This is a genomic window from Aquimarina sp. Aq107 (genome assembly GCF_943733665.1).
In the GTDB taxonomy this organism is placed as follows: domain Bacteria; phylum Bacteroidota; class Bacteroidia; order Flavobacteriales; family Flavobacteriaceae; genus Aquimarina.
The window spans coordinates 1,367,561-1,425,231 of sequence record NZ_OX030782.1; the positions used below are offsets into that span (position 1 = coordinate 1,367,561).

General features: G+C 32.2%; 49 protein-coding genes (2 of these 49 running past the window's edge). 16 read left to right on the forward strand and 33 right to left on the reverse strand.

The window, feature by feature from the left end; all coding sequences use genetic code 11:
* Both pta and NMK29_RS05500 read left to right on the forward strand, forming a co-directional pair.
* On the forward strand, positions 1 to 1,642 hold the 3' portion of the coding sequence (pta, locus tag NMK29_RS05495) for a phosphate acetyltransferase (RefSeq protein WP_108802584.1). Its footprint begins 452 nt before the window's first position; only the last 1,642 of its 2,094 coding nucleotides appear in the window; its start codon lies beyond the left edge, outside the window; it ends in the stop codon at positions 1,640 to 1,642.
* Positions 1,643 to 1,658: 16 nt separating this feature from the next.
* Positions 1,659 to 2,843 carry an acetate/propionate family kinase gene (locus tag NMK29_RS05500; protein WP_108802585.1) on the forward strand — a complete coding sequence of 395 codons (1,185 nt, stop codon included), beginning with the start codon at positions 1,659 to 1,661 and terminating at the stop codon, positions 2,841 to 2,843.
* 68 nt (positions 2,844 to 2,911) lie between these two features.
* On the opposite strand, the gene NMK29_RS05505 is transcribed toward NMK29_RS05500, so the two are convergent.
* The 3 genes from NMK29_RS05505 to NMK29_RS05515 form a co-directional block, all read right to left on the reverse strand.
* A complete protein-coding gene (locus NMK29_RS05505) occupies positions 2,912 to 3,097 on the reverse strand; it encodes a hypothetical protein (RefSeq protein ID WP_027394018.1) in 186 nt (61 codons plus the stop codon).
* 199 nt (positions 3,098 to 3,296) lie between these two features.
* Positions 3,297 to 3,500: a hypothetical protein gene (locus NMK29_RS05510; protein ID WP_027394017.1), complete on the reverse strand. Its 204-nt coding sequence runs from the start codon at positions 3,498 to 3,500 to the stop codon at positions 3,297 to 3,299.
* An 82-nt stretch (positions 3,501 to 3,582) separates the two neighbouring features.
* Positions 3,583 to 3,774, reverse strand: a complete 192-nt coding sequence (locus NMK29_RS05515) for a hypothetical protein (protein WP_027394016.1) — start codon at positions 3,772 to 3,774, stop codon at positions 3,583 to 3,585.
* A gap of 360 nt (positions 3,775 to 4,134) precedes the next feature.
* On the opposite strand from NMK29_RS05515, the gene NMK29_RS05520 reads away from it, so the two are divergent.
* Positions 4,135 to 6,063: an endonuclease gene (locus tag NMK29_RS05520; RefSeq protein ID WP_108802586.1), complete on the forward strand. Its 1,929-nt coding sequence runs from the start codon at positions 4,135 to 4,137 to the stop codon at positions 6,061 to 6,063.
* 92 nt (positions 6,064 to 6,155) lie between these two features.
* Here NMK29_RS05520 and NMK29_RS05525 read toward each other — a convergent pair whose 3' ends face one another.
* From NMK29_RS05525 to dnaN, 4 genes are all read right to left on the reverse strand, one after another.
* Positions 6,156 to 6,668, reverse strand: coding sequence for a hypothetical protein (locus NMK29_RS05525; RefSeq protein ID WP_108802587.1), 513 nt, complete (start codon positions 6,666 to 6,668; stop codon positions 6,156 to 6,158).
* A 102-nt stretch (positions 6,669 to 6,770) separates the two neighbouring features.
* Positions 6,771 to 7,547, reverse strand: coding sequence for a type 1 glutamine amidotransferase domain-containing protein (locus NMK29_RS05530; RefSeq protein WP_108802588.1), 777 nt, complete (start codon positions 7,545 to 7,547; stop codon positions 6,771 to 6,773).
* Positions 7,548 to 7,630: 83 nt separating this feature from the next.
* Complete coding sequence (locus NMK29_RS05535) at positions 7,631 to 8,200, reverse strand: Crp/Fnr family transcriptional regulator (RefSeq protein WP_234424227.1); 570 nt, start codon at positions 8,198 to 8,200, stop codon at positions 7,631 to 7,633.
* 144 nt (positions 8,201 to 8,344) lie between these two features.
* Complete coding sequence (gene dnaN / locus NMK29_RS05540) at positions 8,345 to 9,463, reverse strand: DNA polymerase III subunit beta (protein ID WP_027394012.1); 1,119 nt, start codon at positions 9,461 to 9,463, stop codon at positions 8,345 to 8,347.
* Between the two features lie 264 nt (positions 9,464 to 9,727).
* On the opposite strand from dnaN, the gene NMK29_RS05545 reads away from it, so the two are divergent.
* Positions 9,728 to 10,702, forward strand: a complete 975-nt coding sequence (locus NMK29_RS05545) for a VPGUxxT family thioredoxin-like (seleno)protein, type 2 (protein WP_108802589.1) — start codon at positions 9,728 to 9,730, stop codon at positions 10,700 to 10,702.
* Positions 10,703 to 10,783: 81 nt separating this feature from the next.
* Here NMK29_RS05545 and NMK29_RS05550 read toward each other — a convergent pair whose 3' ends face one another.
* Positions 10,784 to 11,353: a DUF1572 family protein gene (locus NMK29_RS05550; protein ID WP_108802590.1), complete on the reverse strand. Its 570-nt coding sequence runs from the start codon at positions 11,351 to 11,353 to the stop codon at positions 10,784 to 10,786.
* Between the two features lie 232 nt (positions 11,354 to 11,585).
* Here NMK29_RS05550 and NMK29_RS05555 point away from each other — a divergent pair, with 232 nt between their 5' ends.
* A complete protein-coding gene (locus NMK29_RS05555; protein ID WP_027394010.1) occupies positions 11,586 to 11,798 on the forward strand; it encodes a hypothetical protein in 213 nt (70 codons plus the stop codon).
* 70 nt (positions 11,799 to 11,868) lie between these two features.
* Here NMK29_RS05555 and gldG read toward each other — a convergent pair whose 3' ends face one another.
* The 3 genes from gldG to NMK29_RS05570 form a co-directional block, all read right to left on the reverse strand.
* Positions 11,869 to 14,268 carry a gliding motility-associated ABC transporter substrate-binding protein GldG gene (gene gldG / locus NMK29_RS05560; protein ID WP_108802591.1) on the reverse strand — a complete coding sequence of 800 codons (2,400 nt, stop codon included), beginning with the start codon at positions 14,266 to 14,268 and terminating at the stop codon, positions 11,869 to 11,871.
* A gap of 89 nt (positions 14,269 to 14,357) precedes the next feature.
* Positions 14,358 to 14,642 carry a putative quinol monooxygenase gene (locus NMK29_RS05565; protein WP_108802592.1) on the reverse strand — a complete coding sequence of 95 codons (285 nt, stop codon included), beginning with the start codon at positions 14,640 to 14,642 and terminating at the stop codon, positions 14,358 to 14,360.
* A gap of 38 nt (positions 14,643 to 14,680) precedes the next feature.
* Positions 14,681 to 15,511: an S-adenosyl-l-methionine hydroxide adenosyltransferase family protein gene (locus NMK29_RS05570; protein ID WP_108802593.1), complete on the reverse strand. Its 831-nt coding sequence runs from the start codon at positions 15,509 to 15,511 to the stop codon at positions 14,681 to 14,683.
* Positions 15,512 to 15,793: 282 nt separating this feature from the next.
* Between NMK29_RS05570 and NMK29_RS05575 the strand changes: the two genes are divergently transcribed.
* The 3 genes from NMK29_RS05575 to NMK29_RS05585 all read left to right on the forward strand — a co-directional run bounded on the left by NMK29_RS05575 (position 15,794) and on the right by NMK29_RS05585 (position 18,236).
* Positions 15,794 to 16,750 (forward strand): PhoH family protein, encoded by a 957-nt coding sequence (locus NMK29_RS05575; protein ID WP_027394006.1) that lies wholly within the window; start codon positions 15,794 to 15,796, stop codon positions 16,748 to 16,750.
* A 104-nt stretch (positions 16,751 to 16,854) separates the two neighbouring features.
* Positions 16,855 to 17,232 (forward strand): four helix bundle protein, encoded by a 378-nt coding sequence (locus NMK29_RS05580; RefSeq protein WP_108802639.1) that lies wholly within the window; start codon positions 16,855 to 16,857, stop codon positions 17,230 to 17,232.
* Between the two features lie 53 nt (positions 17,233 to 17,285).
* Positions 17,286 to 18,236, forward strand: a complete 951-nt coding sequence (locus NMK29_RS05585) for a phosphoribosylaminoimidazolesuccinocarboxamide synthase (protein ID WP_108802594.1) — start codon at positions 17,286 to 17,288, stop codon at positions 18,234 to 18,236.
* 93 nt (positions 18,237 to 18,329) lie between these two features.
* Here the strand turns inward: NMK29_RS05585 and NMK29_RS05590 are convergent, their stop codons facing one another.
* From NMK29_RS05590 to NMK29_RS05635, 10 genes are all read right to left on the reverse strand, one after another.
* Positions 18,330 to 18,749 (reverse strand): DUF4174 domain-containing protein, encoded by a 420-nt coding sequence (locus NMK29_RS05590; RefSeq protein ID WP_108802595.1) that lies wholly within the window; start codon positions 18,747 to 18,749, stop codon positions 18,330 to 18,332.
* A gap of 146 nt (positions 18,750 to 18,895) precedes the next feature.
* Positions 18,896 to 22,480: an RHS repeat domain-containing protein gene (locus NMK29_RS05595; protein ID WP_108802596.1), complete on the reverse strand. Its 3,585-nt coding sequence runs from the start codon at positions 22,478 to 22,480 to the stop codon at positions 18,896 to 18,898.
* 37 nt (positions 22,481 to 22,517) lie between these two features.
* Positions 22,518 to 23,111 (reverse strand): hypothetical protein, encoded by a 594-nt coding sequence (locus NMK29_RS05600; protein ID WP_108802597.1) that lies wholly within the window; start codon positions 23,109 to 23,111, stop codon positions 22,518 to 22,520.
* A complete protein-coding gene (locus NMK29_RS05605; RefSeq protein WP_108802598.1) occupies positions 23,105 to 27,490 on the reverse strand; it encodes a DUF6443 domain-containing protein in 4,386 nt (1,461 codons plus the stop codon). The genes NMK29_RS05600 and NMK29_RS05605 overlap by 7 nt, the downstream gene beginning before the upstream one ends.
* Positions 27,491 to 27,504: 14 nt before the next feature.
* Entirely contained in the window at positions 27,505 to 28,815 is a 1,311-nt protein-coding gene (locus NMK29_RS05610) for a hypothetical protein (protein ID WP_108802599.1), read from the reverse strand.
* 10 nt (positions 28,816 to 28,825) lie between these two features.
* The gene (locus NMK29_RS05615; protein ID WP_108802600.1) at positions 28,826 to 29,839 is read right to left on the reverse strand and encodes a hypothetical protein; all 1,014 of its coding nucleotides are present in this window, start codon (positions 29,837 to 29,839) and stop codon (positions 28,826 to 28,828) included.
* A 604-nt stretch (positions 29,840 to 30,443) separates the two neighbouring features.
* A complete protein-coding gene (leuB, locus tag NMK29_RS05620) occupies positions 30,444 to 31,559 on the reverse strand; it encodes a 3-isopropylmalate dehydrogenase (protein WP_108802601.1) in 1,116 nt (371 codons plus the stop codon).
* A 64-nt stretch (positions 31,560 to 31,623) separates the two neighbouring features.
* Complete coding sequence (gene leuD, locus NMK29_RS05625; RefSeq protein WP_108802602.1) at positions 31,624 to 32,211, reverse strand: 3-isopropylmalate dehydratase small subunit; 588 nt, start codon at positions 32,209 to 32,211, stop codon at positions 31,624 to 31,626.
* Between the two features lie 4 nt (positions 32,212 to 32,215).
* The gene (leuC, locus tag NMK29_RS05630; RefSeq protein ID WP_108802603.1) at positions 32,216 to 33,598 is read right to left on the reverse strand and encodes a 3-isopropylmalate dehydratase large subunit; all 1,383 of its coding nucleotides are present in this window, start codon (positions 33,596 to 33,598) and stop codon (positions 32,216 to 32,218) included.
* 36 nt (positions 33,599 to 33,634) lie between these two features.
* On the reverse strand, positions 33,635 to 34,807 hold the full coding sequence (locus NMK29_RS05635) for a 2-isopropylmalate synthase (RefSeq protein ID WP_108802604.1): 1,173 nt from the start codon (positions 34,805 to 34,807) through the stop codon (positions 33,635 to 33,637).
* A 193-nt stretch (positions 34,808 to 35,000) separates the two neighbouring features.
* On the opposite strand from NMK29_RS05635, the gene NMK29_RS05640 reads away from it, so the two are divergent.
* Together NMK29_RS05640 and NMK29_RS05645 are read left to right on the forward strand one after the other, a co-directional pair.
* Positions 35,001 to 36,545, forward strand: a complete 1,545-nt coding sequence (locus tag NMK29_RS05640) for a hypothetical protein (RefSeq protein WP_108802605.1) — start codon at positions 35,001 to 35,003, stop codon at positions 36,543 to 36,545.
* An 11-nt stretch (positions 36,546 to 36,556) separates the two neighbouring features.
* On the forward strand, positions 36,557 to 37,417 hold the full coding sequence (locus tag NMK29_RS05645) for a DMT family transporter (protein ID WP_108802606.1): 861 nt from the start codon (positions 36,557 to 36,559) through the stop codon (positions 37,415 to 37,417).
* Between the two features lie 26 nt (positions 37,418 to 37,443).
* Here the strand turns inward: NMK29_RS05645 and NMK29_RS05650 are convergent, their stop codons facing one another.
* The 3 genes from NMK29_RS05650 to panB all read right to left on the reverse strand — a co-directional run bounded on the left by NMK29_RS05650 (position 37,444) and on the right by panB (position 39,992).
* A complete protein-coding gene (locus tag NMK29_RS05650; protein ID WP_108802607.1) occupies positions 37,444 to 38,325 on the reverse strand; it encodes a hypothetical protein in 882 nt (293 codons plus the stop codon).
* 94 nt (positions 38,326 to 38,419) lie between these two features.
* Positions 38,420 to 39,118: an RluA family pseudouridine synthase gene (locus NMK29_RS05655; protein WP_108802608.1), complete on the reverse strand. Its 699-nt coding sequence runs from the start codon at positions 39,116 to 39,118 to the stop codon at positions 38,420 to 38,422.
* A gap of 55 nt (positions 39,119 to 39,173) precedes the next feature.
* The gene (gene panB, locus NMK29_RS05660; RefSeq protein ID WP_027393996.1) at positions 39,174 to 39,992 is read right to left on the reverse strand and encodes a 3-methyl-2-oxobutanoate hydroxymethyltransferase; all 819 of its coding nucleotides are present in this window, start codon (positions 39,990 to 39,992) and stop codon (positions 39,174 to 39,176) included.
* A 157-nt stretch (positions 39,993 to 40,149) separates the two neighbouring features.
* Here panB and NMK29_RS05665 point away from each other — a divergent pair, with 157 nt between their 5' ends.
* Positions 40,150 to 40,617, forward strand: coding sequence for a nuclear transport factor 2 family protein (locus NMK29_RS05665; protein WP_159092149.1), 468 nt, complete (start codon positions 40,150 to 40,152; stop codon positions 40,615 to 40,617).
* A gap of 1 nt (position 40,618) precedes the next feature.
* On the opposite strand, the gene NMK29_RS05670 is transcribed toward NMK29_RS05665, so the two are convergent.
* Positions 40,619 to 41,293 carry a type II CAAX prenyl endopeptidase Rce1 family protein gene (locus NMK29_RS05670; RefSeq protein WP_108802610.1) on the reverse strand — a complete coding sequence of 225 codons (675 nt, stop codon included), beginning with the start codon at positions 41,291 to 41,293 and terminating at the stop codon, positions 40,619 to 40,621.
* A 9-nt stretch (positions 41,294 to 41,302) separates the two neighbouring features.
* On the reverse strand, positions 41,303 to 42,730 hold the full coding sequence (locus NMK29_RS05675) for an L-serine ammonia-lyase (protein WP_234424228.1): 1,428 nt from the start codon (positions 42,728 to 42,730) through the stop codon (positions 41,303 to 41,305).
* A 235-nt stretch (positions 42,731 to 42,965) separates the two neighbouring features.
* Here NMK29_RS05675 and dnaK point away from each other — a divergent pair, with 235 nt between their 5' ends.
* Positions 42,966 to 44,873, forward strand: a complete 1,908-nt coding sequence (gene dnaK / locus NMK29_RS05680) for a molecular chaperone DnaK (protein ID WP_108802611.1) — start codon at positions 42,966 to 42,968, stop codon at positions 44,871 to 44,873.
* Positions 44,874 to 45,072: 199 nt separating this feature from the next.
* Positions 45,073 to 46,383, forward strand: coding sequence for a CoF synthetase (locus NMK29_RS05685; protein WP_108802612.1), 1,311 nt, complete (start codon positions 45,073 to 45,075; stop codon positions 46,381 to 46,383).
* A 132-nt stretch (positions 46,384 to 46,515) separates the two neighbouring features.
* On the opposite strand, the gene NMK29_RS05690 is transcribed toward NMK29_RS05685, so the two are convergent.
* The 4 genes from NMK29_RS05690 to NMK29_RS05705 all read right to left on the reverse strand — a co-directional run bounded on the left by NMK29_RS05690 (position 46,516) and on the right by NMK29_RS05705 (position 50,550).
* Positions 46,516 to 47,571 carry a T9SS type A sorting domain-containing protein gene (locus NMK29_RS05690; protein WP_108802613.1) on the reverse strand — a complete coding sequence of 352 codons (1,056 nt, stop codon included), beginning with the start codon at positions 47,569 to 47,571 and terminating at the stop codon, positions 46,516 to 46,518.
* Between the two features lie 282 nt (positions 47,572 to 47,853).
* Positions 47,854 to 49,563: a gamma-glutamyltransferase gene (gene ggt / locus NMK29_RS05695; protein ID WP_108802641.1), complete on the reverse strand. Its 1,710-nt coding sequence runs from the start codon at positions 49,561 to 49,563 to the stop codon at positions 47,854 to 47,856.
* 16 nt (positions 49,564 to 49,579) lie between these two features.
* Positions 49,580 to 49,945 carry a toxin-antitoxin system YwqK family antitoxin gene (locus NMK29_RS05700; RefSeq protein ID WP_159092150.1) on the reverse strand — a complete coding sequence of 122 codons (366 nt, stop codon included), beginning with the start codon at positions 49,943 to 49,945 and terminating at the stop codon, positions 49,580 to 49,582.
* Between the two features lie 20 nt (positions 49,946 to 49,965).
* Positions 49,966 to 50,550 carry an ACP phosphodiesterase gene (locus NMK29_RS05705; protein WP_108802615.1) on the reverse strand — a complete coding sequence of 195 codons (585 nt, stop codon included), beginning with the start codon at positions 50,548 to 50,550 and terminating at the stop codon, positions 49,966 to 49,968.
* A 121-nt stretch (positions 50,551 to 50,671) separates the two neighbouring features.
* Here NMK29_RS05705 and glmM point away from each other — a divergent pair, with 121 nt between their 5' ends.
* Positions 50,672 to 52,060 carry a phosphoglucosamine mutase gene (gene glmM / locus NMK29_RS05710; RefSeq protein WP_108802616.1) on the forward strand — a complete coding sequence of 463 codons (1,389 nt, stop codon included), beginning with the start codon at positions 50,672 to 50,674 and terminating at the stop codon, positions 52,058 to 52,060.
* 47 nt (positions 52,061 to 52,107) lie between these two features.
* Here the strand turns inward: glmM and NMK29_RS05715 are convergent, their stop codons facing one another.
* Together NMK29_RS05715 and NMK29_RS05720 are read right to left on the reverse strand one after the other, a co-directional pair.
* Entirely contained in the window at positions 52,108 to 53,007 is a 900-nt protein-coding gene (locus NMK29_RS05715) for a lysophospholipid acyltransferase family protein (RefSeq protein ID WP_108802617.1), read from the reverse strand.
* A 77-nt stretch (positions 53,008 to 53,084) separates the two neighbouring features.
* Positions 53,085 to 53,990, reverse strand: a complete 906-nt coding sequence (locus NMK29_RS05720; RefSeq protein WP_108802618.1) for a lysophospholipid acyltransferase family protein — start codon at positions 53,988 to 53,990, stop codon at positions 53,085 to 53,087.
* 137 nt (positions 53,991 to 54,127) lie between these two features.
* Here NMK29_RS05720 and NMK29_RS05725 point away from each other — a divergent pair, with 137 nt between their 5' ends.
* Positions 54,128 to 54,778, forward strand: a complete 651-nt coding sequence (locus tag NMK29_RS05725) for a rhomboid family intramembrane serine protease (RefSeq protein WP_108802619.1) — start codon at positions 54,128 to 54,130, stop codon at positions 54,776 to 54,778.
* A gap of 62 nt (positions 54,779 to 54,840) precedes the next feature.
* On the opposite strand, the gene NMK29_RS05730 is transcribed toward NMK29_RS05725, so the two are convergent.
* Positions 54,841 to 55,962 carry a TlpA disulfide reductase family protein gene (locus tag NMK29_RS05730; RefSeq protein WP_108802620.1) on the reverse strand — a complete coding sequence of 374 codons (1,122 nt, stop codon included), beginning with the start codon at positions 55,960 to 55,962 and terminating at the stop codon, positions 54,841 to 54,843.
* A 368-nt stretch (positions 55,963 to 56,330) separates the two neighbouring features.
* Between NMK29_RS05730 and NMK29_RS05735 the strand changes: the two genes are divergently transcribed.
* On the forward strand, positions 56,331 to 57,671 hold the 5' portion of the coding sequence (locus NMK29_RS05735; protein ID WP_108802621.1) for a GAF domain-containing protein. The gene runs 1,026 nt beyond the window's last position; the window shows 1,341 of its 2,367 coding nt (coding positions 1–1,341); the start codon lies at positions 56,331 to 56,333; the stop codon falls past the right edge of the window.

Sequence of the window (57,671 nt, forward strand, 5' to 3'; positions counted from 1 at the left end):
TACAGGAAACCTTAAACTAGCATACGATACATTTACTAGTAAAGATGCAGAAGTACTAGCTATTGTTGCTAATAAGGTGGTGAAAGGTTCTGAAAAAGAATTGAAAGAAGAATTAGATAATGATTTTGGAACCAATGTTGAGAAAATCATTATCCCTAAGATCGGCTCATTGATTAATCCTACAATAAGAGAAATTGTTAATGAATTAGATGGAAATGTTCTTTTTGGGAAAGAATTTTTAAATAATCAAGCAGGTAGTTTTGGAGTTGGAGCGATGCAATTGAGAAACTATCTTACGCACCTTAAGGATAATAGTTTGGTTATTACTCCTGGAGATAGAGCGGATATTATTTTAGGTGTTTTACAAGCAAATATTTCTGATAATTATCCTAAAATTTCAGGGATCATTTTAACTGGTGGAATAATTCCCGAAGAGTCGATTCTTAAATTAATAGAAGGTGTCTCGTTATCAGTTCCTATTGTATCAGTATCTCAAGGAACTTTTTCTATAACAAATAAGATTGGTGCTATTAGGTCTAAAATACATGCGGATAACTTACAAAAGATAAATACGTCTATTAGCACGTTTGAACAATATGTAGATGAAGATCGTTTAGTAGATCCATTAATTACTTTTGAGTCTGATAGTTTAACTCCAAGTATGTTTCAGTATAATTTATTGAAACGAGCATTGAAAAATAAGAAACATATTGTGTTGCCTGAAGGTTCTGATGAGAGAATATTAAGAGCAACGTTTAGATTACAAGCATCTAATGTGGTAGATATTACTTTAATAGGAGATGAAAAGAAAATTAAAAGTAAAGCAGTTAAACTAGATATTCCTATTGATTTTAGTAAGGTTAAAATTATTTTACCCGTAAATTCTCCACATTTTGAAGATTATGTGCAAACATTTTATGAATTAAGAAAACATAAAAATGTGAATTTAGACATGGCAAAAGATATGATGGCCGATGTATCATATTTTGGGACTATGATGATTTATAAAGGTCATGCAGATGGTATGGTTTCTGGAGCCGTACATACCACACAACATACCATTCGACCAGCACTACAATTTATTAAAACTAAACCAGGAGTAAAGGTAGTTTCTTCAGTCTTTTTTATGTGTTTAGATGATAGAGTTTCAGTATTTGGTGATTGCGCTATTAATCCAAACCCAAATGCAGAACAATTAGCAGAAATAGCAATCTCCTCAGCTAAATCGGCTGCAGCATTCGGTATAGAACCTAAAGTCGCTATGTTATCATATTCTTCTGGAACGTCAGGTAAAGGAGAAGATGTAGAAATAGTAAGAGCTGCTACCAAAATTGTAAAAGAGAAACATCCAGAACTTAAGATAGAAGGTCCAATTCAATATGATGCTGCTGTAGATATGAGAGTAGGACAGAGTAAACTTCCGGATTCCGAAGTAGCAGGACAAGCCAGTGTATTAATATTTCCAGATCTTAATACAGGAAATAATACATATAAAGCGGTACAACGAGAAACAGGCGCTTTGGCAATTGGTCCTATGTTACAAGGATTAAACAAACCGGTAAATGATTTGAGTAGAGGATGCACGGTAGATGATGTTTACAATACAGTAATTATAACAGCAATTCAAGCACAAGGACTATAAATAGTAAGATAATAATATGCGAATACTAGTATTAAACTCAGGGAGTTCATCAATTAAATTTCAACTCTTCAATATGCCTTCTGCTGAGGTTCTATGTTCAGGATTGGTGGAGCGTATTGGTTTAGAAAATGCCAAAATAAACTATAAAACCAGTACCAATGATATCGAAAAAGAAGAGACTATAGAGAATCATAAAATCGGACTTCAGTTGATTGCAGATTATTTATTAGACGCTAAAATTGGTGTAATATCTACTGCTTCAGAAATACAAATAGTTGGTCATAGAGTAGTTCATGGTGGAAGTACATATGCGGAGACTGTTTTGATTGATAGTGAAGTAAAACAAAAAATAGAAAAACTTTCAGCATTAGCACCTCTTCATAATCCAGCTAACTTGCAAGGAATTTTGGTGTCAGAAGATATTTTTAAACAAGCTAAACAAGTAGCAGTATTTGATACCGCATTTCATCAAACAATGCCTGTTGAAGCTTATAAGTATGCCATTCCTAATTCTTTTTTAGAAGAACATAATATAAGAGTGTATGGATTTCACGGTACTAGTCACAAATACGTTTCGGAAAAAGCAATTGATTCTTTAGAAAAAAAGAATACCAAGATCATTACGATACATTTAGGAAACGGATGTAGTATGACGGCAGTTAAGGATGGTAAAAGTATAGATCATACTCTAGGCTTTGCACCAATGAATGGATTAATTATGGGTACTAGATCAGGCGACATAGATCCAGCAGTTATCTTTTATATGGTTAATTCTTTAGGGTATTCTTTAGAAGAGGTTAATTCATTATTACAAAAAGAAAGTGGAATGCTTGGGTTAACAGGTTTTAGTGATTTAAGAGATATAGAATCTGCAGCAGAAAAAGGTAATATTAACTGTAAGCAGGCTTTAGAAATGAACGCATACCGTATTAAAAAATTTATTGGCTCATATGTTGCTGCTATGAATGGTCTTGATGCTATTGTTTTTACAGCAGGAATAGGCGAAAATTCTGATGTGGTAAGAAATTTGGTTTGTACTGAATTAGAATCTTTAGGAATTGAATTGGATCAAGATAAAAATGCTGCCAGATCTAAGGGGATAAGGGACATAAGTAAGTCTTCTTCTAAGATTAAAATATTGGTAATTCCAACGAATGAAGAATTGGAGATAGCTAGACAGTCCTTTAATTTAATTTCATAAAAATAAAAACGATTACCCGAAAACTGTTCGGGTAATCGTTAAAGTATTAAAAACATTGGTTTTTTTGGTTATGCCCAAATACAACTTCCGTTAGGCTGACAATAACCAAAGTCGCAAAACTCAAAACCGTTGAACATTTGACAACATTTTCTAGGAGGTCCACAATAAACGTAGTTACTCCAAGAACCTTTTATTTGTTCTTGATCTTTTTTCGTTAATTTTTGAATTCCTTCAAGGTTTAAGATTTTTTTCATTGTGTAAGTATTAAAGTTATTTTATATCTACAAGATAGGGTGTTAATGAATTGAAATACAAACTGAATTACTTGATATTTATAAATTTCAAGAACTTTTGGCTATAGTTCAAATCCATTTAAAATTGAGTGAAATATAAAAAAGAGGCAGTTTTCCTAGCCTCTTTTTATTTTATCTTTCAATATTATTGATACGCCGTTTAATAAAGAATACAACCTCCAAAACTTGTACATCTACCTGGTTCGCAAAAGCTTCCTCCTGGGAAACTAATACGGCATCTGTTTCCACTACCATTAATTGGATTTGGATTGCAACAAGAGATATATGTATTTGCCCCTTTTATTGATCTTTGTTGTCCTTTGCTAAGTTCTTGGACACCTGTTAATTCTAAGATTTTTTTCATTGTGTATTATGTTTGAGTTAAAAATATTAAGATGTGTTTTTTGAGAAAGGCATACTAGTTTTACATGCCTATAAATCTTATTCTAATATAGAATACATCTTCCGAAGCTATATGGATCACAATAACCAGGTTCGCAAAAACTTCCACCTGGAAAACTGATTTGACAACCTCTTCCAGAACTACAGCAGGATATATTACCCCATGCACCCTTGATAGATCTTTGTTGTCCTTTACTTAATTTTTGAATTCCTTGTAAATCTAAGATTTTCTTCATTGTGTAAGATATTTAAGTTAATCTCTTAAAAATAAGTGAAAATTCCCTAATTGCACTAGGTTAAAAACATTAAATAAATGCGGTTTTGTAGTAGTTTTTATGTTGAATAAATTCTGCTTGTTGATTTTTGGACTGTTTTTGAAGTATTATTCTGATATGCTATTGTAGGTGATAACTTATTAACAAACATGATTTTGTGTAAAAAACTGACTATCAGTAATTTAATCTTGCTTTAAGGTCTAATCGCTACATTTTCAACAGGTTGGGTAATGATTTGGTAACATAACCTTCTAGTTAATTCAACAAAATAGTTTTAGTTTCGAGGACAGTAAAACTTACTAACCTAACTCACAACACAAAATGAAAAAAATAGTACTATTACTAGTCATGGGATATTCTCTGGCTAGTTTTGGCCAGATTCCTTCTTATTACAATGATGTAAACCTTTCTTTATCAGGACAATCATTAAAAAATGAATTGGCAACAAAAGTAACTAATACACAAACGAACACTTTATCTTATACTCCAGGTGTTTGGGATGCTTTAAAACAGACAGATCTTGATCCTTCAAATTCTTCGAGAGTGATCTTAATTTATGGATATAACGATACAGATGGAAATACTACTACGGATAGGACAAGAGGCGTAAATAATAATGGAGGAGGTTCTACAGATTGGAATAGAGAACATGTATATCCTAAATCATTAGGTAATCCAAATTTAGGAACTTCTGGACCTGGTGCTGATGCGCATCATTTAAGACCTTCGGATGTACAAAGAAATTCTAGCAGAGGTAGTCGAAAGTTTGCAGATGGTTCTGGTAATTCTGGACCAACCTCACAAGGGCATTGGTATCCTGGAGACGAGTTTAAAGGTGACGTAGCTCGAATGATGATGTTTATGTATATAAGATATGGTAATCGATGCTTGCCATCTAACGTAGGTATTGGTACAGCGGTTTCTGGAGATTCTGATATGATCGAGTTGTTTTTAGAATGGAATGCGGAAGACCCAGTTTCTACCTTAGAATTACAAAGAAATCCAATTATAGAAAATTTACAAGGTAATAGAAATCCGTTCATCGATAACCCTGCTTTTGCTACTCAGATATGGGGAGGACCACAAGCTGAAGATCGTTTTGGAAATACAGGTGGTGGCGGAAATACTTTGTGCAGTTCTACAGTAACTACATTTCCTTATAATGAAGGGTTCGAAAACACATTTGGAGCATGGAAGCAAGCTACATCAGGAGATGATTTTAATTGGGCTACTCGTTCCGGAAGCACTCCTTCTTCTAATACAGGTCCGAGTTCGGCTAATGCGGGATCTTATTATATATATATGGAATCTTCTAGTCCAAATTATTCAAATAAAAGAGCGATATTATATTCTCCTTGTTATGATATTACTAGTGCTACCCAAGCAACTATTTCATTTAAGTACCATATGTATGGAACTTCTGCTATGGGAAGTCTTTCATTAGAAGCAAGTTTAGATGGAACCACTTGGATGTCTATTTGGAGTAAATCTGGAAATCAAGGAAATTCTTGGCAGACAGCATCTGTAAATTTAGCTTCTTACCTAGGAGAAAAAGTACAATTACGTTTTAATGGAATTACTGGAACTACTTGGCAAGGGGATATGGCTGTTGATGCGGTCAATTTATCTACTTCGGGTAGTACAGGAGGAGGATCTACAACCGGTGATGTCAATTTAAGAATTACTTTTGACCAGTATCCAGAAGAAACTAGTTGGGAAATCTCAAATAGTAGTGGTCAAGTTGTGTTTTCTGGAGAAACTTATGGTTCACAGGCAGACGGTTCTACGATTAATCTTGGTAGAACATTAGATGTAGGTTGTTATACGCTAGTCGTAAAAGATTCTTATGGAGATGGTATTTGTTGTAGTTATGGGAATGGTTCTTATGAATTAACAGATGCTAACGGCGTTGTATTAACTTCAGGAGGCTCTTTTGGTTCTCAAGATACTAAGAGTTTCTGTGTTACTTCTACATCTAGAGTTGGGATTGATACTATTGAAGAAAAAGTAGAAAAATCAGCTTCATTTGATTTCGGTTTTTATCCGAATCCGGTGAAAGGTTTATTAAACTTACAATTAGAAGGTATTGATAATGCTAATTATAAAATAGTAAATCATATAGGTCAGGTTATGAAAAAAGGATTAGTTACTAAAGAATCAATTCAGCTTCATAATTTGTCATCTGGGATGTACTTTATTATTATAGATAATGGAGAGCAAAAAGTAAGTAAGAAGTTTACTAAAGAGTAGTCAGAATAAAAATATGTTAAATATATCATCAATCCTGCTTTTTAAGTGGGATTGATTTTTTGTATAAAAAAGATGTAGATGTTTTTTAAAGGCTACACTTGATGTTTTTGATTAGTTATTTTTTGCCATATGAACAGCGATATTTTGTAAAGTAAATAGAATAAAGGAATTCCTATAACTAGGCTAAAAATAATTAATAAAAGAGCAAGTTTACCTCCTATAAATGGAATTTTACGTATATCCGAAATGATAGTAGTTTCACTGTACATATAATATGCACTAATAACAGTTAATGTTCCTATAGTAACGTATAAAAGATCATTGACGAAATTAAAATTATTGTATAAATGCTTAATTGTGGTAAATTGATATATATGATATAATAAACCAACCCCTAAACCAATAGAAAGAATGTATATAAGTTCTTTCTGATTTTTATATTGATCTCCGGTTAGAAAACTGCTTTTTAAACAAGCAGTGCATAATGTTGGATTATTGTGTATACAAGTATGACACATACCCTTAAAGCAATTATTACATCTACTTTGCGCAAAAAGGTTAGGATGCGAATGGCAAAAATGTTTTTGTTTTTCCTGCTCTGTCATGTGTTTTATTTTGGGGAATAATGTGGTATAAAAATATTAAAAAAGCGCAAATAGTTAATTTTGCGCTTTTTGATTAAGTCCAATGTATATTATGAGTTTGTGTTACTTCAATTGGCCTAATAATTTTTCAGCAACGAGTTCAGAAGAGGCAGGATTTTGTCCAGTAATTAGCAATCCATCTTCTAGTGCATAAGGTGACCAATCGTCTCCTTTGGAGTATGTTCCTCCATTATCTTTTAGCATATCTTCTACAAGAAAAGGTACCACATCAGTTAGTTGAACTGCCGCTTCTTCTGTATTGGAAAATCCAGTAACTTTTTTGTTATTTACTAAAGGTGATCCATCATTTGCTTTTGTGTTTTTAAATATAGCAGGTGCATGGCATACCGCTGCAATAGGTTTATGTTGCTTATAAAAAGTTTCAATCAATTTGATAGAGTTTTTATTTTCTGCTAGATCCCATAAAGGTCCGTGACCACCTGGATAAAATATAGCGTCGTAATCATCTGCATTAATCTGCTCTAATGGTATACTGCTTCCTAAAATATTTTGAGTCTCTTGATCTTCGTTAAATCGCTTTGTAGCGGGTGTCTGAAAATCTGGAAGTTCACTTTTTGGATCAATTGGTGGTTGTCCTCCTTTTGGAGATGCAATGGTGATATCAATACCTTTATCTTTCAAAAAATAGTAGGGGGAAGCGAACTCTTCGATCCAGAATCCTGTTTTTTCTCCTGTATCTCCTAAATCGCTGTGACTTGTTAATACAAATAGAACTTTTTTCATGTGATTTTTTTGTTTTGTTATTTTTTTACTTTCTGTTTCTTTCCCGCACGAAGCAAATAATACAATTATTGCTGTAAGCCCGATGATCTTTTTCATTAATAAAATTCTTCTATGTTTATTTAGAAACAAAATTAGGGTATCAGAAAAACCAAAAAAATGATCTATGATAAGAAAAGTATTTATTTTTTGGCAATCTCTTTTCGTATTCTACTAAGACTTTCTGAAGTTATCCCTAAATAAGAAGCAATATGATAGTTCTTTACTAATTGCTCAATATTAGGATACGTATTTACGAATTCAATATATTGTTCTTTTGCAGTTTTTGATAAATCTCCGATGATTCTCTTTTGAAAGGAACCGATATAGGATTCGGTTTTTATTCGAAAATAACGTTCTATTCCAGGGACCAAATCAAAAATTTCTTCCATATCATCTCTAGAGAGTCTTAAAGCCGTAGCATCCTGAATACATTCAATTTGAAGAATTGCTTTTTCTTTTTTGAAAAATGCAGTATAGTCACTAATCCACCAGTCCTTTATTGCAAATTGTATGGTATGTTCCTTCGCTGATGTATCTGTAAAAAAAGATCTTAAACAACCGCTTTCTACATAATATTGATAAAAAGTGGTGTCATTAGGATGTAATAAAGTTTCACCTTTGTTGATGGTTGTTTTTTTAAGCTTTTTACTGATGATGTTTTTATGCATTTCGCTCAATGTTAAACCTTGAAAAATTTCTTGGAGATGCATATGGTATAAGTTCTAAATGCGTTTTTTACTACTGTAAAAATATTAAAAAAGAATAAGCTTTATGAGTTAGGTATATACAAAATAAAAGAGTCTGACTATAAATGATAATCAGACCCTTTTTATGTTGTTTTCAGGTAATATGTACTAGTTGTTTAGCATTACAGGCATTACAAGCATGGTAACGCTTTCACCTTCATCTAATCCATCAGTTGGAGTTAAAATTCCGGCTCTATTAGGTAATGACATTTCTAATTGTACATCATCTGCATTAAGATTATTCAACATTTCACTTAGGAAACGAGAATTGAAACCAATCTGCATATCATCTCCTTGATAATCACAAGTAAGACGTTCCTCAGCTTTGTTAGAATAGTCAATATCTTCTGCTGAGATATTTAATTCTGCACCTGCTATTTTTAATCTTATTTGATGTGTAGTCTTGTTTGAGAAAATAGAAACCCTACGTACAGAATTTAAAAATTGAGTACGCGCAATTGTTAATTTATTAGGATTTTCTTTAGGGATTACAGCTTCGTAATTAGGATACTTGCCATCTATCAATCTACAGATTAACTCTGTATCCTCGAATGTGAATTTAGCATTAGACTCATTGTATTCTATTAATACTTCTGTGTCACTGCCAGCTAATATACCTTTTAAAAGATTTAAAGGTTTTTTAGGCATAATAAATTCAGCCGATTGAGATGCTTTTACATCTTCACGAGAGTATTTCACCAATTTATGTGCATCCGTAGCCACAAAAGTTAAACTTTCTGTAGAGAACTGAAAAAATACTCCACTCATAACAGGTCTAAGATCATCGTTACCAGTAGCAAAAATAGTTTTGCTAATGGCAGTAGCTAAAATATCTCCTAATAATGTTGTAGAACTTGGATCCTCTAATTCTACAGCTTTAGGAAATTCTTCTCCATCTGCATATGCTAATGCATATTTACCGTGATTAGAACTGATTTCTATAGTATTATTATCTCCTGCAACAAAAGTTAGTGGTTGCTCAGGAAACGTTTTTAAAGTTTCTAATAATAATTTTGCTGGTACTGCAATAATTCCTTCATCTGATGACTCAACCTCTAGTTTAGCAGACATAGTAGTCTCCAAATCAGATGCTGAAACTGTCAAGGAGTTATTATCTAATTCAAATAAGAAGTTATCTAGGATAGGTAGTGTGTTACTATTATTGATAACTCCACCTAATACTTGAAGTTGCTTTAATAAATACGAACTGGAAACTATGAATTTCACCCGTTTAATTTTTTTAGATTAGTACTGTTTTTACAGTAGCCATATATTAATAGCTAACGCAAATATAATTGTAATCTACAAGGATTTCATTATGCCAAAAACGTTAGTTATTAACAAACAGCTAGGAGTTATTGACTATGCTCGATCAGATGTAGATATTACCTTGAATACGTTATAAGATGATTCTTCAAAATAAACCATCTATTAGTGTTAGTTTTTACTATAAATATCGACATATTAAGCAAAAATTTTGCTTTAATACTTATGAAATCCAAGATCCAATTTGTACTATGTCTGTTACTTACAAGTAACCTTCTTTTGGCCCAGAAAACAACTGATCCTTATAATCAAAATGAAGAATTAGGAAAAGTACGATGGTTGCGGGATTATGATACTGCAATAGCGCTCGCTAAAAAGGAAAATAAAGATGTGTTGATTTTATTTCAAGAAGTGCCAGGTTGTAGTACTTGTAGAAATTATGGACATAACGTTTTAAGTCATCCTTTGATGGTTGAAGCTATAGAAAATTCATTTATACCGTTAGCGGTATTTAATAACAAAGGAGGTAAAGATGCGGAAATACTTCGTAAGTATAGTGAGCCTAGTTGGAACAACCCAGTAGTTCGTATCGTTGATATTAATGGAGATGATGTAATAAAACGGATAGGGGATGACTATTCTGCACTGCGTTTGTGTAAAAGTATGCAACAAGCTATTGAAGAAAAAGGGCGAGAAATTCCTGAATACATCAATTTATTGGCGCAAGAATTATCCGTAAAGAAAGTGCATAAAGCTTATTATAAGATGTCTTGTTTTTGGTCTGGTGAGAAGGAGTTAGGTAAATTAACAGATGTATTAAATACAAAGTCTGGATTTATAGATTATAGCGAGGTAGTAGAAGTTACATATAACCCTAGGGGATTGACCAAAAAAGAATTAGATACATATGCAAAATCTAATGGTATGACCTTAATTGATAATCAACAATCGTATCAATCTTCATCAAAGGATATACATTATTATTTACAACAGACAAATTTTAAATACATACCATTGACCAAAATTCAGCAAACGAAAATTAATAGTGCTTTGGGTGATGGTAAGTCTGCATTACATTTCTTGAGTCCTACTCAGCTAAAATGGTTTAAGGCGATTAAAAATAATAGAGATGAGGTATTGTTTCATGTAAGTTTTGCCAAAGCCTGGATCAAAAAAAACAAAGGAAAAGGAGCTATCTAATACTTGTTATAGTTTGGTTGTTATATAAAAGTGGAGATTCGTAATATCACTTCCGAACTGAGGATATGATATTGTTTAAATTTATTCATCTTTCATCAACTGATCTGTATAATGTACTTTATGTTTTGGTTGGGCAAAACGTTTTGTATTATAGGACTTAGAAGCTCCTTTAGCTATAGAGAGGGTTTCCCAAGACTGCGTACTAATCATTTTTCCTATAAATACAATTTGTCCAATATGATAAGAATAATGTGCAAGTTGCCTATTAATTGCCTCTGTAATGGTATGTTCAATATTCCGGATATATATGGGTTGATCAAAATTAGTTTCATTGATAATGTCCAAGGCATTAAAAAGGCATTGCCATCCTTGGTCCCATTTGATTAATAATTCTTCTTTAGATCTGATGTCATTTTCGAACTCTTTATCGCGTTCTCTCCATTTTTTCTCTCCATCAGAGGTTAGGAAATCTGTCCAACGAGATTTCATATTACCCCAAAGATGTTTCACAATAATTGCAATACTATTACTGTCTTCATTATGCTGCCAAAATAAATTTTCATCAGAAACTTGATCAATTGTTTTTTCCCCTAGAGATTTGTAGTACAGGAACTGTTTTTTGATTCCTGATATATATATAATAGTATCCATTGTTCTTATTTAGTGATTAGAATATAATAAATTTTGAGCATATAGGTTTATAATGCTATATCATATTTTTGATAAATAACGGTATAAAAAAAGGCAGGATGGTTAGTGGTGATTTTAGTTAAATAACAGATTTATAACACTTTATTTATTTTTTAGATTGTAGTTTTAAAGGGAAAAATTATGTTAATTTTAAAATTAATGTAGTGCAGTTTAAAATCTTAAAACCTTTATTATGAAAAAAATGATGAATTCAATTTCTGGAATTAAAACATTACCTAAATCTTCTCAAAAAGAAATCAAAGGAGGAATGCCTATTTTGTCTGATTGCCAAAGAGGATGTTACAGATTTTATCTTGTAGATATTGATGGAATCAATTGTGCAGTTCCAAGTCCTAGTGGAGCAGTTTGTTTTGGTACTGTACAAAATGGACAGTGCTGTATTTAATTGATTAAATTAGTTGTTTTGATCAGAAAGCTCTTAACAAAGAGTTTTCTGATCGATTTAAAATGTAGCACTATTTTTGATACTTTCTTTTTCTAAGAAAAGAAAACCCAACTCCAAATAGCCCTAAAATTATTAGTGGAACCACGATGTTGATTATCTGCCAAAAACTTCTAGTTGCTACTACTTTTTCTATATTTAAGAAGGCAATGTTTATTTCTTTACCTCTTACTTGGGTTAGTCCAGAATCATCTAGTAAATAGTTAACGGTGTTTAATAAAAACTCCTTATTTCCGTATTGCAGATTTAAATAGGGGTCATATCCTAAGGTGATTGGCCTTCCTTTTCTAATGCCATTTTTAATCACATCACCATCCGCAATTACCACCATTTTCGTTTCGATACTTGTATCTTTTCCATCAATAATTTTAAATGGCTTTACACGATCTTTATATGCAGATTTAAAACTTCCCTCTAACAAGACAGCCAGGTTATGATTTCCTTCGGTATAACCAGTAATATCTGGTTTTTGCCCGATAATATTGTCAAGTCTTATTTCTGTTGGGATTCCTTCTAATTTTGATCTTTCAGAACTGGTTAATAATATGGTCTTAGTTAGATCATTTTTTAAAGTATCTATTTGGTTCGAAAATTCAAACTTCACAGATTCTATGTTTTTAACAATAGGATGATTTCCGCTGTTTTTTGTTAACGAAGCATAAAACCATGGATGCGGAGTAAATTGAGTATCATTTCCTTGGCCAGAGGCAAGCATTAATGGAGCAGAGTAGAGGTCATTTACTATAACCGGATTAATTCTTACTCCATAAGAAAATAATGCATCTCCAAGTTTTAAATCTTGCATAAATGCTACAGCCGATCCTTGAGATTGAGGTGTGAATAAGCTGTCAATCTCCATACCAACAGATTCTACTAGCCACAGCGATTTTCCACCGTCCATAATAAACTGATCTAATACATATTTTTCTTTTTCAGAAAACGGTTTTGTTGGTTTTGCATTAATTACGAGATCAAACTTTTGTAAATCTTGTAATGTTTTTTCTGGATTAGAGGCAACAGAATCTAAAGTAAAGGCGCCAACAAAATAATATTCCTGAAGCGTTTTGATAAAATCAGCTATTTTAACATCTGGTAGTTGTCCATTTCCTTTGATTACCGCAATTTTGTGTTTTTTTGGATGGATTAGTTTTTTTAGAGCATCAGCAAAAACATACTCTAATTGTTGAATAGAGTTGTTAACTCTTTCTTCGGTAGTGGCTCCAATTGTATTTTTTACCAAAGCGACTTTAACACTGCGGTTTTGATAATTCATAATGGCCCAAGGAACAACAGTTTCTATTTCAGTTTTCCCGCTTTCTTGTACACTAACTTCCATAGGAGTCAACCCTAATCTTTGTAATTCCTCTAAGGTCTCTTTTCTAAATTCTTCCTCCTCAATTGGGTTTGTAAAAACATACTGTATGTTAGAATTTATAGCATTAAACTCTTCTAGAATTTGTTTAGTTTCTGCTTGTAGTTTTCTAAATTCTGATGGGAAATCACCTTCTAATAAAACGTCTATAGAAATTGGCACTTCTGCTTCTTTCAATAGATTTTCGGTTGCCTCAGAAAGAGTAAAGCGATTATCTACTGTTAGATCAAAACGATTGTATAAAGAATTTCCTCCAATGTTAAGTATAATAACTGTAATGACAGCAAAAGAGGTAAATTTCAGAATAGTTTTTATAGGATATTGTCGTAGTATAATGGTTGTTAGAAATACGAAAAATGCAATAATACTGATAAAATACACAATATCTCTTGTATCTATAATCCCTTGACTAATACGCTCGTAATGTAATTGAATTCCGATTTGTTCGATAGTATAATCAGTAGCTCCAAGCAATTGGTAGTCTGCTAATCCACTAAATCCAAAATAAAACAGAAAGCATAAAAATACACCAACTAAGAATGCTACAATCTGATTGTTTGTTATAGAAGATGAAAATGTTCCTATAGCTGTATAGGCACCACAGAGCAATAAAAGAGCGATATAAGATCCAATCGTGCTACCAATATCTATATTCCCTATTGGATTTCCCAACTGATGTATTGTGATTACATATAACAAACTTGGGATCAGAGCTAAAATAATGAGTAAAAGACTTCCAAAATATTTTCCTAAAACGATCTGCCATCCTGGTAGGGGTTTTGTTATCAGAAGTTCTAGTGTTCCTTGTTTTCTTTCTTCTGCAATACTTCTCATGGTTATAGCAGGAATCAAAAACAATAAAATCCAAGGAGCAATCAGAAAAAATGGAGAAAGGTTTGCAAAACCACTATCCAAAATATTGAACTGCCCTTTAAATACCCATAAGAAAAGTCCATTAAGAACTAAAAATATACCTATTACTAAATACCCTACAGAGGAGGCAAAAAATGTATTGATTTCTTTTCTTATTACTGCAAGCATATTCTTGTATTGTCGTTTTTTTTATAATTAGTTTCGGGTGAAAATAAGAATTTAGTAGACACTTCTTACTATACGTTTAAAGATACTATCTATATTTCTTGAACACTCCAAGCTTCTGGTTTTTGGTTAAATTTATTTTTGGTATTTGCCCAAACACCTTTAAATAACGAAGAGTTTCTGTAGTTATTGAGGTGTTCTTCAGATTCCCAGTGACTATAGGTAAAAAATTGATTGGTTTGGTGGATATCTCTTATTAGTTTTAAGTGTAAGCACCCTTCAAAATTTCGAATTTTATCCTTGTTCTGATGGAAATTCTCCAAAAATGCATCGATTTGTTCTGGAATGAAACCTAATTTTACAATTCTTATGATCATTGTTATTTTCGCATTTTAAAATTTAAAAGAATTATAGATCATTCAAAAGTAATACTCACTGTATCTCGAAAGTGCAATCCAAACAGACTTGAGGCACCTCCAACAGTTTTTGGATTACTTTTATATATTGCTAATTCTAAATACCCAGATGAATTAAATACAGCTAATTTTTTTCCATCTTCCTCGCGTTTACTTTTTTCAATATCAAAATTTATGGCATCACTGTACCGTTCATAAATAGTACTAAAAACAGCACTTCTTGCTGTGATTTTAAACGCTCTTCCTTTACCAACATCATCAAACAACTTACGAGTGATATTAGTAATTAAATTTCCATAATTATCAATATATATTATACTACCCACGATCTGTTTATCACCAAGATTTACGATAGGAGTAATTCCTTTAATTAATTTAATATCAGAAATAGATTTTCCTATTACTTCTAATGTTCCTCCTCGTGCAATGTGGCAGGCCACAGCGACAAAAACATCTAATACAGGAAAATTCGTTCCAATTGCATCGTGTATGTTGATTTCAACAATTTTTTCTGGTCTAAATTCAGAAGCAATTAATGAAATCAATCCATTATTAGCACAGATAAAATAATGATCATCAAGTTGTACTGCAATGTGTTTGTTCTCTGGATTAAGTTCACTATCAATTCCTACAATATGAATACTTCCTTTAGGGAAGCTTTTATAAGCGTTTTGAATAATATAGGCAGCTTCAGTAATATGGAATGGTGAAATTTCATGAGAAATATCAACAATTGTGGCTTCAGGTAATTCCGTATAGATAGCACCTTTAACCGCAGACACAAAGTGATCTTTGATTCCGAAATCAGTAGTTAAAGTTATTATTGGCATCTATAAGAATTGTTAATATCTTTTAATTATAAGCGCTTAAAAATATGTAAATTTGCTATGAAGTTATTCAAAGTTTTTTTGAATCTAGAAATCAACCAATAAAAACATATGAGTTTATCATTTTAGACCACTAATATTCTTTATGATCTTTAACAAAATCCAACTTATAATACGTTTTTCATTTTTGATTCCCCGACAAAAACTTCAAACAATCCCAATAGCTATTGGGACCACAAACTTAGTCAATCCAAAAAACAAATCATACTAAAATTTCTATAGCTTTTGAACGAACTTATTATTGAACTGACAGAAATCAATCCACGGGAGTTTTTCGGACTTCAGAATAGCAATATCCAACTATTGAAAAAATACTTTCCTAAGTTAAAAATTGTAGCTAGAGGAAGTAAAATGAAGGTATATGGAGACGAGGAGATGCTCGAGGAATTCGATGCACGCCTTAATATGCTTTTGGAACATTTTGGGAAATACAACAAACTTGATGAGAATGTTATAGAACGTGTACTTACTAGTGATACTAAAGCGGATTATGAAACTTCTGCAGTTAGTGGAGAAACACTTGTTCACGGAGTAGGAGGTAAGGCGATTAAAGCGCAGACAGCAAATCAACGCAAGTTGGTGGAATTGACGTATAAGAATGATATGGTTTTTGCTATTGGACCTGCAGGAACTGGTAAAACATATACAGGTGTTGCTTTAGCTGTTAAAGCATTGAAAGAAAAACAAGTAAAGAGAATCATACTTACACGCCCTGCAGTAGAAGCAGGAGAGAATTTAGGGTTTCTACCTGGAGATTTACAGGAAAAACTGGATCCGTATATGCAGCCACTATATGATGCATTACGTGATATGATCTCTCCAGAAAAACTAGAAAGTTTTATAGAAAAAGGAGTAATACAAATTGCTCCGATGGCATTTATGCGAGGACGTACTTTGGATAATGCGTTTGTAATTCTTGACGAAGCGCAAAACACTACGCATGCCCAAATGAAAATGTTCTTGACCCGTATGGGTAAAAATGCAAAGTTTATGATTACCGGTGATCCTGGACAGATTGATTTACCGCGTAGAGTAACATCTGGTCTAAAAGAAGCATTATTAGTGTTAAAAGGAGTTTCAGGAATTGGAGTAATACACTTAGATGATAAAGACGTGATCCGTCATAAATTGGTAAAAAAGGTGATTGCGGCATATAAAGAAATAGAAAACAGAAACGATTAATTTAGAGGTGAATATGTGAGTTTTTGAGAGGTGAGCCTTTCAATAAAATATATTATAAGTTTTGTAAAGATTGTTGTATTATTTTGATATTAAAAGGAGATACATTGAAAAGTAAGTATCATTTTAAATTTGAAGATTTAATTATTTACAATAAAGCTATTGAGTTTGGGGAATCGGTAAATAATCAGATAGCTTCTTTTCCGAAGGAAGAAATGTATAGATTAGCTTCTCAGTTCATTAGAGCAGCGGATTCGGTAGCATTAAATATAGCAGAAGGCTCTGCAAGTTCTGATGCTCAGTTTAATAGATATCTTCAAATGGCTTGGGATAGTGCGCATGAATGTATTGTTTGCAGTACTAAAGCAAAATTAAGAGGTTTTATTAGGGAAGATCAGGATGAAAGAAATAGATCAGATATTACCGAATTATCCAAAATGATAACCTCATTTAAAAGACATTTAAAATCAAAATCTAACGAGTAGTCACCATTATTTATTTTTAAGATACTCACATACTCCACAACTAAGATACTATTATGAATACGATTACAGATACCAATTATAATTTTCCGAATCAGAAATCAGTTTATAAAGGAAAAGTAAGAGAAGTATACAATATAAATGATGATCTGTTGGTAATGATTGCTACAGATCGTTTATCTGCATTTGATGTAGTAATGCCAAAAGGAATTCCTTTTAAAGGACAAATACTGAATCAGATTGCTACTCAGATGATGAAAGCAACTGAGGATTTAGTGCCTAATTGGTTAATCGCCACTCCTGATCCTAACGTTGCTGTAGGGCATCTTTGTGAACCGTTTAAAGTAGAGATGGTGATTAGAGGATACCAATCTGGTCATGCTGCTAGAGAATATAAGGCTGGTAAAAGAATGTTATGTGGTGTTTCTATGCCTGATGGGATGAAGGAAAATGATAAATTTCCCAAGCCTATTATTACGCCATCGACCAAAGCTGATAATGGAGAACATGATGAAGATATTTCCAGAGAAGAAATCCTTGAAAAGGGTATTGTTTCTGAAGTTGATTATCTAGTTCTCGAAGATTATACTAGAAAATTATTCCAAAGAGGAACAGAGATTGCTGCAGAAAGAGGATTGATTTTGGTAGACACTAAATATGAATTTGGAAAAACGAAAGATGGAAAAATAGTCTTAATAGATGAAATCCATACTCCAGATTCTTCGCGTTATTTTTATGCAGAAGGATATGAAGAAAGACAGCAAAAAGGAGAAGCCCAAAAACAGTTGTCCAAAGAATTTGTAAGACAATGGTTGATTAGTAATGGTTTCCAGGGAAAAGAAGGACAACAAATTCCTGATATGAGTAATGAGTACATCAATTCTGTATCGGATCGTTATATTGAGTTATTCGAGAATATAACAGGAACTCCTTTTGAAAAAGCGGATGTTTCTAATATCGATAGTAGGATAGAAGAGAATGTCTTAACGTATTTGAAGACTGTTTAATTTATGCAGTTAAGTTAAAAATTATCGCAGAACGGGAGTATATGTCATTCCGGACTTGATCTGGAATCTATTGTAGATAATAAACTGATTGGTTTAATTTTTAATTCTCAATTCTTGTCTACGCATTGGCATTTGATCTATCTGATCAAAAATTTGTACAGATGATAATACTTTGTTAGACTTTAACTTCGTGCCGCCATCTAATCCAAGTAGAATAATTTTAAAGTCTTCATTGGATGCATTATATTTCTTATAAGAGGCACTACTTTTCGTTGATGTGTTTTTATCTATTCCTGTTTGATAGGAGGTAGGTGTTATCTGATATACTATTAGTTTTCTATCCTGTAGATTTTTGGATTTGTTTTTAAATTCCTTTAGTTGTTTAACTAATTTGGGGTTTTTATAGGAATCTGCAATAATCAAAATCAAGCGATCTTCCCATCGATGTTTATTAAGATCTTGGGAGAAAGATACAATTGGTAATAGGAGTAAAAGAAATACTAAGTTTTTCATGAATATAAGATATGAAAAATATAGACTTCCTATAGTTATAAGACTATTAAAAAGATATAATTATAAAAAATAAAAGCAACCACATGAAACCACCTGATTGCTTTTTAATAAACATTGTTATATAACCTAATTTTATATTGCCATGTTTATTCCGTTTTGTAATTGTAGATATTCTTTTTTAGCACATTATCATTACTATCAGTTATATAGTCTAATCTATTAAAGTTGTCATAATGATATTTAATCTCTTCCTGTCTTGCGTCGATTTCTGAAGTAATATTGCCATTATCATCATAAAAAGATAATTTAATCATGGCATTTGGTAACCGACTATATAGTTTTATTAGCTCTATTTTTAATTGATTATTATTAAGGTTTTGTAATTGGTTGTATGATACATCAAGATTCTCTATGACCTCCGAGAATCGCACGTTATCGATTGAAGCAACAGAACGCTTATAATTATAACCAGAAAGGTTAACCGCATATAATCCTTTGCCATTAGTAGTTTCTTCAACAACGCCTTTATTACTAATTTTAGTAATCTCACTAGTTAGTCTTAGATCATTTTCATTAGGTCCGCTATACTCCTTTTTAGGATATAACCTTCCCGATTCATTACGCCATTCTGCCACAGTAACTCCAGTTATTTTATTGTCTATTTTTGAAATTCTTTTAGAAACTGCATTTATCATATTTACATTCTCAAAAGCATTTGAGTTTTCATATGCATATTCTATATTTTGTTCCTCTATTAGCCCTTTACTATCGGTTCTTTTACTTTTATTAATAAGACCTTTTTCATTGTACTCATATTCTTCTATGCTTGTAATTATATTCGGTTGTGAATTTTCATAAAAATATGTTTGGGTAGTTTTTTTATTTTGTAACAATCTATTACCAATAAAAACAGGTCGGTTTTCTGAATTGTATTCAAATAAATCAGGACTAATAACTGTAGAGTTAATAGTCTGTTTTACTATATTTCCGTCTATGTTTTTTATTACAGTTTTTTCTAATAATCCAGCTTTTCTGATATCCAGATCACCTGTATTGAAATAATTAAATACTTTACCAATGCTAGAATTACCATCCCCTCTTTTTTCGGTTATTACCTCCCTGTAATAAGTAGCATTATTAGCTAAAGTCCTTGGTTCATTAAAGGTATAATCAGTTATATTATTTTGATTAAATCCGTCATATACATTTATTGATTTAATTACAATATCATAGATGTCCTGATTGATCATATTATCTTGAAACCTTTGAATAAATGTTTTAAGCGTACCATTAGAACCTTTTCTGGTTATATAATATGAATTAGATAGTTTTGTAGATGCAGGGTATTCTGAAATTTGAAGTTCATCTCTATTTATTTCACCATTCTTAGGGTTAATGTAAAAATACCGGAACTTTTCATCTTGCCCTCCATATTTTCTAACAAACAATTTATCATTTCCAGATGCCCCTAATTGAAAATCATATCGATAATAAGTTCCTATTTCATTTAATACATTAGAATCATATTCTTCGATTAACTCTATACTATTAGAATTACTTTTATAAATAGAGTTTTCATAAATCACATATTCTCCTATTTCGTATGGTTGATATTTATGTTCTTCTATATCGTATTCGGTAAAAGAATTGAAATTTGGATCAAAAAATATTACAGATTTAAGCGTCGTATCCTCTGATTGACTTGCTTTTGAAGCAAACAGTTTGTTAATTCCATATCTGTATTGAGCAAAATAATAAGGCCCAATCCAATCTTTTCCATTAAAAAAATATTTATTTCTTCGATTATCTAAACCGCTAATAACATTATTGAAAATTAGATTTCGTGAAAACTCGTATTCATTTAAAGTGATATCTGATAGAATAATATCTCTAGGATAATTAGGGTAATCTGTACAGTATGGATCTTCTGGAAATAAATTACAATTTGGTGCACTGGCAAGATCATATGTTTCTGTTCTGAATGTATGATCCATTTGATAACTAAATGCTTTCCCATCAAATAATAAGTGTTTTCCTTTAATGTTGTCGATAGTAACATCATCATAATTTCCCTCTTGATTAAAGGAGTCTGCTTTTCTCCATTGTTTACCAGATTTTACAATTGGGATCATCGTTCCATCTTTTGCTACAAAAATCACATATCTATCCGTTGTAATCACTTGACTGATTTCCGTAGCTATTATTGGTACGTCAAAAGTTTTTTCTTTCCAGGTATATCCGTCATCATCTAAGCAAAATATCGTACAGGTATTTTGAAAATAATACCCCATATAATCATCTTCGACAAAACTTATAGCACCAACAGAACTTTGTTTATTATAATAGAATATTTCCTCTATCCAATTTTCTCCATTCCAGGTATTAACAAGAAAATACGGATTAGTAACACCTTTAACATTTCTAACAATAATGTTGTCCTTTAAAAAAACACTTAATGCATGAGCACTAGAGCTAGTGTAAGAATGGTTAATGTAGGAAGGACTATTATTGTACAAAAATTTATTTTCATATTGATAGGTTACCTCAGACCCTGTAGTATTTTTTATCTTATGTATTGTCCCTTTAAATACTCCATCCGTATTGTACTCAAAACGTTGTGGGTTTAAGGGTTCGTTATTACTATTGTTTAAGGTAATTTGGGTAAGGTATCTTTTGGCAAACAAATCTGATCCATAGATTTCATATCCTAATTGATGCTTACTTAATTGTTGTCCATCACTTCTCTTTAAAACAATATTATCTAGGTATTTTTTTTCATATTGTTCTTGATATGCATCTGGTTCATTGATCTCTGTATGGGGTTCATAATATTCTTGGATAGAATTTGTATTTGTTTTATCCAGATAATTAAGTTCTATTGCTTCTCCAGAATCAGATTCAATTCTTACAAGGTAAGACGCCTCCGTATGTTTTGGGCCTAGGTTGTCTGCTTGCACAGCCTGATTTGTAGTTTCATAAAAGAATTCAATCTTGTCATTCCATTGATTCGAAATTTTTGATAAATTCCAGGCAAAAGTTTGCAGCGTACCTCCAGTTGCTTTAGAATCTCCAATCCAGTTTTTCCATCTAATAATATTTTCATTAGCATTAGTGGTAGTATTAGTATCAGAATTACCATAAAAATAAGTGTTTCCATTATCCTTTGTAATTACCCAATAATTACTAGATCTATAATAAAAAACTTTCCAATTAGGTAGGTTCTCAACTTTAAACTCATAAAAGTTTGCAGATGTTTTTTTTGTACAGATTAATTTTTTTAAACCACCCTCTAACAAAAAGAATTCATCATCATCTCTATAACCGGTTTGTTTATTATCGGCTATTATTTTAGAAGTATTGATATTCCAACCTAGACCAACCACTCCTGTAGCCTTCATTTTGTTGGAGTAATCAACATACTTAATAGCATTAGATCCGTTAAAACTTAAATCCAGACCTGCTGTTAATCTATTGGATGTAATAGATGTAATGGGAACGGAATAATTTACTTTACCATTAGCTTGATTTATAGTACCTGTAGATAAACCATCTATTGCACTAGTCGTACTTTCATTAGCTGCAAATTCTGGTTCTTCTCCTGAAGCGGTAGATTTCTGTTCTATTGTATCTTCTTTATTAGACTCTTTAATGTCGTACCATACAGTTTGTGATTGTAAAAGTGCGCAAAAAAGAAAAAGAACAGAGGTGCAAAATATATTTTTAATTTTCATTTTATATTGTTTTTATCTCAGATTTTGTGTGGTTGGATTACCAATCTGCAGTTTGGTTTTTTAGGGCTTCGGGCATTTCCTGTTTGATATATATATAATGTCTATAATAGTTCTTCTTTTCTTTTATAATCAAGTGTAACTTATTATTGCTTATTAAGGCTTTGTAGAGGTAATGATCCATACTTCCTCCTATGGAAATATTTTGTTTTTGAAAAAACTCTATTTCAAATTCATTTGTGTTTATGGCATAAAAACCTTGAGTTGCAATGTTTGGATTTATTTTATCCTTGTTTTTTTCTAAATAGATTCCGTTTTTTTCAACCGTAAATTTATTTACATGTCCAGTTTTAAAAAATCTTAGATAATGATCTTTGAATTTATAAGTTTTCCAACTACTGTCATATTCAGTTAAGAAAGAACTATTATTATTGGTAAAGGAGTATTTCCTAAGATATAAAACTTCAGTATTAATAATATTTAGTACATTCTCTTTAGATCTAATTTTTAGAACAGAATGTTTATCATTAATTCTTAACCTGTTATTAATATCTTCTTGACCAAAATAAGTGGAACACGAAATTATCGAGCAAAAAAGAAATAATATTTTAATTCTCTTTAAAATTTTTACCATAATGTATATGGATTATTATATGAATTATATTGAAAGTATAATGCCTTTCTATTGTGAGTCATAATGAAACCAGGTTGTCTAGTATCTAGGGCTAACTTTTTACCAAATAACTTTACCGCAAGATATATATCGTGTGCACGTAAATCCTGAATTTTGTGACGATTTTTTTCCGAATTTAATCCCACACGATACCCTTTATAAGCTAAATATTGAGCTCCTAATCTATATTTAGGACCTTCCTCTTCAACAAAATTATGTGGATATTCCTCATCAAATACTGGATTAAAAGGGACATCTAGTCTTCCATGGTTAGCTTTAATTCTGTCATTTAATTTATCAGAATCTTCACTGTAGTCGTCTCTGTAGCCTGTGAATAAATTAAACCCATAACTGAAATCTCCATAGCTTAACTGTAAAGCAGCAGTTCTATAGCTATCATTTCCATCACCTAAAGAGTTAGATCCTATTCCGATATACTGAAATGGAAATCCATCATTTTCATATCGAAAACCAAATTTACCTGAAGTAAAATCCAATCCACCTACCCTTTGCCCTCCATTTTTACCAAGGCCATCAGTAAATTTTGTAGTATAAAAACGTAGTCCCGTATCTCCATCATTCCATCCTAATGAATACGATAACCTTGTCTCATTTGATACTGTTCTATGTCCTTTATCTACATCAAAGGTACCATAATTAGTAAAACCATATCCAATACTTCCTTCAAAATTACCTAAACGTCCATTGATACTAGCATTGAGTCCCCAACCTCCAAAATTTGACCCCCAACTATAAGTAGGATTAAATGATAAGGTTAGTCCGTCACCTGTAGCATCACCCGTTGCAACACTATTAAACTGAGAATACGCAGCTCCAAAAGCGGCATTTTCTACACTTTCATATCCAGCAAAAGCACTTTGAGCCGCTCCTGTACCTAATGATGTAAAAAAGTCTTCCCAATTGTTAACATTACCTCTTGCTGCATCAAAGGCTGTATATACAAAGGCACCAACTAATGTGGCAAGCCATGAAAACTCTCCATCAGGATCTACCATCATGACGGGATTATTACCCATCGCCAAATATGGACTACTAAATTGTCCTTGTGGATCTACTGCAAACCATCTTCCTAAAGAAGCATCATACATTCGAGATCCAAAATCATAATGATCAAGACCACCTTCTTGTTGTATTTCTTTGCCTTGGAACTTGTAATTGTATTCGCTGGCAATTGATGCTTGTAGTTCTCCTGAATGGGTTAATCCAAAGGGATAATAATCTGTATTTGATATAATTTCATTAGTCTCTATATTACCATTATTATTGGCATCAGTATACGATAACCTGTTATTTCCTAAATGATCTGCATACACATAGGCATACTTATAAGAATTACCTACTTTATACACGAAACCTTCAGCTTGCCCGAAAAACTGGAGTTGAGAATTAGTATATTGGAAACCTCCTAAATATTCTGTTTTTGTAGTATTTGCTCCGGAAGTATACGTTTTAGATAATTTTGCCCCGGTAGAGTTATAGGTGATATCAATTATTTCTCCATTGTCAAAGGTCACTTTACTAGGCAAATTAAGATAGTTATAAGTAATACTAAATTTTTTATGATTATCCCTTATCAGGTTACCGTTTTCATCATATTCATAATCTACAGTGTTATTATTGTTAGCATCTTTAAAACCATATTGATCGTTTCCAGAATCAGTAACTTTAGTAAGCTGGTTGCCATTATATTCATACATTAGATTGTCCATATCTAAATATGAAGAACTGTTTTGCCAGCCATTTCTGGATAACGATGTAATATTACCATTTCTATCATAGTTCAAATTAGACACGTTGTAACGATTGTTTTCAGTAACTGAACTACTAGAAAATGTTGCCTTAGAAATTCTTCCTAAATTGTCATATTGATAATCATAGGTTTTTAAATTATCATTGATGGCTGATTTCCAGTCTACTCCTGTAATGGTTCCGGAATAAAGAGGGGTAATTCCTGAATTAGCATTATTATATCTGGTTTCAAATGCAAACAGGTCATTGCCTAAATCTTGATTTGGATTGTTCAATTGTTTTAGCCAACCTCTTATATTTCTTTTGTATTCAATATTTTGTAAAGCTGTTGTATTATTAGATGTACCTCCAATTTTTTTATTAGTTAATTCTCCTAGTTCGTTATAAACATGCTCTACAATTCTTTCTTCTTGTTGATTATTTATCTTTTGAAGTTGATTTGTTAATCTGCCGGCATTATCATATTCAAACCTATCTGTCGTTTGGATACTTGGTGAGGAGGAAGTTCTTTTATGAGTAGTTATGACTTTCTGTACATTTCCAGTAAAATCCAGTTCAGTTTCTACAATATTGGAACCAGAAAGGTGGTTTTTTCCATATACCTTTATTTCTTGAGTTTTATGATCGTAAAACGGATATGACTTGGTCCAGGTATTTGCTCCAATAGTTTTTGACCAACTTGCAGTGGGTAAACCTTTGGTTTTAGAAGTTACCACTTGTCCTAATACATTTGTTGGAATCGATGGTTTATCAGAGTCAGAAAAGTTATAATCATCATAATAGTTTACGGATGTGACTTCTATAATGTCAGTATTTGGAAATGCAGTATTGGAATAGTTAATGGAAACTCCACCAATAATATTAGTGGTATTTGTTCTATTTTCTACATTAGAAAGGTTATTAGAGTTATTAATAAAATTATCTATTTGTGCTTGTGATTGTTCTTGTGTTAAACTACTACTAAATTTTCCTGAGTATATAGTTCTTCCTAATGCATCATACTTGTTAAACATCCATTGATTTAAACTTCTTAATTGATAATCTTGAGTTAAAATGGGCCTATCCAGTTGGTCATATACTACGTATTGCCATGCTTTTCCCGGCATTTTTTGACCAATTTGTCTATTGTATTTGTCATACTTATACTGAAATGCTAAATCATTAAGATTTGATGGGTTCAAAGCAAATCGTGCAGGAAGTAAATCTTCGAAGTTAAAATTTATAAGAGAAACTCTAAACGCAGCCTGAGGATCATTATCAGGGCCATTTGTAACTCTTAACGTATTATGAATCGTTCCATTTATCAGAGAAAATTCATACCAAATTGTATTATTGCTTCCCGGTCTATATATATTGAATAATGGCCTATCTGGTATGATAATACTGCCATTCGGTAATGTGAAAATATCACCTAATTTTAAAAAAGCTCCCGATTCAGAATTAATATCATCTAATTGGAAATCTACATTTCCTCCAAAATGATAATCTGTAACGGTATTCCCTTCATTATTATATGGTTGCAAAGAAAAATTAGAATCTCCTTGAGCAATTACTTGCATTGGATTTTGTACAAAATTTTCAAAAGGAATAGAAATATTAAATTCTTCATATGTAATTACATCTTCGATTTTCTCATATGCTTCAGGAGGTATCATATATACCAATCTACCCTTATAGTCATAGATATATTGTGTAATTAGTTTTTGTTCAACTCCATTATCTTTTATATAGTTTATAGAAGTAATTATTCTTCCATTTTTATCGGTAAAAACTTCTTTAGTATTTAATTTACCATCAGTTGGTTTCCAATTCTCATTCTTACTAATGTTTTTTACTAACTCATTGGGGTTATAATATGAAAGGCCAGAAATCAAATTATTAGAATCACCAATATCAAATCTTCTAATTTCATTAGATGTATTAGTAATTGTTTCAAACTTAGATGTATGATTAGTATTGCTGTTTTCAGATAATAACCAATCATCACCTGGAGAAGCAGATTCTAATACGCGACTTAAAGGAGAATTATCAAATCTTTGTTGAGCATACGGATTTGTATCTTCATAAGTGTTTTGATAATATGAGTTAATCTGAGAAACAGGATTACTAATAAAGTTACCTGTATTTTGATTAGATGGTAATGGTAAATAGGATTTTTCCGTTCTACCGAATTGATCATATTCATAATGGTTTACAATATCAAGGCCGTTAGGACTCTGACCAATAGCATTTGATTGTATTGGTCTACCTAATCCATCATAATACGTAATACTTCTATATACTGATTCATTTATTAGTGTTAGATCACTAATTCTAAGAAGTACATCTGGTGTTAAATGTGCTCCTGGTGATAATGTGATAGATTGAGAAGCTGTAAAATTTTCATTGCTTCTGGGATCATCTATAGTTATTGTACTCGATGATCCAGATGAAATATTCACAATTTCATTAACCTCACTAATACTCATTTCCTCTTTAGGAACTACAGACATTGTGAAATTTTGATCTAAAGACTGTGCATTTACATTATATACATAAATGCTAATTAATATGAATATGTACTTTTTCATAAATAGAATTGTATTTATTCTTTACCTAACAACGTCTCAACCTTAGCTAATCTAGCCTCAAGGTTTTGGTTATTTGTTTTAAGTTGATTATTAATTTTTTCTTGCTCCTTTAACTTCTTCTCCTGCGCAATAGTATACAAGGTCAATTCTTCAATTTTCTCTAAGAGTTTAGCGTTCATTTCACCTAATTGGATCCCATTTTCTGCTACTTCTGCAGCGGATGGTATATTGATCAAGTGACCTTTACTAGAGATATGGTCTTCTACTTGTTGTAGGGTAGGGAGGTTGTAATCTTCTTTAAACACATAATCTGCCCAACCGATTAAATCTACTTTTACTTCTTTGGTATGGATATTTCCGTTCACGGCTAATTTGGCATCTGGAGTTGTGGTGCCAATACCTACATTACCTGTTGAACGTTGAAATGTCATTATTTGATATGACCAACTAGCTTCTCCATTATCTCGTTGTGTTCTTATACCGAAAGTATTTCCATCATTATGGGCGTTAAAAAGCCAATCATTTTTTGCTTTACCATTTATAATTAAAGCACCCCAATTATCGTCTCCAACTCTAACTGTACTGGTAACATCTAGTTTATAAGCAGGAGTTGTGGTTCCAATTCCTACGTTTCCTCCATTGAAAAATGTATTTCCATTTGACGCAATCAGAAATTTATTTTCAAAGCTAGAATTTCTTCCTGTAATATATCCGTGCTCTTGTCCATTAAGACTTACTAAATAGCTACCTCCTTTTTGAACACTTAGAAATTCTTGACTAGCTATTGATCCGTTAACATCTAATTTTCTGGTCGGATTAGACTTGCCTATACCTAAATTCCCATCATAACTTAAGTATAAATCATTTTCTCCATAATTTAATCTTCCAAATTTTGCAGTTAGTAGTACCGTACCTGAGCCAACGGGAAGTATGCCTTCTAAAATGTCTCCTCCTATCCAAGCAGATTGATCCAAATAGACTTTTAAAACTGGTATTGCGCTAGTAAAATTAATTTCTAAATAGGCTTTTGTACTATCATAGGTAATTCTTGCATCAGACCAATATCCATTGTCACTGACTGAACTAAGATTTAGACCACCATATGCAGACCAACCTTTAAACCAAGATATTTTAGCGACTCTTGGTGTCGATGAACCCCCGGTAGTTAAGAGTGTAACTTCATTGTAACCTCTTCCATACGCTCCATCAAGTCTTGCAACTTTTTTCCAACCAGGTCCATCTACAGAAACTGTTTTGTTTATTTCATTTTGAGCATTTAATCCTAAGCTGGTAATACACAATATTAATAAGATAATTTTTTTCATATTCTAAGGGTTATTTGTTGTCTAGTACATTGTTTAATTTCTCTTCAAGGGATTTAATACGTTTCTCCTGCTCAATAGTATATAAAGTCAGTTCTTCAATTTTCTCTAGAAGTTTAGCATTCATCTCACCTAATTGGATGCCGTTTTTCTCTACTTCTGCCGCAGATGGGATGTTGATTAAATGACCTTTTTCTATGATATGATCTTCTACTTGTTGTAGGGTAGGGAGGTTGTAATCTTTTTTAAATACATAATCTGCCCAATTGGTTTCTACTTTAATTTCTTTAGCTCTAATATTTCCGTTTACGGCTAATTTAAAACCAGATGAATTTGTTGTACCAATGCCAACGAATCCTTCAAAATAGGATGGTTTACCATTTCCTCTTAAACTAGTTTGCCCTCCTAAGGATAAATACCCATATTCACCACTTGCGTTGTCCGCAAGATGAAGATGTATTTTCTGAGAGTTATTTTTTTCAGTAATTAGTAGTCCTTTGTCTTCATTTTGATTATCGTCTTGAGCAATTTCTATTCTACCAGACGGAAAATACCAATCACCTTTTGTTGGAACATCTTCTAATGAGTCGATGTTTAAAGATTCTATAGGAGTATCTGCTATAGTGACGATAAACGGAGCTTCTTTAGTAACCACAGCTGTAAAGGAAAGATGTCCCCATCCACTTTGGGAAAATGCCCACAATTCAGATACCTTGGCAGATATTTTTTTGAATTTTAAAACAGGCATATTTGTTCCAGAAACGTTGTGTTGCCAATCATTAGTGGAGTTTTCTCTAAGTCTTAAGATTGCAGTACCATTATATTTTGTCCAAGTATTTACGTAGTGAAAATTAACAGAAATGTTTACTGAATTATGATTTCCATTTCCGTTTAAATCAAAATTCATAAGCTTATACCATTTACCTCCAGAATGTTGACCAAGTGAATACTTCTTTTCATAATGATCTTGTCCAAAAACACTAATACTAGAAATTAAAACACACAGAAAAAACAATGACTTACTCATAATTTAAAAAAATTGAATATTATTAATTGACTATATTTAAATCTTCCGTTTTAGGGTTTATACCTTTTGGTATTTAAAAGAAGGGCGCAAATATAATATGAATAAGGTAATCCCATCGTTTAAATAATTGATTGTTAACAACTTCTTAATGCACGAAATTCTAATATTTTAATAGTTGTTTGGTAATGAGTTTTTTAGCTTAAATCCCTTAATGTTTTTATATTTTTATTCTTCTAAAGTTCCCCGTTTGGTTTTATTTTATAATATATAGTGTCTTGAGATTGTAATATGTTACTATCAAAATTCATTTTTTTTGAAATAATATGAAAACTGACCCTTCGACTATATTCAAGGTTCTCTATGTAATACAAAATAAGTTAGGTTTCGGTGTAGTCGAAACGCGACAAGCTTCGTATGTATAATAGATAAGATTATGAGAACTTCAGTCTGCGAAGAGGTTAATGAGAATTATAAGAGGGCCGAGATTATCGAAGTTCGATAAACATCAATACCGTTCTATAGGTTTAAAAACCTGAAAATCAAATAAAAAAAAGCAACCAGATGAAACCACCTGATTGCTTTTTAAAAAAATATATAACTAATATTATATGATCGTAGATTGTCCTACGTGTATATTTTCAAAATTGATATTAGAATCTTCTGGATTTAGTATGTAATCATATATAAAGTCTCCAACTTTTTCGGTAGTTAAAGGATTTAGACTATTAAGATCAGGAGTGGTAATGTTTAGCTCTAGTGCCTTTTCTACAGCATCTTTTATTGCGTTAGCTTCGTCCATAAGATCAAAATGCTCCAATAACATAGCTGCAGAAAGAATTGCCGCGATTGGATTAGCAATTCCTTTTCCTGTTGCTTGTGGATAGGATCCATGAATCGGTTCGAACATACAACAAGTGTCACCAACAGAAGCAGACGCTAATAAGCCAATAGAACCGCCAATTACACTGGCCTCATCAGAGATAATATCTCCGAACATATTTTCTGTCAAAATTACATCGAATTGGCTAGGATTTAGGATCATTTGCATAGCAGCATTATCTACGAATAAGAAATCTAAATCTACATCAGTATATTCTTTTGCAATTTCTGTAACTACTTTCCTCCATAGACGAGAAGATTCCAGTACATTAGCTTTGTCTACTAATGTTAATTTTTTTCTTCTCTTTTGAGCTGCTTTAAACGCAAGGTGAGAGATGCGTTCAATTTCTTCCTTGGAGTACTCACATAAATCTGAAGCAATTGTTCCTTCTTCATTTAGCTGTTTTTTTCCAAAATAGATACCACCAGTAAGCTCTCGGTATATCGAAATATCAGTACCTTCTATTATTTCTTTTTTAAGAGGAGACTTGTCTAACAGAGTTTCATATGCTTTTACCGGACGTATATTTGCATATAAACCTAATTCTTTTCGTAATTTCAATAATCCTTGTTCTGGGCGTACAGGAGCACTAGGATCATTATCATACTTTGGATCTCCAATAGCACCAAAAAGTACTGCATCTGTGTCTGCACAGAGTTGTAGTGTTTTGTCCGGCAATGGATTACCAGTCTTATCGATAGCTATAGCTCCAACTAAAGCATCTTTAAAAGTAAATAAATGATCAAAACGATGCGCAATGGCTTCCATTGCTTTTACGGCTTGGCCAGTAACTTCTGGTCCAATTCCATCTCCTGATAATACAGCAATTTCTAGTTTCATAAGTAGTTTGTTATATCATAATGAGCTTTATAGTTTTCTATGGCCTAATTATGATCTTTGTATATTATATCCTTGCTTTTTCGAAAGCTTCAATTTCTGATTGGTTACTAATTAAGAAATCAATGTCGTCATAGCCATTCATCAAGCACATTTTTTTATAATTATCAATTTCAAAATTGGCTGAAGATCCTGAAGAAAGAATCGTAATTTTCTGTTCTTCTAAGTCTACTTCAATAGACGTAGAAGGATCTTTTTTGATTTCTGAAAATAGTTTCTGAAGATATTCTGGCGATACCTGAACAGGTAATAGTCCATTGTTTAGTGAATTTCCCTTAAATATATCAGCAAAAAAACTGGATACAACCACTTTTATTCCATAATCATGAATAGCCCAAGCTGCATGTTCTCTACTCGAGCCGCAACCAAAGTTATCGCCCGCTACTAGAATACTACCAGAGTAATTGGTGTTATTTAGTGCAAAATCGGTATTAATACTTCCGTTTTTATGAAAACGCCAATCTCTAAAAAGGTTTTCTCCAAAACCTTCTCGATCCGTTGCTTTAAGAAAACGAGCAGGAATGATTTGGTCAGTATCTACATTTTCTATAGACAATGGTATTGCAGTGGATGTGAGTTTGATAAACTTATCCATAATTTTAATTTAGGTGTTTAGTGATATCAATAATTTTTCCTTCAACTGCTGTCGCGGCGGCAATTAATGGACTGGCAAGAATTGTTCTAGCTCCTTGTCCTTGGCGGCCTTCAAAATTTCTATTAGATGTAGAAACACAATATGCTCCTTCAGGTATTTTATCGTCGTTCATCGCTAAGCAAGCAGAGCATCCAGGTTGTCTTAGTTTAAATCCGGCTTCTTCAAAAATATCGTGTAATCCTTCATCAACAATTTGAGAAGCTACTTGTTGTGATCCTGGTACCAACCATGCTGTTACACTTTCTGCTTTTTTCTTACCTTTAATATAGTTAGCTGCTACTCTAAAATCTTCAATTCTACTGTTTGTACAGCTTCCTATAAAAACGTAATTAATTTGTTGATTGATTAAAGATTGTCCTTTTTCAAAATTCATATATGCTAATGATTTTTCGAAAGAAGCGTTGTTTTCTGAAGGTATATTTTCTGTAACCTTAATCCCCATTCCAGGGTTGGTTCCATAGGTAATCATAGGTTCTATATCAGCTGCATCAAAATGGTATTCTTTATCAAAAATAGCACCTTGATCTGTAGGTAGTGTTTTCCAATACGCTACTTTTTTGTCATATGCATCTCCTTTTGGAGCGAACTCACGTCCTTTTACATATTCGAAAGTAGTTTCATCTGGAGCAATCATACCTCCACGAGCTCCCATTTCGATACTCATGTTACATACGGTCATACGACCTTCCATCGACATTTCTTCGAATACATTACCTGCATATTCGCAGAAATATCCGGTACCAGCATTGGTTCCTAATTTTGCAATTATATAGAGTATGACATCTTTTGGAAGTACACCAGATCGTAACTTTCCATTCACGCTTACTCTAAGACTTTTAGGTTTTTGTAGTAATAAACACTGACTCGCAAATACCTGAGCTACCTGACTGGTTCCTATACCAAAGGCAATAGAACCAAATGCACCATGGGTAGAGGTGTGGCTATCACCACAAACCATAGTCATTCCTGGTTGTGTAATACCAAGTTCTGGAGCCATTACATGTACAATTCCATTATACTTATGTCCTAGTCCATAAAGAGTAATATTGTTTTTGTCACAATTCTTTGTCAGTTGTTCTAGCTGATTCCGAGATAACGGATCTTTTATTGGTAAATGCTGATCTACAGTTGGTGTATTATGATCAGCAGTTGCAACGACTTGATTAGGTCTTAAAACAGGAATTCCACGCTGTTCAAGTTCATTAAATGCTTGTGGACTTGTAACTTCGTGGATAAGATGCTGATCTATATAAAGTATTTGAGGGCCATTCTCTACTTCTTTGACGACGTGAGCGTCCCAAACTTTATCAAATAATGTCTTCTTCATATGTTATGTTATTCTAGAAGTAATGAGGAAAAAATGTTATGCTACTGCAACAGCTTCTACCTGAACAGTTTTCATAATTTCATGAATATCATCATTAATTACTTCTTTCTTTCTATCAGCATAGTTTAAAAATTCCTTATACACTTGATCTAGTTGAAGTTTTGTTAATTCGTATCCAATTTTTTTCGCTCGATAGGCCAATGCTGCTCTACCACTTCTTGCAGTAAGTACAATAGCAGATTCTGTAACTCCAACTTCTGCAGGATCAATAATTTCGTATGTTTCACGGTTTTTAATAACTCCATCTTGATGTATTCCTGAGCTATGCGCAAAAGCATTTGCTCCAACGATAGCTTTGTTTGGTTGTACCATCATTCCCATGCTTTCAGAAACCATTAAACTAGTGTCATATAATAATCTGGAATTAATATCAGTATTAAGGTGTAGATATGGATGTTGTTTCATAATCATTACTACCTCTTCTAAGGCAGTATTTCCTGCACGTTCTCCAATACCATTAATGGTGCATTCTATTTGTCTAGCACCGTTTATAGCTCCAACAATCGAATTAGCTGTTGCCAATCCAAGATCATTATGACAGTGACAAGAAATAATAACGTTTTCAATACCTTTTACATTCTCTTTTAAATATTTTATTTTTTCACCGTATTCTTCTGGTAAGCAATAGCCTGTTGTATCAGGAATATTAAGTACTGTTGCTCCAGCTTTGATCATGGCTTCACATACTTTGGCTAAAAACTCATTATCTGTACGACCGGCATCTTCCGCATAAAATTCCACATCTTCAACAAAAGATTTAGCATATTTTACTGCAGCAATTCCTCGTTCAATTACCTTGTCTTGAGTAGAATTAAATTTGTATTTAATATGTGATTCTGATGTTCCGATTCCTGTATGAATCCTAGGTTTTTTTGCATATTTAAGAGCTTCTGCTGCCACTTTAATGTCATTTTCTACGGCTCTGGTTAATCCACAAACAGTTGCGTTTTTTACAATTTTTGCAATTTCATTTACAGAAGTAAAATCTCCAGGACTAGAAACTGGAAATCCAGCTTCTATTACATCAACTCCTAGAAGATCCAATCGCTCCGCAATAACTAACTTCTGTTTCGTATTTAATTTACAACCAGGGACCTGTTCTCCGTCTCTTAACGTGGTGTCAAAAATTTGGACTTTATTATCGCTCATAGGAATTATGTGAATTGTTAATTTTGATAATTTCTTTTGAAAATATATTCTAAGATGTTTTAGTATTCTCTTACGAATTTATATTTTGGTTATTCAAAAAGAAGGGATTTAGCTACATGTTTTACAATGTTGAAATGTTTTTAAATAAGCTTAATTAATTCTTAATCAGTTAATTACAATATATTTTCTTACAATGACTAATGATCAAAAAGATCCTTTGTTTGTTTTAGTGAAGTCACTATCTAAGTCCGAAAAACGACAGTTTAAGGTGTATGTTGGTAGACTTGGAGTAAATACAGATTCTAAATTTTTAGCACTTTTTAATCATTTGGATAAGAGTGAAACTTTAGATGAAGAATTAATTGTGGCTAAGGGGATTGTAAAAAAACAACAACTATCTAATCTCAAAGCGCATTTGTATAAACAAATTTTGATCAGTCTTAGATTAAGTCCGTTACATCAAAATATAAGGTCACAAATAAGAGAACAACTCGATTTTGCCACTATTTTATATCATAAAGGATTGTATAAGCAAAGTCTGAAAATTCTAGATAAAGCTAAAACTTTAGCAAAAGAAAATGAAGAGAATAATATTGCCTATGAAATTGTAGAATTAGAAAAAGTAATAGAAACACAATATATAACAAGAAGTATCAATAGCCGAGCAGATGAATTAACCATAGAGGCAAAGATGTTGAGCATGAAAAACGTGCTTACTAGTCGATTATCAAATCTTTCACTTCAGTTATATGGTTTGATGATAAAAAGCGGGTATGTACGAAATGATAAGGAACATAATATTATTACCAATTATTTCGAAAGTAAATTACCTAAGTATGATTGGAATATTTTAGGTTTCAGAGAAAAACTATGGTTATATAAGGCTCATTTGTGGTATAGTTTTATGGTTCAGGATTTCTTGTCCTGCTATAAATATTCTAAAAAGTGGGTTGATCTTTTCTATGAAAATCCAAAAATGATTATTCTTAACCCAGTATTTTTTCTTAGAGGAAATCATTATTTATTAGAGTCCTTGTATCTTATTCAGGATAAAACGCAATTAAAATTAACATTGAGTAAGTTTGAAAAAACTATTAAATCAGATGATTTTCCAATAGATGATAATATTGAGGTACTTTCATTTCAATTTATTTATAATAATAGATTGAATGTGCATTTTCTGGAAGGTACTTTTGATGAAGGAGAATATTTAGTTACTGAAATCTTAGATGGTATCACCGAGTATAAAAACCGTTTAGATGATCATCATATTATGGTTTTATATTATAAAATAGGTTGTTTGTATTTTGGGATGGCGGATCATCGTAAGTGCATAGAATATCTGAGCAAGATCATTAACAATAAGTCACTAAAGATGCGTGAGGATTTAATGTGTTTTGCTAGAGTTTTAAGCCTTGTAGCACATTATGAGGCTGGTATGGATTATCATCTAGAAACTCAGCTAAAAGAAACTTACAGATTTTTAATTAAAATGGATGATCTTTATGAGGTGCAAAAGGAGATGATTAAATTTCTGAAAAACCTTGGAGATATCTTTCCTCATCAAATTAAGGACGAATTTAGAAAACTCCATAAAACTTTAAAACAATATGAGGATCATCCTTACGAAAAAAGAGCATTTTTGTATTTAGATATTTTATCTTGGCTAGAAAGCAATATCGAAAGTAGACCTGTTGCAGATATTATTAAAGAAAAATCGAAAAAGTTAGTTCGCTAACTATATAATTTATGCCAAAAAATTCTCATCACCTACGCAATATTTTAGAATTAAACCTTGCCATGCTTTTTATAAGCACTTCTGGCGCATTGGGCAGATATATTGATATGCCTGTGCCAGTTACTATTGCCTTTAGAGCGATATTGGCAGGAGTCATATTGTTTTTATTTTGTAAATGGAAAAAAATCTCTTTTGGAATAGCTTCTTCCGATCGATTTATAATTATTATCGGAGGTGTTTTAATGGGGTTGCATTGGATTACATATTTCTATGCATTAAAAATGTCCAATGTGGCTATTGGTATGCTGTCTATATTTACATATCCTGTAATTACTTCATTTTTAGAACCAATACTTTTGAAAACTAAATTTCAGAAAATGCATTTGGTTTTAGGGGCTCTAGTGTTATTAGGAATTTATTTTTTAGTTCCAAATTTTAGTTTAGATAATTCTTATGCTCAAGCCGTTGGATTTGGAGTAGTATCTGCTTTATGCTATGCATTACGTAACTTAATCATGAAAACTAAAGTAAGTAATTATCATGGTTCCATGCTAATGTGGTATCAACTTGTTGTTATTAGTATTATATTATTACCAACACTCTTTATAATGGATAGTTCGGGTATTGTATCGCAATGGCCTTGGACTTTAGTATTGGCAATTCTTACTACTGCTATTGGTCATACACTATTTTTGTTTAGTTTAAAGCGTTTTTCTGCTACAACAGCGAGTATTATAAGTAGTATACAGCCAGTATATGGTATTATTATAGGCATAATTTTTCTTAAAGAAATACCTGTTTTAACAACAATTATAGGTGGGATGTTAATTCTAACTTCAGTGGTAATAGAGAGCGTGAGATCATACAAATAAATCATTTGACTCGTAAATACCTGTTATCAGGAATTATTATTTTTTATTCGAGTAGTTTTAGGGACGTATTTTGGAGCGATCCATTGTTTGTAAATAAAATATTCTAATAATGGAATAATTAGAATTAGGAATAATAGTATTAGTAGTGATTTTACCATTGCATTGTATTGAGAGCTTATTACTAATGCAAACCACTTATTTAGTTTATCAATGACTACTTTTTCTATATCTTTATATCCTACTTCTAATAATAAATCCATTACAGTACTAAATTCCTCATACGGTAATGCTTCAGAAAAATCAATATGTCCTCTTCCTGCTGATGTTATAAATGCATACACTGTTAATTTATAAAGGTCATCACTGTAATGATTAACAATATGTTTTGCTAATTTGTTTTTTGTTTTATTGACAACAGAATTCCCCGTATTATGGTTTTTTAGATAGTTTTCGAAAATAACAGCATAATCTTGCGAACCTGATTTTGCTTTTATGGCAAGTCCTTGTAATGAAAGTATAAATTTATTTTTGGCTTCTTCGGATTCAAATACTTGAGACATAGATCCTTCAAATACTTCTTGTACAATAACCGCTTTTTCGTTATCTAGTATTTTATATATACCTCTTAAAAACCCCCATTGTCCAAAGATGTATAGTATTCCAATAAGCAATAATGGAATATATAACTTTACTGCCCAATTATAATACCGCGGAGTTCTTTTTAAAATGCCTTTACGCCATAAAAAAACGCAGTACATAATTGTGATAATAAACCCTAGGAATAAAAAAAGGATGATGTTAAAAATCAAAGTCCCCGAATTAGGAATTACAATATCTCTGATAATACTCCAGATAAAATTCCAATCAATATTTTTAAATAATTCTGATGAATATGATATGTACTCCATATATTCTTAATTAGTAATAAAATAGAAAAAAGAGATTTCTTTCTATTTATTAGTATTGCAATTGCATAAAACGTTACCTGCAAAAAAATGCAGCTTAAATACAATCGTTCCAGATAGAGTCTAATGGAGGAGGAGCTATTATTGTTAAAGGTTCTTTTTTTACTGGGTGTAAGAACGTTAATTTTCTTGCGTGTAAGTGGATGCTACCATCTTTGTTACTTCGGTCAGCTCCATATTTTAAATCTCCTTTAATCACACAACCAATATGGGATAGTTGAGATCTTATTTGATGATGTCTACCAGTGTGAAGGTCAATCTCTAAAAGATAATAGTTGTTTAGTTTTTTTATAATTCTATAGTCTAAAACAGCTTTTTTACTATCAGGCACCTCCTTTTTATGAGCATACGATTTATTTTGTTTTGGATTACGTTTCAACCAATGTACAAGACTATCATTTTCTTTTGGAGGAGGATTTTTTACAACTGCCCAATATGTTTTTTTAGCTTCTTTATTTGCGAAAAGCTTATTAAGTCTAGGTAGTGCTTTACTGGTTCTTGCAAAAACCACAATACCACTGGTAGGACGATCAAGCCGATGAACTACACCTAAATAAACAGCACCAGGTTTATCGTATTTTTCTGCGATGTATTCTTTAACGACTTCACTTAATGGTTGATCTCCAGTTTTATCCCCTTGCACAATATCTCCTGACCGTTTATTAACGATAATAAGATGATTATCTTCGAAGAGTACTTGAAGATTGGATTTATTTGATGTTATTTTTTCGAACAATTTTTCTTAAGTAATAAGAATTATCACAAATTAATAAATGAAAACAACTATGACACTAGTATTGTTCATTATCATTAGGAAAATCTAACGATTTTACATCAGAAACATACTTTTGAAATGCATTTGTCATTTCTGTATATAAATCTAAGTAACGTCTTAAGAAACGAGGGTTGAACTCATGAGTCATTCCAAGCATATCATGGGTTACTAATACTTGTCCATCGACACCATTTCCTGCACCAATACCAATAACAGGGATGGTAAGGCTTTCTGCAACTTCTTTTGCTAATTTTGCAGGTACTTTTTCTAATACCAGTGCAAAACACCCAGCTTTTTCAAGCATCAAAGCATCTTCTTTAAGTTTTTTGGCTTCTTCTTCTTCTTTTGCACGAACAGTATAAGTACCAAACTTATAAATAGATTGTGGTGTTAATCCTAAATGTCCCATTACAGGAATACCTGCGTTTAAAATCCTCTTAATCGATTCTTTTACCTCTTTTCCACCTTCAAGTTTTACTGCATGTCCTCCTGATTCCTTCATAATTCTTATTGCAGAACGCAACGCTTCTTTAGGATCACTTTGGTAACTACCAAAAGGTAAATCTACTACGATTAATGCTCTGTGTATTGCTCTGATAACAGAAGATGCGTGATAGATCATTTGGTCTAACGTAATAGGTAATGTTGTTTCGTGACCAGCCATAACATTAGATGCAGAGTCACCTACTAAAATTACATCAACTCCAGCGCCATCTACAATTTTCGCCATCGTATAGTCATATGCAGTAAGCATTGAGATCTTTTCTTTATTGGCTTTCATCTCGACTAGAGATTTTACAGTAACACGCTTGTAATCCTTTTTTGCTGTAGACATTTTATAAGTTAATTTAGTGTCGTAAAAGTAATCAATTAGAAAGATCGTAACAAGAGTATATTATTTTTGATTTAAATTTATTTAAAAGAAGTATTGCTTATACTTTTGATAGAATAATTAAAAGCCTAATTTTAGGTCAATTAAAGTTGTATTTATTATGTGTAGATTCCTAATTATATGTTCTTTGTTAATTTCGTGTAATGTTGCTTTTTCCCAAAAAGAAATAAATATTAATGATAAAAATGCAAAACAAGCTGTATTAGATTTTTTTGAAGGATTCCATAAAGGAGATACTTCTATGATTAGAAAAACTATAGCTCCAAGTATAACCATGCAAACAATTGCTAGAACAAAAGAAGGCAAAACAAAGGCTATTAATACTGATATGAATAAGTTCTTAGAGGTTATACATAATAGACCAAAAGATCAGAAGTGGTTAGAGAAATTGTTGGATTTTAAAATTGATGCCGATGAACATATTGCACAGATCTGGACTCCTTATGAATTTTATGTAAATGATCAGTTTAGTCATTGTGGGGTTAATATATTCCAACTATTTAATGATGGTAATACATGGAAAATAATAGCTATTGCAGATACTCGAAGAAAAGAAGGTTGTGAATAACTTAATATCTACTACTTATTATTAAAAAAACAACTCCGTTATTTATAGCGTGTAAAAGTATCGGCCAAATCATATGATTGTTCTCTATTTTTATCTTACCAAACATATGACCAGCAATAATTCTGGGAACAATTAATAAAAACAAAATACTATCTATTCTAAAAGAATCCACATAGTTAAAAATGTGGAGGAAACCGAAAATTATTGATGTAACCTGGAGTGTAATTGATCGATGTTTATTTAAGTAAATAATAGCTTTTTCTAAAAAAGAGTTAGATATTACTTTCTTGTAAGAAAAAAATAATACGACTACTAAAAAGGTTAATAATAAGAATCGGTAATACCATTCAAATTCAATTGTAATAAATAGCCCAATGATAAAAAGAGACCAAGATGTTAAAAACAATATAAGATCTGTTGTTTTTGGTCTTAATAATGTTCTAAACATCAATTCTTCTATGAAAGGGGCAAAGACTACCATCGCAAAAAATGCTTTGAGCTTGTTTTCTTTTAGAATTTCGAAAATACCATCCTGAGAATATTTTTGTAGATCTAAATACGGGAAAATACTCTGAAGAAATGCTACGCAGATAAAGAATAGTATGTATAATCCGAATAATCGGAAGTAGCTTACAAATAATGTTTTTACTTTATGAAATACAATTTCTTTAAACATTAGCTCATATTAACAGTCGCTTAAACTTACTTTGATAGCTAAACCTCCTTCACTGGTTTCTTTATATTTAGTATTCATATCTTTTGCAGTTTCCCACATAGTTTCTATCACTTTATCTAAAGGGACTTTGGCATTTGCTGCATTAGCGTCTAAAGCCATTTCGCAGGCATTAATTGCTTTTATGGCTCCCATTGCATTACGTTCGATACAAGGGATTTGCACTAATCCACCAATAGGGTCGCAGGTTAGCCCTAAATGATGTTCCATAGCAATTTCACTTGCCATTACTACTTGTTCAGGTGTTCCACCCATTAGTTCAGTCAAAGCTCCTGCAGCCATTGCAGAAGAAACTCCAATTTCTGCCTGACACCCACCCATTGCTGCGGATATTGTGGCACCTTTTTTAAATAAACTACCAATTTCTCCTGCAACTAGCATAAATTGCTTTATATCATCAAAATTCGCATCGTGATTTTCAATAACCATGTAATACATCATAACTGCCGGTATAACTCCCGCGCTTCCATTTGTTGGGGCAGTAACTACCCTTCCTAGGGAAGCATTTACCTCGTTAACAGCAAGAGCAAAACAAGATACCCATTTTAGTATCTGGCGAAATTTCACCTCAGTATCTCTAATAGATTCGATCCATTCTGTTGGATTAGTATAAGTCGCAGAATTGTTGATTAATTTTTTATGAGTGTCAAATGCTCTACGTCTTACATTTAAACCTCCAGGAAGCGTTCCTTCAGTATGACAACCAAGGTACATAGATTCCAGCATAACATCCCAAATGTCTCTTATTCTTGCATCTATTTCTTTATTCGTCTGAAGAGAAAGTTCGTTTTCTAATACAATTTCGGATATTTTTTTATTTTTCTTTTTACAATATTCTAAGAGATCTGTAGCTTTTTGAATTGGCATAGGGAATTCTCTAAATGCTTCCATCTTTTTCTTTTCTCTTTTTCGGGTTTCCTGAACTACAAAACCACCACCAATAGAGTAGAAAGTTGAAGCTGTTTTTTTTCCATCCTTAAGAGTAGCTGTAAATGTTATAGCATTTGGATGGAATTCTTTAAACTCTCTGTTAAATACAATTTGGGTTTCTGGATTAAAACTGATAGCCAATTCTTTATTAAATAATAAAACTTTGTTCAGTTTTATATCTTCAATAATAGAAGAAATAGCAGTTACATCAATTGTTTGGGGATCATAACCACACAAGCCTAATATAGAAGCTATGTCTGTGGCATGACCTTTACCAGTAAGGGATAAAGATCCAAATAGATCAACTGTTATTGATTCTGCCAGATGAAACTGGTTATTTTTTTTAAGCTCTGCAATCCAACGTCGTCCGGCTCTCCAAGGACCAAAGGTATGAGAGCTAGAAGGACCTACACCGATCTTTAACATATCAAAAACACTGATACATTCCATAATTCCTAATTGAGTATAAAATTATGTTGGTAAATATAGGGTATTGATAAAAAACAACACTTTTTTTTATTAAATAGTTAGATTGCTTATTTGGTTTTATTTTTTGAAAGTATTTCAAATATTATAGCACTTAGTATAAAGTAATGACATCCTGTCAGATAAATTGTCGTGGCATAATCATTGACTTAAGTGGAATAAATAATTTAGAACAACACTAAAACATTTATATACTAATATGAGTAAGATAATAGGAATAGATTTAGGGACAACAAACTCTTGTGTTTCTGTGATGGAAGGTAATGAGCCTGTTGTTATCCCTAATGCAGAAGGAAAGAGAACAACTCCGTCTGTAATTGCATTTGTAGAAGGAGGAGAAATTAAGGTGGGTGATCCTGCAAAGCGTCAGGCAGTAACTAACCCTACTAAAACAATCTCTTCTATTAAAAGATTTATGGGAAACAAATTCTCTGAATCCGCAAAAGAAGCAGATAGAGCTGCATATAAAGTAGTAAAAGGAGATAATGATACGCCTCGAGTTGATATCGATGGTCGTTTATATACACCACAAGAATTGTCTGCAATGACGCTTCAAAAAATGAAGAAAACTGCAGAAGATTATCTTGGACAAGATGTAACTAGAGCTGTAATTACTGTACCAGCTTATTTTAATGATGCACAGCGTCAGGCTACTAAAGAAGCTGGAGAAATTGCGGGTCTTAAAGTAGAAAGAATAATCAATGAGCCTACTGCGGCTGCATTGGCATATGGTCTTGATAAAAAAGGTACCGATCAGAAGATTGTTGTATTTGATTTTGGTGGAGGAACTCATGATGTATCGATCTTAGAATTAGGAGATGGTGTATTCGAAGTATTATCAACTGATGGAGATACACATTTAGGAGGAGATGATGTAGATCAGAAAATTATAGACTGGTTAGCAGAGGAATTTAAGAGTGAAGAGGATATGGATCTACGTAAAGACCCAATGGCACTTCAACGTCTTAAAGAAGCTGCAGAAAAAGCGAAGATAGAATTATCTTCTTCTTCTCAGACAGAAATTAATTTACCATATGTAACGGCTACAGCTAGTGGTCCTAAGCACTTAGTAAGGTCATTGACAAAAGCTAAATTTGATCAATTGATTGATGATTTGGTAAAACGTACTATCGATCCTTGTCGTACTGCACTTGATGCTGCAGGTTTATCTACAAGTGATATCGATGAGATTATATTAGTAGGAGGTTCTACTCGTATTCCTGCAGTTCAGGAAGCAGTAGAGAAGTTCTTTGGTAAGGCACCAAGTAAAGGAGTAAACCCTGATGAAGTAGTTGCTGTTGGAGCTGCTATCCAAGGAGGAGTTCTTACAGGAGATGTAAAAGATGTATTGTTATTAGATGTAACACCACTTTCTCTAGGTATTGAGACAATGGGTAATGTTATGACTAAGTTGATCGAAGCTAATACGACGATTCCTACGAAGAAATCACAAGTTTTTTCTACGGCAGCAGATAATCAACCTTCTGTAGAAATTCACGTGTTACAAGGAGAACGCCCTATGGCAGCAGATAACAAGACGATAGGTCGTTTCCACTTAGATGGAATTCCACCGGCACAAAGAGGTACACCACAGATCGAAGTTACTTTTGATATAGATGCTAATGGTATTATCAAAGTTTCTGCTACTGATAAAGCTACTAATAAGTCACAGGATATTCGTATCGAAGCATCTTCAGGATTAACAGAAGAAGAAATCGAGAAAATGAAGCAGGAAGCAGAAGCGAATGCTGAAGCAGATAAAGCAGCAAAAGAAACTGCAGATAAGTTGAATGAAGCGGATGGAATGATTTTCCAGACGGAAAAACAACTTAAAGAGTTTGGTGATAAGATCTCTGATGATAATAAGAAGCCAGTAGAAGAAGCTTTAGAAGAATTAAAGAAAGCTTATGAAACTAAGGATCTTGCAGTTATACAGCCAGCACTTGATAAAATGAATGAAGCTTGGAAAGCAGCTAGTGAGGAAATGTATAAGGCGCAAGCCGAAGCACAAGGTGGTGCAGCAGGCCCAGAAGCTGGAGCACAACCAGAAGGAGGAGATTCTGAAGGAAGTGATGTAGAAGATGTAGATTTTGAAGAAGTAAAATAACATTTGTTATTGTATATTGTAAAAGCACAGTGAAAACTGTGCTTTTTTTTATGTTTATATTTATGAATAACAAAAAAAAGTTTACTTTTATCAAGGCTTAATAATACCCCGATTTATAATTTTATTCACACACAGTTATTCTTAATAGAGGAAATCGCTATACTACCTATATATAGGGTTAAAGTAATGGAATATACTAATGAATCTATCACAAGTTTTTCGTAGAAAAATCTTTTGGTTTTTTGATGTTCTTAAGGGAAACGATATCAAAAGCCATTTTAATGATATTAAAGAACTGATTGAAAATCCAAATTCTCAATCCGTTCAAGCTAAAAAAGATGCATATCTTCAGGAAATACTCCAGCATGCTGTTAGTACTACCTGGTTTTATCAGAAACATTCAGGTTATAATTCAATTTTAGATTTTCCAGTAATTAATAAAAACATAATTCGTGATAATTTTGAAGAGTTTAGATCTTCTAAATATAAAGCGAAGAATTGTGTGTTAGTTTCTACTAGCGGTTCTACGGGAGCTCCATTTTCTGTGTTACAGAATATGAGTAAACGCTGTCGTAATACAGGAGATAATTTATATTTTTCTTATCAATCAGGATATGAGATCGGGCAAAAATTAATTTATGTAAAAATTTGGCCTGATAATTACAAGCATAATATACTTTCGAGATTTTGGTGGCAGAACATATATCCTAAAAGTGTTTTCCAACTTTCGGATAAAGAAATAGAAGTTTTTATAAAAGAATTAAGATTAAATTCTTCAAAAAAGAGTTTTCTGGGATACACTTCTGCGTTTACTAAAATTTGTCAACACCTTGATAAGGTAGAGGCAGATCCTGTAGATACCAATGTGCAGTCAATTATTACGATGTCAGAAGGGCTTAATGATTATGTGAGAAATCGTATGAAAAAGTATTTTGGGGTTTCACCAATTTCAAGATATTCTAATAATGAGAATGGAATTTTAGCCCAAGAAGATAATACACAGGGACGTTCTAAATTTATTATCAATTCTGCAAGTTATTTTATTGAGGTTTTTGATTTCTATAAAGATGTTCCAGTGCCTCCAGGTGAAAGGGGGAGAATTATTGTTACTGATTTACATAATTATGCAATGCCAATAATTCGATATGATACAGGAGATATAGGAGTTATAAGTTTAGATGAAAATAATATCAGTTATCTCTCGTCAATTGAAGGTAGAAAATTAGATTTGATTTATGATACTAAAGGAGGTATAGTTCCTTCTCATGTTTCTTATAAGCTATGTAAATATGGTGATTATAAACAGTTTCAGTTGGTTCAGTATGGTGAAAAGAGCTATAAGATCAAATTAAATACGGATAAGAAGGTAGATGAAGCTAAAATGTTAGAAGAATTTAAAGGGTATTTGGGTCAAAATGCTCGTATAGATATATTGTATGTAGATGAAATCCCCTTGCTTTCTTCTGGAAAGAGAAGAGAAGTTACAAACACCTATCATTCGAAGTTATAAGGTAACAGTTGCTTTTCGAAGTATTGAATTCATTAAATGGATAGTGTTTTACAATATTTAAAAGCCAATGAAATGCATCATTGGCTTTTGTTTATTTTTCTGATCGTAATAGTTTTTAATTCTGTTATTTTTTTATCTAATAAATTTTAAAAACCTCGAATCAGATCGTGCGATATATAGCCCTTTTGGAAGTGTTGATAAGTTGATATTTGTTGCGTTTTTTATATCTTCAACTTCGTATACTTTTTTACCGATAGTATTATAAATACTCAAAGATTTTATATCATTTATATCATTGATAACTAAAGATGTTGAAGCATTATTAAAGTATAATTTGTCTCTATCGAAAGCGGTAAAATCATTAGTGCTAAGTACTGGCGAAACAGTGATTTCTGGGTATTCTCCAGAGACGCTCCAATCCGCATCAGAACTTGCATCTGGATTGTCCGCGGAAGACAATTTTCCAAAAATGTAATACTTGGTTCCTGAAAGTGATGAACTTATTGGGAGATCTGAGGGTATGTCAAGAGTAACTGTAGTTGACACATCTGTTCCTGCTACAACAGTCGGAGTAACAATTACAGCAGTACCGTTTGCAGTAGTTCCGCCAAATATACCTGGAACATCCGCCTCAAAAATTTGAAATTGTGTTGCAACGTCCATAGATGCTGTATACGTATAATTTAATGTTATAGATTCTCCAGCGGCTACAGTAACTGGATTTGCAGAGTCGTATGTTATAGAATAAGGAGGAGATGTAACTATTATAGAAGGATATACTCCTCCAGTATCCCAAGTTACATCTGCCGTAGCATCAGAATTTGCTTCGGAAGATAGTTTTCCAAAAATACGATATTCCGTTCCTGAAAGAGAAGAACTTAATGGTAAATTGGCTGGAATATTAAGAGTAATTGTACCCATAACATCTGTTCCTGCATCTAGCGTAGGAAATTCAGCTACTGCAGTTCCTATGGCGGTGGCGCCTCCAAAAATACCTGAATTATCAGTTTCAAAAATCTGAAATTGAGCACCAACTTCCATGGATGCCGAGTATGTATAATTTAATGTTATAGATTGACCGGCAACAACAGTAACAGGGTCTGCAGAATTATAACTAATCGAATATTGTGCAGTTGCACTGAAAATAGAGCATAAGCATAGTAGGAGTGAAAATAATTTTTTGATCATAATTACATATTTTAAACATTGTATTTTTTAAAATCTGTTTACGTTTTAACAATGTTAATTAAGTTTCCACTAATGTATTCTTAAGGATAAATCTCTAATGTAATAATTGTTGCAATTAATGATAATATTGTTGCATTAGCTCTGAATAAAGGGCTATGAAGCTTATTGTTATTATGAAAATTTAAATTTTTTAACTTTTTTTATAGTAATAGTAGTGTTTTATAGTTAACAAGTTTAGAATAATATATGGTTCTTGTTTTTTGGTAAAAGGAAGATTTGATTTTAAAATCCAACTGCCGCATCATCTCCGCGTTTATCAGCACCTCCTTCTAAAGTTCCATCAGATAATACTAAAATACCATCTACTTTACCAATGATTCTACTTTGTTCTTCGTTCGTCTTATATCCTTTACTTCTTAAGCTATCTAGCACATTTTTGTCAAATGAATTAGGTTCAAAAACAACAACATCTGGTAGCCATTGATGATGAAAACGAGGTGCATTTACTGCGTCTTGCATGGTCATTTCATATTCTTTTACATTTAGGATAGTTTGTAAAACAGATGTGATAATAGTAGATCCTCCAGGAGTTCCAACGGACATCCATAATTTTCCATCTTTTTCGACAAGGGTTGGAGTCATTGAACTAAGCATTCTTTTTTCTGGAGCAATTGCATTAGCTTTAGCTCCAAGAAGCCCAAACATATTAGGAGTTCCAGGTTTAGCGCTAAAATCGTCCATTTCATTATTTAGAAAGAAACCTAGTTCAGGAACATAAAGTTTAGAACCATATGCACCATTTAATGTTGTAGTTACAGAGATTGCATTTCCGAATTGATCAACAATAGAGTAATGAGTAGTCTCACTGCTTTCGTACCCAGGAATACTTCCGTAACTAAGATCTGTAGATAACGTAGCTTTATCCATATCGAAATCATCCATTCTTTGTGATAAGTATGCATCACTTATTAAAGTGTCGATTGGAATTTTCACAAAATCTGGATCCCCCAAATAGAAGCTTCTATCTGCATAAGCTCTTCTTTCTGCTTCTGTTATAATTTGTATCGATTTTAGAGTATTATGTCCGTATGTACTAAGATCATATGGTTCGATCATCTTCATGATTTGTGCTAAGCAGACTCCACCACTAGAAGGAGGAGACATTGATATAATATTTAGATCTTTATATGAGAATTTAACTGGATCCCGCCATTTAGCTTCGTATTTGCTTAGATCCTCCATAGTCATTATTCCACCTTGTGATTGGATATATGCAACTAATTTTTCTCCCGTCTCTCCTTTATAAAATTCATTTTTTCCATTCTTAATAATTCGCTCAAGTGTTTTTGCTAGCGTTGGATTTTTAAGGGTGTCATTTGCTTTAATTGTTTGAGCATAAAGGATGGTGTCTTTATTGGTTTCAATAAACAGATCTTTAAAATGGTTAAGCCGTTTTTCTTGATTTTCTGTAACTACATACCCTTTTTTAGCAAGTTCTACCACAGGAGTTAACAACTCTTTTATAGAGAGTGTTCCAAATTTTTCGTGTACTTTGAAAATACCAGCGATTGTGCCAGGAACACCTACTGCTAAAGAACCTAGTTGACTTTTTTCTGGGATTGGATCTCCATTTTCATCGAGATACATATCTTTAAAGGCGGCGAGAGGAGCTTTTTCACGATAATCAATAGCGCCAGTTTCTCCATTAGCTTTTCTATACACCATAAACCCACCACCTCCTAGATTACCGGCATACGGATAAGAAACTGCCAATGCCATTTCTGTCGCTACCATAGCATCAAAAGCATTACCACCTTTCTGGAGAATATCTTTACCAATTTTAGAAGCTTCTTCTCGTGCAGATACAACCATCGCATTTTTTTCAATTACACCAAAAACAGGTTTTGTTTCAGAAACAATTTCTTGTTTTGATTCTGGATTGGTCTTACATGAGATAACTAGAATAAAAAGTAAGAGATAAAGTAATCGCATAGTGTTAGATGTTTTATTAGTAGTTAATTTCTTTAATTGTGTTGTTGTTTTTATCATAAAATTTCCAATAACCCGAAGGTTTGCAATTATCTATATGTCCCTCAGACTTTACATTTCCATTGGTATGATATTCTTTCCAATATCCTTGTTTTTTACCGTTTTGATAATGCCCTTCTATTTTTACATTTCCGTTTCGATAAAAATATTTCCAAAAGCCTTGTTTAATTCCGTTATTATAATGGCCAAGACTTTCTAAGTTTATTGAATTAGGATAGTAATTTTTAGTATATCCATTTTTAGTAGTTATAATGACTTCTTCATCACATATGTTTTTTATTGTAACATTGCTTTCTCTTTTATTACAAGAAAATATCAGGAGCAATAAAAAAAGATATAATATTTTCACAGCGTTCTCATTTCATTTTTTGTAAACAACTCTAATTCTTCAAAGAAAGATCGGAATTCTTTTTCGAACTCATTGTAATACTGTTCTAGTTCTACAACGGCAAAGTTCATTTTTGATTTGTTTTTAGTGCGATGGTTCATTTGATAAAGAATTCTTCCTATCCCTGGAATTGTAGCATAACTAAGTAGCCAATTGTCACGAAACATATAGGGAAGAAAATCCTGTACTCGTTTTGGAAGAACTTCATAATATTCTTGTAATAACGTATAGAAATCAGAGACATATTTATCTAATGGAATTTTAGAATAATCACTCCAATATACAGCTAAATAATGATCATATAATATGTCCACGATAACAGTGCTGTAGTGTCCATATTTTGGGAATAATCTCAAAACACTTTCTCTTACAATTGGATGACTATCGGTATATGAGTCTATTTTACGATGAAGAGTAATACCTTGTTGTATCCGTTCTGGGAATTGAGCAAACTTTTTTCCTTTAACAGAATCGGCAATAAAATTACCTATTTTAAGTTCTTGATCTTCTCCAGAAAGGTAGATATGGGCTAAAAAATTCATTATGTGAATTTACAATTTTTTGGAAAGTTGTTATTGTTTTTATGTAAACTTTAATCATAGGGTTGTGGTAATGACTTGTAGCACGTACATTTGTTAAAAACAAAAAATAATCAATCGATATATGACATTAATCAAATCAATATCTGGTATTCGCGGAACTATTGGGGGAAAAGTAGGAGATAATTTAACACCTATTGACGCAGTTAAATTTGCATCAGCTTATGGAAGCTGGTTAAAGGCAGAGACAAATAAAGAACATCCTATTGTGGTTGTCGGTAGAGATGCCCGTATTTCTGGGTCAATGATTCAGCAATTAGTAATGAATGGATTAATAGGCTTAGGTATTCATGTTGTGGATTTAGGATTGTCAACCACTCCTACTGTTGAGGTAGCAGTTCCTTTAGAAAAAGCAGATGGAGGAATTATTTTAACCGCAAGTCATAATCCAAAACAGTGGAATGCACTTAAGTTATTAGATGGTAAGGGAGAGTTCTTGAATGCAGAAAACGGAAAAAAGATTTTAGATATAGCAGAAAATGATGACTATCAGTTTGCAGAAGTAGATGATTTAGGTTCAATAACTACAAATGATACTTATATTGATAAGCATATTGAAGAGGTGTTGAATCTTTCTTTAGTGAACTCAGAAATCGTTAAAGAAGCAGGTTTTAAAGTTGTTGTGGATGCAGTTAATTCTACTGGGGGAATAGCTATTCCAAAATTACTTAAAAAGATGGGTGTTGAGGTAGTGGAACTTTATTGTGAGCCTAATGGACATTTTCCACATAATCCAGAACCTCTAAAAGAACATTTAACTGATTTATCAGAACTTGTTGTAAAGGAAAAAGCAGATTTTGGTCTTACTGTAGATCCAGATGTTGATCGTTTGGCATTTATGAGTGAGGATGGAGAAATGTTTGGAGAAGAATACACATTAGTTGCTTGTGCTGATTTTGTATTAGGTAAAACACCAGGTAATACGGTATCTAATTTATCTTCTAGTAGGGCATTAAGAGATATTACCGAAAAACATAATGGCACGTATGAAGCTAGTGCAGTAGGAGAGGTGAATGTAGTTTCAAAAATGAAAGCTAATAATGCAATCATTGGAGGAGAAGGAAATGGCGGTATTATCTATCCAGAGTTACATTACGGAAGAGATTCTCTAGTTGGTATTGCATTGTTTTTAACACATTTGGCTGAGAAGAAGTGCAGTGTAAGTGCGTTACGTAATAGTTACCCATCGTATTTTATGAGTAAAAATAAGGTGCAATTAACTCCAGAATTAAATGTTGATGAAATTTTAAAAGGATTTCATAACAAACATGTTGCGGAAGAAGTTAGTATGGTTGATGGGGTAAAAGTGGATTTTAGTGATTCTTGGGTTCATCTAAGAAAAAGTAATACCGAACCTATTATCAGGATATATACGGAAGCTTTAAGTCAGGAAAAAGCGGATCAATTAGCAAATGATACAATCGCTGTTCTAAAGGAAATAGCAGGAATTTAATATTATTTCAGAACACTCTTGTTAATCCAATTAACAAGAGTGTTTGATTAATGTATTGTTGCATCTTTAGGTATTTCTGCATTACGATGCTTCCATCGCTTATGTGTCCATAAATAATATTCCGGAGCTTTGCGAATTTGTGTCTCTACCATTCTTAAGTAAGTTTCCACAATATAAAAATCTTCGCAGTTTTTTGCATTTTCTGTAATTGGAATAAATCTAGCTTGGTAATACCCTCTTTTTACTTTTTCTACTTGTAAATAGGCCACGGACATATCTAGCCTTTTAGCTAATACTGCTCCACCAACATGAGTGGGTACTTTGATTTCCATAAAATCTGTCCAATATGTTGCCTTATTAAGACTTGGAGATTGATCAGATAAGAATGCATAGGAACATAATTTACCGTTAACCTTATCTCGTGTAATTTCTTTCATGGCATTATAACTTGCGATAAGTCTTGCATCATATCGTTTTCTTATGCGATGTACTAACTGGTCGAAGTATTTGTTTTTAACTTGTTTATAAACACCAACTGTTGGGAAATCAATTAGTAATTGTGTAACTGTAGCCCATTCATAACTGGCATAATGTGCCATTAGGACTACGATACTTTTGTTTTTTGCTTCTAGCTTTTTAAGAGATTCAATATCGATAATTTTAAATCGATCCAGAAGGTCCTTATCACTTATAGAAATTGATTTAATCATTTCTAAAAACATATCGCACATATGTTTATAAAATGCTTTTCTTATTTTGGAGATCTCTTCAGAAGATTTTTCAGGAAAAACCAGTGTCAAGTTTTCTGTAACAGCTTTTTTTCTATATGCAATAATGTGATATACAAAAATGTATACACAAGTAGAAAACATATAAAATAGACGCCACGGTAGTTTAGAAATAATCCATAAAATTGGATACACAAGGCGATATACCAATAGTTGCATTATGTTAATTTAGCCTACAAATATAAAATTATTTGAGGTTCAAAAATCTTAGTGTAATCTTAAATAAAAGTGAAATTTTAAGCAATTACAGCATCCTTAGGAGGTTTAGCACTGCGATGTTTCCATCGTTTATGAGTCCATAAATAATTCTCTGGTTTATGCTTGATTTGTTCTTCAAGTAATTTTGTAAATCTCTTAGTAATAGCGTATTCTTCTTCATTTTTTGGATCTTCAGAAATTGGAACCAACGTTGCCTCATAATATCCTCTTTTTATCTTCTCTACGTGAAGATAAAATATACTAAGACCTAATCTTCTAGAAAGAACTTCTCCTCCTACAAATGCCGGTACCTTTATTCCCATAAAGTCTGTCCAGAATGTTGCATTATTAAGTTTAGGTGATTGATCAGAAATTAAACCATATAAACTTAATTCAGGATTCTCTTTTCTTTGATCCATAGTCATTTCTCTAAAAACTTTAGCACTTGGGATTAATCTAGAGTTAAATCGGCCTCTAATTCTATGTACTAACTTGTCGAAATATTTGTTCTTGATTGGTTTGTAAATTCCAACACATCTAAACTTACTTATTAAATCAATCGAATTGGTCCATTCATAACTATTATAATGACCCATCATCGTAATGATGCTTTTGTTTTTATTCTCTAAATCTACTATGGCATCTAGATTGGTAATGTGAAAACGCTTTACGATTTCCTTCTCACTTATGGATAAAGAACGAATCATTTCTAAGAACATATCACACATATGTTTGTATGAAGCTTTTCGAATGCGATTTATTTCCTTGGTATTCTTATCAGGAAAAGCTAAGTTTAAATTTTCCGTTACTGTTTTTCTTCGATACCTTATAATATGATAAGTAAGGATGTAAACACAAGTTGAAAATAAGTAAAATAATCTCCATGGTAGCTTAGATATGATCCAAAGTATGGGATATACTAAACTATAAATCACTAATTGCATTAAATTCTATTTTTAGCGGCTAAAGATAATCTATTTTAGCTTACTATTACTAAACTATAAAACCATCTTACTTCTAAATAAATTCAATACTCGTTAGGTTAAAATATATACTATATTTGGATGATAAAATATTATATATGCTAAATCTTGATATAGTAGTAATTGCCATTATATTGGTAAATGTGCTAGTTTCGTTAAAGGGATTAAATGATTTTTCTTTTTTAGAACGCTATAAGTTTAATATTGGGGGTATAAGACGTGGTGAGCAAATACGAATGCTTACTTCTGGTTTTTTGCATGTAGATCATATGCATTTATTTTTTAATATGTTTACCCTTTACTTTTTTGCACCAGTAGTCCTTAATGCATTAGGAAATATTAAGTTTCTCGTAATCTATTTTTGTAGCTTGATTGTAGGGAACTTGTTTTCTCTCTTTTTTCATAAGGATGAGTATCATTATAGTGCTGTTGGAGCTAGTGGTGCTGTTTCTGGAGTTATTTTTTCTGCAATATTATTTCAACCTGGGATGAAGTTGTATCTAATGTTTATTCCGATTCCGATTCCTGCCTACATTTTTGGGATTGGATATTTGCTTTATTCAATTTATGGGATGAAGAGTAGGTCTGGTAATATTGGACACGATGCCCATTTTGGAGGAGCCGTTGGAGGGTATGTGGTTACATTGATTCTTGCTCCCTTTTTATTTCAAGAAAACCTTTTAATGATAGGGTTACTAGCAATACCAATAATCGTTTTGTTTGTTATGCAACGACTTGGAAAACTTTAAATAAAAAAAGATCTGATTATCAGATCTTTTTTTATTTATTCAAATTGTTGTCGTACAGGAATTTACAGAGACTCTTCTCCTAATAATTCCGAAATTTTTGTTTCTAAAGCAGGACCTCTTAGGTTTTTAGCAATTACATTTCCTTTATCATCGATAATGAAAGTGGCTGGAATTGATCTTACACCATATGCTTTGGCTATTGGATCTTGCCAAAATTTTAGATGGGATACATGATTCCATTCTAAATTATCTTGATCGATTGCTGTTGTCCAATGGTCTTTTTTTCTATCCAGAGAAACTCCTATGATATTTAGTCCTTTATCATGATATTTATTATAAACCCTAACCACGTTAGGATTCTCTGCTCTACAAGGTTTGCACCAAGACGCCCAAAAATCAATTATAGTGATTTTACCCATAGATTCTTTAAGAGAAACCATTTTTCCCTCAGGATTAGGAGCAGAAAAATCTTCAGCTTCACTACCAATATCTATTTTGCCAATAGAGGCTGTAATTAATCGATCTAGATTTTTACCTAATCGTGAAGTTTTTAGGGTATCCTGAACTGTAGCATATATTTTTTTAATTTGTTTTGCAGGAGCAGCTTTTAGATTTAATAAATCTGTAAGCGCCATTACTGCTACTAAAGAATTGGGATTATTTTCAGCAATTTCTCTTCTGTATTTATTTTCGTCAACACGTATCTTTTGTAATTTTCTAGATAGGTTAACTGTTTTTTCAGTTTCTTTTAACTTAGAAGCTATCTGATATTGATTACTAAGTTCTTGCTTTTCCTTCCCAAAATCAGTCATCTTACTTAAGTACTTGAAAAATAATTGATTTTCAGGTCCTCCTTTAATAATTGAAGATCGTAAGCTATCTTTATAGATAGTCATTTTGATTGGATTATTTTCGGCAAGGAATAATACATTTTGGGGCGTCCCATTAAAAGTTAAATAGTTAAAATCATTATCTTCTACCACAGGTAGCGATATCGAAAATTTACCTTGCTGTATCGTAGTAGAATCTATGATAGTAGGTCTGTTTGATTGGTTTATTGCATTTACATATACTGTAACTCCATCCTCAAACCCATTTGTTTCAGCTGTAATTGAATATCCCTTTTCCTCTTTTTGACATGCTGCTATTAGCAATATGAGAGCAAGCAGTACTATTTTTTTCATTCTATTTCTTTTTTGATCTGTAAAAATATGTAATATGGACCTTAAACCCCAAAAATTAACTTTTAAATATAAGTATTTGTTAATATTTAATTTGTATTCTAAAAATAAAGATGATAAAAAAATATAATAGGTGTAACAAAAACCATTTGTTTAGAGTCTAATGAGATAGATAACATGGGTTTTTGTTCTAAAATTATAAAGAAAATTATTTTTTTATTGTTTTCAGTCCTAATTGATTGTTAATATTCGTCTATTAATTATTGATAAATGACTTATAAAGTAAGCTTTTCAATTAATTAATTGTTAATACCGATATTAAGTGACAAAGTTTTGTGTTATTTTTGTTAAACTACCGTAAATAAACCGTTATGAAGGTCCTGGAGCATGAATTTCCGTTGGATATTAGGATAAGTTTCTCTTCATTCTTTGACCAATACAGAGAGTTTTTAAAAAGTGATAATAAATTAATACGTGATCGTGCGGAAAGTATTTTAAAAATTGCAGAAGATTATCCTGAGTTAGAGGAAGGAATAAGGACAGAAGAACGTGTGCAGGAGTTGTTGCCGCAGATAGAGTTCGTTTTGGAAGATTCTTTTGCTCAAATTCTACAAAAAAATGAAATAAAGATTGCAACAATACCTTTTAATAATACTGTAGTAAAATCAACTGAACGTTACAAAAACATTGTAAAAGCAGCGGGTTCTGATTTTGAACCACAAATTAAGAACTTAGATGAGGACCATTATTTTATAATGGGATGTAGTATAATTTTGAGTCAATATTACGGTTATAAAATTGATTTTAGAAGACCGTTTTTTTATGATATACCGGATGCATCTGGGATAATGCGTCATTATAGAATTTTATATAACGGAGATTTTATTGAAATAATTAAAACAGATAATGCAAGAGATATTACTGAAGAAGATGTTGCTGTTTTAATCGATAATTTTGATAATGTAGAGATTTGGAAAGAAAAATTTCCTCCCAATAGCTGGATATTTAAAGGAATTGTTATCGCAAATTTATTTGACGTAACGGCGGATGTATCTTTATCAGAATTTAAAACAAGCCTTTTAAAATACGATAAGACACAAGGAGATTTTATTGGAAGTTTTCAGAATATCTTTAGAGGGATATTTAATCTCCCTGAGATTAAAGTAGGTTTCTCTAATTATAATGAGGAAGAAAGAGTTTTAGAACGGGTTCCGTTCAAAACTATAGATAGTTATGTGTTATATGATAAGTTTTCTGATTGCTGTGAGACAGCTTTGTGTAAAGGGACGTATCAATACTTATTTGAAAAATCAGAACCTTTTGCGGTTTCTAATATTCAAAAAATACATGAAACTTATCCAGATGAACTTATGTACAGCAATCTGGCAAAGCAAAATATTAAAAGTGCAATTATAGCACCAATAGAAAATAATGGAAAGCTATTAGGGGTTTTAGAAATTGTTTCGCCTAATATTAAGGAGTTAAATAGTATCAATGCAAACAAACTATTGGATATTATGCCATATCTAGTAGATTCTGTTTTAAGATCTAAAGCTAAGGCTGAAGATGAGTTAGAGCTCGTTATCCAACAAGAATGTACTTCTATACATCCAAGTGTATACTGGAAATTTAGACAAGAAGCTAAGCGTTTTATTTTATCCAAAGCAGAAGAAAATCCAACTTCTTTTAGAGAAGTAGTTTTTGAAGATGTA

Bases quoted from the DNA above. Each gene is read 5' to 3' on its own strand.
- NMK29_RS05500 (WP_108802585.1), top strand. From the start codon at position 1,659: ATGCGAATACTAGTATTAAACTCAGGGAGTTCATCAATTAAATTTCAA.
- NMK29_RS05505 (WP_027394018.1), bottom strand. From the start codon at position 3,097: ATGAAAAAAATCTTAAACCTTGAAGGAATTCAAAAATTAACGAAAAAA.
- NMK29_RS05510 (WP_027394017.1), bottom strand. From the start codon at position 3,500: ATGAAAAAAATCTTAGAATTAACAGGTGTCCAAGAACTTAGCAAAGGA.
- NMK29_RS05515 (WP_027394016.1), bottom strand. From the start codon at position 3,774: ATGAAGAAAATCTTAGATTTACAAGGAATTCAAAAATTAAGTAAAGGA.
- NMK29_RS05520 (WP_108802586.1), top strand. From the start codon at position 4,135: ATGAAAAAAATAGTACTATTACTAGTCATGGGATATTCTCTGGCTAGT.
- NMK29_RS05525 (WP_108802587.1), bottom strand. From the start codon at position 6,668: ATGACAGAGCAGGAAAAACAAAAACATTTTTGCCATTCGCATCCTAAC.
- NMK29_RS05530 (WP_108802588.1), bottom strand. From the start codon at position 7,547: ATGAAAAAGATCATCGGGCTTACAGCAATAATTGTATTATTTGCTTCG.
- NMK29_RS05535 (WP_234424227.1), bottom strand. From the start codon at position 8,200: ATGCATCTCCAAGAAATTTTTCAAGGTTTAACATTGAGCGAAATGCAT.
- NMK29_RS05545 (WP_108802589.1), top strand. From the start codon at position 9,728: ATGAAATCCAAGATCCAATTTGTACTATGTCTGTTACTTACAAGTAAC.
- NMK29_RS05550 (WP_108802590.1), bottom strand. From the start codon at position 11,353: ATGGATACTATTATATATATATCAGGAATCAAAAAACAGTTCCTGTAC.
- NMK29_RS05555 (WP_027394010.1), top strand. From the start codon at position 11,586: ATGAAAAAAATGATGAATTCAATTTCTGGAATTAAAACATTACCTAAA.
- gldG (WP_108802591.1), bottom strand. From the start codon at position 14,268: ATGCTTGCAGTAATAAGAAAAGAAATCAATACATTTTTTGCCTCCTCT.
- NMK29_RS05565 (WP_108802592.1), bottom strand. From the start codon at position 14,642: ATGATCATAAGAATTGTAAAATTAGGTTTCATTCCAGAACAAATCGAT.
- NMK29_RS05570 (WP_108802593.1), bottom strand. From the start codon at position 15,511: ATGCCAATAATAACTTTAACTACTGATTTCGGAATCAAAGATCACTTT.
- NMK29_RS05585 (WP_108802594.1), top strand. From the start codon at position 17,286: ATGAATACGATTACAGATACCAATTATAATTTTCCGAATCAGAAATCA.
- NMK29_RS05590 (WP_108802595.1), bottom strand. From the start codon at position 18,749: ATGAAAAACTTAGTATTTCTTTTACTCCTATTACCAATTGTATCTTTC.
- NMK29_RS05595 (WP_108802596.1), bottom strand. From the start codon at position 22,480: ATGAAAATTAAAAATATATTTTGCACCTCTGTTCTTTTTCTTTTTTGC.
- NMK29_RS05600 (WP_108802597.1), bottom strand. From the start codon at position 23,111: ATGGTAAAAATTTTAAAGAGAATTAAAATATTATTTCTTTTTTGCTCG.
- NMK29_RS05605 (WP_108802598.1), bottom strand. From the start codon at position 27,490: ATGAAAAAGTACATATTCATATTAATTAGCATTTATGTATATAATGTA.
- NMK29_RS05610 (WP_108802599.1), bottom strand. From the start codon at position 28,815: ATGAAAAAAATTATCTTATTAATATTGTGTATTACCAGCTTAGGATTA.
- NMK29_RS05615 (WP_108802600.1), bottom strand. From the start codon at position 29,839: ATGAGTAAGTCATTGTTTTTTCTGTGTGTTTTAATTTCTAGTATTAGT.
- leuB (WP_108802601.1), bottom strand. From the start codon at position 31,559: ATGAAACTAGAAATTGCTGTATTATCAGGAGATGGAATTGGACCAGAA.
- leuD (WP_108802602.1), bottom strand. From the start codon at position 32,211: ATGGATAAGTTTATCAAACTCACATCCACTGCAATACCATTGTCTATA.
- leuC (WP_108802603.1), bottom strand. From the start codon at position 33,598: ATGAAGAAGACATTATTTGATAAAGTTTGGGACGCTCACGTCGTCAAA.
- NMK29_RS05635 (WP_108802604.1), bottom strand. From the start codon at position 34,807: ATGAGCGATAATAAAGTCCAAATTTTTGACACCACGTTAAGAGACGGA.
- NMK29_RS05640 (WP_108802605.1), top strand. From the start codon at position 35,001: ATGACTAATGATCAAAAAGATCCTTTGTTTGTTTTAGTGAAGTCACTA.
- NMK29_RS05645 (WP_108802606.1), top strand. From the start codon at position 36,557: ATGCCAAAAAATTCTCATCACCTACGCAATATTTTAGAATTAAACCTT.
- NMK29_RS05650 (WP_108802607.1), bottom strand. From the start codon at position 38,325: ATGGAGTACATATCATATTCATCAGAATTATTTAAAAATATTGATTGG.
- panB (WP_027393996.1), bottom strand. From the start codon at position 39,992: ATGTCTACAGCAAAAAAGGATTACAAGCGTGTTACTGTAAAATCTCTA.
- NMK29_RS05665 (WP_159092149.1), top strand. From the start codon at position 40,150: ATGTGTAGATTCCTAATTATATGTTCTTTGTTAATTTCGTGTAATGTT.
- NMK29_RS05670 (WP_108802610.1), bottom strand. From the start codon at position 41,293: ATGTTTAAAGAAATTGTATTTCATAAAGTAAAAACATTATTTGTAAGC.
- NMK29_RS05675 (WP_234424228.1), bottom strand. From the start codon at position 42,730: ATGGAATGTATCAGTGTTTTTGATATGTTAAAGATCGGTGTAGGTCCT.
- dnaK (WP_108802611.1), top strand. From the start codon at position 42,966: ATGAGTAAGATAATAGGAATAGATTTAGGGACAACAAACTCTTGTGTT.
- NMK29_RS05685 (WP_108802612.1), top strand. From the start codon at position 45,073: ATGAATCTATCACAAGTTTTTCGTAGAAAAATCTTTTGGTTTTTTGAT.
- NMK29_RS05690 (WP_108802613.1), bottom strand. From the start codon at position 47,571: ATGATCAAAAAATTATTTTCACTCCTACTATGCTTATGCTCTATTTTC.
- ggt (WP_108802641.1), bottom strand. From the start codon at position 49,563: ATGCGATTACTTTATCTCTTACTTTTTATTCTAGTTATCTCATGTAAG.
- NMK29_RS05705 (WP_108802615.1), bottom strand. From the start codon at position 50,550: ATGAATTTTTTAGCCCATATCTACCTTTCTGGAGAAGATCAAGAACTT.
- glmM (WP_108802616.1), top strand. From the start codon at position 50,672: ATGACATTAATCAAATCAATATCTGGTATTCGCGGAACTATTGGGGGA.
- NMK29_RS05715 (WP_108802617.1), bottom strand. From the start codon at position 53,007: ATGCAACTATTGGTATATCGCCTTGTGTATCCAATTTTATGGATTATT.
- NMK29_RS05720 (WP_108802618.1), bottom strand. From the start codon at position 53,990: ATGCAATTAGTGATTTATAGTTTAGTATATCCCATACTTTGGATCATA.
- NMK29_RS05725 (WP_108802619.1), top strand. From the start codon at position 54,128: ATGCTAAATCTTGATATAGTAGTAATTGCCATTATATTGGTAAATGTG.
- NMK29_RS05730 (WP_108802620.1), bottom strand. From the start codon at position 55,962: ATGAAAAAAATAGTACTGCTTGCTCTCATATTGCTAATAGCAGCATGT.